48 protein-coding genes (1 of these 48 running past the window's edge) are annotated in these 57,671 nt (G+C 39.0%); 25 read left to right on the top strand and 23 right to left on the bottom strand.

The window, feature by feature from the left end:
- The 4 genes from HME9304_RS00245 to HME9304_RS00230 all read right to left on the bottom strand — a co-directional run.
- A protein-coding gene (locus HME9304_RS00245) for an alpha-amylase family glycosyl hydrolase (protein ID WP_112376676.1) crosses the window boundary here: on the bottom strand, positions 1-315 show its beginning. It extends 1,371 nt beyond the left edge of the window; the window shows 315 of its 1,686 coding nt (coding positions 1-315); its start codon is at positions 313-315; the stop codon falls past the left edge of the window.
- A 92-nt stretch (positions 316-407) separates the two neighbouring features.
- The gene (locus HME9304_RS00240; RefSeq protein WP_112376675.1) at positions 408-1,187 is read right to left on the bottom strand and encodes a carboxypeptidase-like regulatory domain-containing protein; all 780 of its coding nucleotides are present in this window, start codon (positions 1,185-1,187) and stop codon (positions 408-410) included.
- Between the two features lie 75 nt (positions 1,188-1,262).
- A complete protein-coding gene (locus HME9304_RS00235; RefSeq protein WP_112376674.1) occupies positions 1,263-3,020 on the bottom strand; it encodes a DEAD/DEAH box helicase in 1,758 nt (585 codons plus the stop codon).
- Between the two features lie 143 nt (positions 3,021-3,163).
- Positions 3,164-3,745 (bottom strand): non-canonical purine NTP diphosphatase, encoded by a 582-nt coding sequence (locus HME9304_RS00230; RefSeq protein WP_112376673.1) that lies wholly within the window; start codon positions 3,743-3,745, stop codon positions 3,164-3,166.
- Positions 3,746-3,805: 60 nt separating this feature from the next.
- Here HME9304_RS00230 and HME9304_RS00225 point away from each other — a divergent pair, with 60 nt between their 5' ends.
- On the top strand, positions 3,806-4,258 hold the full coding sequence (locus HME9304_RS00225; protein WP_112376672.1) for a methyltransferase family protein: 453 nt from the start codon (positions 3,806-3,808) through the stop codon (positions 4,256-4,258).
- A gap of 307 nt (positions 4,259-4,565) precedes the next feature.
- Entirely contained in the window at positions 4,566-6,458 is a 1,893-nt protein-coding gene (serA, locus tag HME9304_RS00215) for a phosphoglycerate dehydrogenase (RefSeq protein WP_112376670.1), read from the top strand.
- A 43-nt stretch (positions 6,459-6,501) separates the two neighbouring features.
- On the opposite strand, the gene rlmH is transcribed toward serA, so the two are convergent.
- Complete coding sequence (rlmH, locus tag HME9304_RS00210) at positions 6,502-6,975, bottom strand: 23S rRNA (pseudouridine(1915)-N(3))-methyltransferase RlmH (RefSeq protein ID WP_112376669.1); 474 nt, start codon at positions 6,973-6,975, stop codon at positions 6,502-6,504.
- 90 nt (positions 6,976-7,065) lie between these two features.
- On the opposite strand from rlmH, the gene nadC reads away from it, so the two are divergent.
- From nadC to priA, 4 genes are read left to right on the top strand one after another with little or no spacing between them, the layout of a single operon-like run.
- Positions 7,066-7,923, top strand: coding sequence for a carboxylating nicotinate-nucleotide diphosphorylase (nadC, locus tag HME9304_RS00205; protein ID WP_112376668.1), 858 nt, complete (start codon positions 7,066-7,068; stop codon positions 7,921-7,923).
- Entirely contained in the window at positions 7,923-8,900 is a 978-nt protein-coding gene (locus tag HME9304_RS00200; protein ID WP_112376667.1) for a YihY/virulence factor BrkB family protein, read from the top strand. The genes nadC and HME9304_RS00200 overlap by 1 nt, the downstream gene beginning before the upstream one ends.
- Positions 8,878-9,327, top strand: coding sequence for a DUF2147 domain-containing protein (locus HME9304_RS00195; protein WP_112376666.1), 450 nt, complete (start codon positions 8,878-8,880; stop codon positions 9,325-9,327). Before HME9304_RS00200 ends, HME9304_RS00195 begins: the two co-directional genes overlap by 23 nt.
- Positions 9,328-9,331: 4 nt before the next feature.
- Positions 9,332-11,788: a replication restart helicase PriA gene (priA, locus tag HME9304_RS00190; protein WP_112376665.1), complete on the top strand. Its 2,457-nt coding sequence runs from the start codon at positions 9,332-9,334 to the stop codon at positions 11,786-11,788.
- Here the strand turns inward: priA and HME9304_RS00185 are convergent, their stop codons facing one another.
- Positions 11,789-12,481 carry a LytR/AlgR family response regulator transcription factor gene (locus HME9304_RS00185; RefSeq protein WP_109662642.1) on the bottom strand — a complete coding sequence of 231 codons (693 nt, stop codon included), beginning with the start codon at positions 12,479-12,481 and terminating at the stop codon, positions 11,789-11,791.
- Between the two features lie 236 nt (positions 12,482-12,717).
- Here HME9304_RS00185 and rpsF point away from each other — a divergent pair, with 236 nt between their 5' ends.
- The 12 genes from rpsF to HME9304_RS00125 all read left to right on the top strand — a co-directional run bounded on the left by rpsF (position 12,718) and on the right by HME9304_RS00125 (position 32,667).
- Positions 12,718-13,056: a 30S ribosomal protein S6 gene (gene rpsF / locus HME9304_RS00180; protein ID WP_055392374.1), complete on the top strand. Its 339-nt coding sequence runs from the start codon at positions 12,718-12,720 to the stop codon at positions 13,054-13,056.
- 3 nt (positions 13,057-13,059) lie between these two features.
- Positions 13,060-13,356, top strand: a complete 297-nt coding sequence (gene rpsR, locus HME9304_RS00175) for a 30S ribosomal protein S18 (protein ID WP_055392375.1) — start codon at positions 13,060-13,062, stop codon at positions 13,354-13,356.
- Between the two features lie 12 nt (positions 13,357-13,368).
- The gene (gene rplI, locus HME9304_RS00170) at positions 13,369-13,821 is read left to right on the top strand and encodes a 50S ribosomal protein L9 (RefSeq protein WP_112376664.1); all 453 of its coding nucleotides are present in this window, start codon (positions 13,369-13,371) and stop codon (positions 13,819-13,821) included.
- A 303-nt stretch (positions 13,822-14,124) separates the two neighbouring features.
- On the top strand, positions 14,125-16,134 hold the full coding sequence (locus tag HME9304_RS00165; RefSeq protein WP_112376663.1) for a porin family protein: 2,010 nt from the start codon (positions 14,125-14,127) through the stop codon (positions 16,132-16,134).
- Between the two features lie 13 nt (positions 16,135-16,147).
- A complete protein-coding gene (locus HME9304_RS00160) occupies positions 16,148-19,264 on the top strand; it encodes a C39 family peptidase (protein ID WP_164674694.1) in 3,117 nt (1,038 codons plus the stop codon).
- 20 nt (positions 19,265-19,284) lie between these two features.
- Positions 19,285-20,181 (top strand): SH3 domain-containing protein, encoded by an 897-nt coding sequence (locus tag HME9304_RS00155; protein ID WP_164674692.1) that lies wholly within the window; start codon positions 19,285-19,287, stop codon positions 20,179-20,181.
- A 96-nt stretch (positions 20,182-20,277) separates the two neighbouring features.
- The gene (locus HME9304_RS00150) at positions 20,278-20,508 is read left to right on the top strand and encodes a hypothetical protein (protein WP_112376660.1); all 231 of its coding nucleotides are present in this window, start codon (positions 20,278-20,280) and stop codon (positions 20,506-20,508) included.
- A 10-nt stretch (positions 20,509-20,518) separates the two neighbouring features.
- Positions 20,519-21,475 (top strand): SH3 domain-containing protein, encoded by a 957-nt coding sequence (locus HME9304_RS00145; RefSeq protein ID WP_112376659.1) that lies wholly within the window; start codon positions 20,519-20,521, stop codon positions 21,473-21,475.
- A gap of 373 nt (positions 21,476-21,848) precedes the next feature.
- Entirely contained in the window at positions 21,849-26,642 is a 4,794-nt protein-coding gene (locus tag HME9304_RS00140; protein ID WP_112376658.1) for a hypothetical protein, read from the top strand.
- A gap of 4 nt (positions 26,643-26,646) precedes the next feature.
- Positions 26,647-28,737: a fibronectin type III domain-containing protein gene (locus HME9304_RS00135; protein ID WP_112376657.1), complete on the top strand. Its 2,091-nt coding sequence runs from the start codon at positions 26,647-26,649 to the stop codon at positions 28,735-28,737.
- 9 nt (positions 28,738-28,746) lie between these two features.
- Positions 28,747-32,040 (top strand): T9SS type A sorting domain-containing protein, encoded by a 3,294-nt coding sequence (locus tag HME9304_RS00130; protein ID WP_112376656.1) that lies wholly within the window; start codon positions 28,747-28,749, stop codon positions 32,038-32,040.
- Between the two features lie 156 nt (positions 32,041-32,196).
- Positions 32,197-32,667: a DUF6495 family protein gene (locus tag HME9304_RS00125; RefSeq protein WP_112376655.1), complete on the top strand. Its 471-nt coding sequence runs from the start codon at positions 32,197-32,199 to the stop codon at positions 32,665-32,667.
- Positions 32,668-33,014: 347 nt separating this feature from the next.
- Here the strand turns inward: HME9304_RS00125 and HME9304_RS00120 are convergent, their stop codons facing one another.
- Positions 33,015-33,677, bottom strand: coding sequence for a collagen-like triple helix repeat-containing protein (locus HME9304_RS00120; protein ID WP_123877292.1), 663 nt, complete (start codon positions 33,675-33,677; stop codon positions 33,015-33,017).
- 461 nt (positions 33,678-34,138) lie between these two features.
- Here HME9304_RS00120 and hisS point away from each other — a divergent pair, with 461 nt between their 5' ends.
- A complete protein-coding gene (gene hisS, locus HME9304_RS00115; protein WP_112376653.1) occupies positions 34,139-35,521 on the top strand; it encodes a histidine--tRNA ligase in 1,383 nt (460 codons plus the stop codon).
- On the opposite strand, the gene HME9304_RS00110 is transcribed toward hisS, so the two are convergent.
- Positions 35,510-36,049, bottom strand: coding sequence for an NUDIX hydrolase (locus tag HME9304_RS00110; protein ID WP_112376652.1), 540 nt, complete (start codon positions 36,047-36,049; stop codon positions 35,510-35,512). The two genes, hisS and HME9304_RS00110, sit on opposite strands and share 12 nt — an antisense overlap.
- A 118-nt stretch (positions 36,050-36,167) precedes the next feature.
- Positions 36,168-37,256, bottom strand: coding sequence for a M42 family metallopeptidase (locus HME9304_RS00105; protein WP_112376651.1), 1,089 nt, complete (start codon positions 37,254-37,256; stop codon positions 36,168-36,170).
- A 102-nt stretch (positions 37,257-37,358) separates the two neighbouring features.
- Between HME9304_RS00105 and HME9304_RS00100 the strand changes: the two genes are divergently transcribed.
- Complete coding sequence (locus tag HME9304_RS00100) at positions 37,359-38,039, top strand: DUF4294 domain-containing protein (protein WP_112376650.1); 681 nt, start codon at positions 37,359-37,361, stop codon at positions 38,037-38,039.
- On the opposite strand, the gene HME9304_RS00095 is transcribed toward HME9304_RS00100, so the two are convergent.
- Positions 38,036-38,269, bottom strand: a complete 234-nt coding sequence (locus HME9304_RS00095) for a DUF6095 family protein (RefSeq protein WP_112376649.1) — start codon at positions 38,267-38,269, stop codon at positions 38,036-38,038. The genes HME9304_RS00100 and HME9304_RS00095 overlap by 4 nt on opposite strands.
- A 56-nt stretch (positions 38,270-38,325) precedes the next feature.
- On the opposite strand from HME9304_RS00095, the gene HME9304_RS00090 reads away from it, so the two are divergent.
- The gene (locus HME9304_RS00090) at positions 38,326-39,657 is read left to right on the top strand and encodes a GntP family permease (RefSeq protein ID WP_112376648.1); all 1,332 of its coding nucleotides are present in this window, start codon (positions 38,326-38,328) and stop codon (positions 39,655-39,657) included.
- A gap of 144 nt (positions 39,658-39,801) precedes the next feature.
- On the opposite strand, the gene HME9304_RS00085 is transcribed toward HME9304_RS00090, so the two are convergent.
- The 10 genes from HME9304_RS00085 to HME9304_RS00040 all read right to left on the bottom strand — a co-directional run bounded on the left by HME9304_RS00085 (position 39,802) and on the right by HME9304_RS00040 (position 51,718).
- Positions 39,802-42,216, bottom strand: a complete 2,415-nt coding sequence (locus HME9304_RS00085; RefSeq protein ID WP_112379676.1) for a TonB-dependent receptor — start codon at positions 42,214-42,216, stop codon at positions 39,802-39,804.
- Positions 42,217-42,262: 46 nt separating this feature from the next.
- Positions 42,263-43,072, bottom strand: coding sequence for a DUF4249 family protein (locus HME9304_RS00080; RefSeq protein ID WP_164674691.1), 810 nt, complete (start codon positions 43,070-43,072; stop codon positions 42,263-42,265).
- Positions 43,073-43,155: 83 nt separating this feature from the next.
- Positions 43,156-45,384, bottom strand: a complete 2,229-nt coding sequence (locus tag HME9304_RS00075) for an NADP-dependent isocitrate dehydrogenase (RefSeq protein ID WP_112376646.1) — start codon at positions 45,382-45,384, stop codon at positions 43,156-43,158.
- A gap of 619 nt (positions 45,385-46,003) precedes the next feature.
- The gene (gene rplS / locus HME9304_RS00070) at positions 46,004-46,354 is read right to left on the bottom strand and encodes a 50S ribosomal protein L19 (protein ID WP_112376645.1); all 351 of its coding nucleotides are present in this window, start codon (positions 46,352-46,354) and stop codon (positions 46,004-46,006) included.
- Between the two features lie 127 nt (positions 46,355-46,481).
- On the bottom strand, positions 46,482-46,793 hold the full coding sequence (locus HME9304_RS00065; protein WP_112376644.1) for a hypothetical protein: 312 nt from the start codon (positions 46,791-46,793) through the stop codon (positions 46,482-46,484).
- A 1-nt stretch (position 46,794) separates the two neighbouring features.
- Entirely contained in the window at positions 46,795-47,469 is a 675-nt protein-coding gene (gene trmD / locus HME9304_RS00060) for a tRNA (guanosine(37)-N1)-methyltransferase TrmD (RefSeq protein WP_112376643.1), read from the bottom strand.
- A 30-nt stretch (positions 47,470-47,499) separates the two neighbouring features.
- The gene (locus tag HME9304_RS00055; protein WP_112376642.1) at positions 47,500-47,946 is read right to left on the bottom strand and encodes a GNAT family N-acetyltransferase; all 447 of its coding nucleotides are present in this window, start codon (positions 47,944-47,946) and stop codon (positions 47,500-47,502) included.
- 93 nt (positions 47,947-48,039) lie between these two features.
- Positions 48,040-48,645 (bottom strand): tRNA (guanine-N1)-methyltransferase, encoded by a 606-nt coding sequence (locus tag HME9304_RS00050; RefSeq protein WP_112376641.1) that lies wholly within the window; start codon positions 48,643-48,645, stop codon positions 48,040-48,042.
- A gap of 101 nt (positions 48,646-48,746) precedes the next feature.
- Positions 48,747-50,195, bottom strand: a complete 1,449-nt coding sequence (locus tag HME9304_RS00045) for a glyceraldehyde-3-phosphate dehydrogenase (protein ID WP_112376640.1) — start codon at positions 50,193-50,195, stop codon at positions 48,747-48,749.
- A 131-nt stretch (positions 50,196-50,326) separates the two neighbouring features.
- On the bottom strand, positions 50,327-51,718 hold the full coding sequence (locus HME9304_RS00040; RefSeq protein ID WP_112376639.1) for a trypsin-like peptidase domain-containing protein: 1,392 nt from the start codon (positions 51,716-51,718) through the stop codon (positions 50,327-50,329).
- A 134-nt stretch (positions 51,719-51,852) separates the two neighbouring features.
- On the opposite strand from HME9304_RS00040, the gene dapF reads away from it, so the two are divergent.
- The 4 genes from dapF to HME9304_RS00020 all read left to right on the top strand — a co-directional run bounded on the left by dapF (position 51,853) and on the right by HME9304_RS00020 (position 54,994).
- Positions 51,853-52,629, top strand: a complete 777-nt coding sequence (gene dapF / locus HME9304_RS00035) for a diaminopimelate epimerase (RefSeq protein WP_112379675.1) — start codon at positions 51,853-51,855, stop codon at positions 52,627-52,629.
- Positions 52,623-53,156 (top strand): GNAT family N-acetyltransferase, encoded by a 534-nt coding sequence (locus HME9304_RS00030; protein WP_112376638.1) that lies wholly within the window; start codon positions 52,623-52,625, stop codon positions 53,154-53,156. The genes dapF and HME9304_RS00030 overlap by 7 nt, the downstream gene beginning before the upstream one ends.
- The gene (mltG, locus tag HME9304_RS00025; protein ID WP_112376637.1) at positions 53,146-54,189 is read left to right on the top strand and encodes an endolytic transglycosylase MltG; all 1,044 of its coding nucleotides are present in this window, start codon (positions 53,146-53,148) and stop codon (positions 54,187-54,189) included. The genes HME9304_RS00030 and mltG overlap by 11 nt, the downstream gene beginning before the upstream one ends.
- Before the next feature lie 160 nt (positions 54,190-54,349).
- Complete coding sequence (locus HME9304_RS00020; protein ID WP_112379674.1) at positions 54,350-54,994, top strand: hypothetical protein; 645 nt, start codon at positions 54,350-54,352, stop codon at positions 54,992-54,994.
- Positions 54,995-55,045: 51 nt separating this feature from the next.
- On the opposite strand, the gene HME9304_RS00015 is transcribed toward HME9304_RS00020, so the two are convergent.
- Genes HME9304_RS00015 through dnaA form a run of 3 tightly spaced genes read right to left on the bottom strand, consistent with a single transcriptional unit; the run spans position 55,046 to position 57,671 of the window.
- The gene (locus tag HME9304_RS00015) at positions 55,046-55,774 is read right to left on the bottom strand and encodes an SAM-dependent methyltransferase (protein ID WP_112376636.1); all 729 of its coding nucleotides are present in this window, start codon (positions 55,772-55,774) and stop codon (positions 55,046-55,048) included.
- Between the two features lie 4 nt (positions 55,775-55,778).
- Positions 55,779-56,231, bottom strand: coding sequence for a low molecular weight protein-tyrosine-phosphatase (locus tag HME9304_RS00010; RefSeq protein WP_112376635.1), 453 nt, complete (start codon positions 56,229-56,231; stop codon positions 55,779-55,781).
- Between the two features lie 15 nt (positions 56,232-56,246).
- Positions 56,247-57,671, bottom strand: coding sequence for a chromosomal replication initiator protein DnaA (gene dnaA / locus HME9304_RS00005; RefSeq protein WP_112376634.1), 1,425 nt, complete (start codon positions 57,669-57,671; stop codon positions 56,247-56,249).

Genomic DNA, 57,671 nt, shown 5'->3' with positions numbered 1-57,671 from the left:
GATAGCATTGATTCCCAAGTCGGTAAAATACCCTTCTTCTATTTTTTGTATGATTCCCTGAATGTCTCCACCTTCAAAACCTCTTAAAGGACCTGTTTCCTCGGTTCGGTCAAAATTAACGTCATTTTCGGGGTTACCATTATTAAAACGATCGGTCAATAAGAAGTAAATATTTGCGCCTTCCCAAACAAAAGGAATTTCATTTTCAGTGGTCGTTTTTTCAACTACTTTGTTGTCTTTTTGCTCTGTTTTCTTTTCTTCCTTACAACTGAAGAGGAGTGATAGTGCACACATAACAAAAAGCAGTTTTTTCATTTCTTGGGATTTTAGCTAAAACTATAAAATGAAAGCGGAAATATAAAATTTATTTACCCTAAGAACTGAAATCATATTCAGCAGAAGAAAACTTAACGTCTGTTGAGAACTTTATACTCTTCGTAGCAACTTGATATGGCATCCAGAATCTGAAGATCATTTGCCGTTGCAATGAAGGATTTGGAATAACTGCAATTGTTTAGAATATCTTCTATATCTACCTTTTCCAATTGAAGCAGTTCGGTAAGGGTTTCCCTATCGAATTTAGAGGCCAATAAATTCCTTATATCTTCATCTTCTTTTATCTGGCGCAACTTTCGCATCTGTTTTGGCTTTTTTCCGAAAAGATTGCGCAACAGATCGGCAGGGTTTAAAATTGCACCGAGAACCTTGGTTACGGCACTAGGACTTTTACTGCCCCCCTCATAACTTTTTTGGAGTCCGGAAATACTGTATTGATATGCGTTATTATTGATAGGAAGATTTTTTACATCTATTTCCAGATATCCAGTAAGTTGATAGGGCCTTACGATGACCTCTTCAAGAGCGTACGCCAATTCTGTTAATGAAATTTCTGTTCCTTCAAACTTGAACATATCATTGGTAACCCTCACTTTTTGTGACTTAAACCCTAAAAAAGAAAGATATAGGGTGTCATTAACTGCTGCTGGAATAGTAAACTCACCTTTCTGATTTGTAATTGTACCAACCACTTGGTTCAGGTTGACAACGTGTACGCTTTCCATTGGAAAACTCGTCTGCGCATTGATGACCGTAGCATTTAACTCTCCATCTACAGTAGGGTCATCTTCATTTTGCGCTAAACAACGAAACGAAATGAGACAAAAAAATATAAGTAAGACTCTTCCCATGCAATCTTTGTGGCAATAAATGTACTAAACAAAGAAAAATAAATAGGTCTATACTATCATTTAATATAGAATTAACTAATAAAACCCTGAACGTTTTTTTCCGCCTCTCTTACCTGAATTATTTTTTCTGCCACCTTTAAATGACTTGTTATCGCCTCCTTTTCTATGGCCACGTTTTTTATCTCTTTTCCTGCCACCTCTACCGGAGCCACCAGGATTTTTTGAGACTTCTACGTTGATAAAGCGACCTTCGACCTTAAATTCCGTGAAGGTTTTAAGCACATGTTCGGTAACTTGGGCATCTGTATTAAAAAAGGAGAAAGTATCTTTGGTATCAACATTGAAAATATCTTCTTTTTCCAGATTTAAAGTATCCCTTAAAAAATCTTTGAGAGCCATCCAATCATAACCGTCACGTTCCCCAACATTGATAAAATAACGGACTGAGCCGTTACTTGGTGGAATATCACCTTTGGATTTTTTATTATTTCCTCGCTCCCTTTCACCTTCCGATGAATTTAAATCCCTTGTTTTACTGTAATAGTTATAAAAACGGCTAAATTCTACAGAAATGATTTTTTTGATCAATTCTTCTCGATCAATGTCTTTAAGAACATCATTTATTGCAGGTAAGTAATTGTCTATCTCAGGATTGACTTCAGTTTCTTTGATTCTATTTGCTAAATGGTAAAGTTGAATCTCACAGATTTCAATACCTGTTGGAATTTTTTTGGAGATAAAGTCCTGCTTAATCTTATTTTCAATGGATTTAATTTTTCGAAGCTCGGAACGAGTGACAATGACCATTGAAATCCCTGATTTTCCAGCACGTCCTGTACGACCGCTTCGGTGTGTGTAGGTTTCTATTTCATCCGGTAGTTGATAATTGATAACATGTGTAATATCATCTACATCGATACCACGGGCAGCAACATCTGTAGCTACGAGTATTTGCACTTGTTTTTTACGGAATGAGTTCATGACCAAATCTCGTTGGTTCTGGCTTAGGTCGCCATGTAGTGCTCCAGCGTTATAACCATCTTCGATAAGTTTTTCCGCAACGCGTTGTGTATCTCTTTTAGTTCTACAGAATATCACGGAGAAAATACCGGGATTGGCATCTGCCAAACGTTTGAGTGCTGGATAACGATCACGTCCACCAACTACATAATACTCGTGTTGCACAGTTGAAGTTCCTGCATTTTTAGTCCCAATGGTAATCTCATGGGGCTTATTCATGAATTTCTTGGCGATGATAGATACCTCTTTGGGCATGGTAGCGGAAAACAACCATGTTAATTTTTCCTGCGGGGTATTGGATAAAATATCTTTAATGTCTTCAAAGAAGCCCATGTTCAACATTTCATCCGCTTCATCAAGAACGCAATAATCGATTTTTGAAATATCGACCATTCTACGTCCGATCATATCCTTCATTCGTCCTGGCGTAGCAACAATGATCTGAGCACCGCGTTTGATCTGTCTTGCTTGATCAGAAATGCTTGCGCCACCATAAATAGCTACGGTATTGAGACCCTTAACGTATTTTGAATATAATTTTAGTTCGTTGGTAATCTGTAAGCACAGTTCACGTGTGGGTGATAGTATCAGTCCTTGCGTAGTTCTGCTTTCAGATTGTATTTTCTGAATCATTGGAAAACCGAAAGCTGCTGTTTTTCCCGTTCCTGTCTGTGCTAGTGCAACGAGGTCGGTTTCTTGTTCCAATAAAATTGGGATGGCTTTTTCCTGTACTTCAGATGGGGATTCAAATCCTAAATCGGATATAGCGTCCAATAAGGGTTTTTCCAACCCTAGTTTTTCAAACTTTGTCATTGTGGTAAATAGCTTAAATCGCAAATATGTTGTGTTGCATAGAGCGATTTTGTCTTACCCACTTTGGAGCTCCGCGCAACACCTTGCCCATACCGGCGGCGTTAATAAAGCGGTAAAGGTACGTTAAATAGTTAAGGTGGAGGTCATAGCACTTTTTTTTTGAGAAAAGTAACCAGTTTCTGTATTGCCTTTCCTCGATGGCCAATAGCGTTCTTGGTTCCTGCGGCCAACTCGCCGAAGGTTTTATCAAAACCTTCGGGTTGAAAAATAGGGTCGTATCCAAACCCGGCAGTTCCGTATTCCTTCTCTGTAATGTGACCATTTACAATGCCATCAAAACAAAAGCTTTGCCCATTTATATTAAGATGTACAACGGTTTTGAAATGAGCTTTTCTATTAGTACGGCCCTTTAAATCTGAAAGTACTTTAAGCATATTATCTTTCGCATTTTTTTGCTCTCCCGCATATCTGGCGGAATAAACTCCGGGAGCACCGTTGAGAGCATCGATCAATAATCCCGTATCATCGGAAAAACAGTCGTAACCGTACTTCTCCGTAACGTGATCCGCTTTTATTTTGGCATTTTCTTCCAAGGTCTTACCAGTTTCGGGAATCTCATCAAAGCATCCTATGTCATTTAAGGAGAGAAGTTGAACGGAAGCAGGGAGAAGTTCCGTTACTTCCTTTAGCTTATGGGGATTATGTGTGGCAAAAATAATTTTCAAGGTGAAAGTTAATTTGAGAAAACACTAAAAGTAGTAATTTCGATGATAAAGTTGTTTTAAATGAAATGGAGAATACCACCAGTTTTGGTCATGTTATTTTTTGGAGGTTTTATGTACCTATTAAATCGGTTCTTGCCTTTTGGCGGTTTTGATTTTTTTGGACGCCAAGAATTGGCCATCTTTTTATCAGTTTTGGCATTTTTTGTCGTGATACTTGCCATTCTTCAATTCGTAAGAGCCAAAACAACAATAGATCCTATGGGTAGAAGGAAGACCAGCAGGCTGGTTACCAATGGTGTATTCAGATATACCAGAAACCCTATGTATTTGGGAATGCTGCTTATTCTGTTGGCCTTCGGTTTAAAACTGGGTAATGCCTTCAACACCTTATTGGCTGCGGGTTTTGTGTATTACATGAACCATTTTCAAATCAAGCGGGAAGAAAAAACGCTGATGGAATTATTTGGGAAGCAATACCGTCTATATTGCAAACAAACGCGGCGATGGTTTTGATGCTTAAAACTCCGTGACTGCCTGTGCTGTGCAGAGCAAATGAACCAAAATTTTTTTTAAATAAAGGGTCAGGTACAAAAATAACTTTTTTGTTATCCTTTTAGCTAAATCTTCTTGTTTCCAATATTTGGCCTTTGTTACGACAAAATAGTAGCCTTGATACTTTTCAATCAATGATCTAAATAGTTTTTTAGGATATTTTTGCAAGTATTTTTGACATATCCGCATTTATAAATGGTTTTTCATAACTTCAAAATTCTGGGACGGAATTAATTTTTAAATTTGGCCCTTAATTTTCAGGAAATTCATGGTAGAAGTGGGAAGGAAGTACGTTTTTGATTTTGATAGCACTTTAACAACGGTTGAAGCTTTGGACGTTTTGGCAGAAATGACCCTACAAGGTAAATCCAATAAGGATGAAGTTATACAAGAAATCCAAGATATTACCAATTTGGGTATTGATGGTGACATTTCGTTCACTGAATCCTTGGAGAGAAGGATAAAACTTTTGAATGCGCATAGAAACGATTTGGGGACTCTAATAGAGGAGCTAAGACAGAAAATATCCAAATCCATAGCTTCCAATAAGGAATTTTTTGAGAAATTTTCAGATGATATTTATGTGATTTCCTGTGGATTTAAGGAGTTTATCGACCCTATTGTCCAAGAATACAATATCCCATCAGACAGAGTGTATGCCAATACATTTAAATATGATGAAGAAGGTAACATCATCGGCTTTGATGAATCAAACGTACTGGCATCTCACAATGGGAAAATAGAATGTCTAAAAAATCTTGATTTGGAAGGGGAGGTACAAGTAATTGGTGATGGCTATAGCGATTATGTTATGCGAGAAGCTGGAATAGCGGACAAATTTTTTGCCTACACCGAAAATGTGCATCGGGAAAAGGCAACGACCAATGCAGACCATGTGGCGCCTAGCTTGGACGAATTTCTATATGTAAACGACTTGCCCAGAAATATTTCATACCCAAAAAACAGGATAAAAATTCTGTTATTGGAAAATGTGCATCCTGATGCTTTTAAGAACCTATCTGAAGATGGCTTTTCTGTTGAATTGATCAAGCATAGTTTGCCAGAGGAAGAGCTTATTGAAAAAATTAAAGAAGTACATGTTTTGGGCATACGTTCCAAAACACAGGTTACCAAAAAAGTATTGGATGCTGCTGATAAACTAATGGTGGTTGGGGCATTTTGTATAGGTACTACACAGATTGACCTTGACTATAGCAAACAGAAAGGCGTAGTGGTCTTTAATGCACCGTACAGTAATACACGCTCTGTGGTAGAGCTTGCCATTGGCCAGATTATCATGCTAATGCGCAACGTGTTCACTAGGAGCATGGAAATTCATAAAGGGGAATGGAACAAGACTGCTATCAATTCAAGGGAAGTAAGAGGAAAAAATCTTGGGATTGTCGGTTATGGAAATATAGGCAAGCAATTGTCCGTTTTGGCCGAGGCCATAGGAATGCGGGTCTATTATTATGATGTTGCCGATAAGTTGGCCTTGGGCAACGCCACTAAATGTAGTTCCTTAGAAGAATTACTTTCTATTTCGGATGTGGTCACCTTACATATTGACGACAATAAAGCCAATAAAAATTTCATAGGAGAAAATGAAATAAAACAAATGAAGGATGGTGCCATGCTCATCAATCTTTCCAGAGGATTTGTAGTGGACATTGAAGCCCTTTCCAATGCGCTGCAAAGCGGAAAATTGGCAGGTGCCGCGGTAGATGTATATCCAGAGGAGCCAAGAAGTAACGGGAATTTTAGAACTGCTCTGCAAGGCTTCCAAAATGTAATATTGACCCCTCATGTTGGCGGTAGCACAGAAGAAGCCCAGCGTGATATTGCCGATTTTGTACCCAACAAGATTATGGATTACATCAATTCAGGAAATACTGTGGATGCAGTTAATTTCCCCAATATTAGGCTACCAAAACAGAGCAATGCACACCGTTTTCTCCATATCCATAAAAATGTACCCGGTATTATGGCAAAAATCAATGAAGTGCTGGCCAAATATGAAATGAACATTACGGGACAATATTTATCGACCGATGATAAGGTCGGGTACGTTATTACTGATTTGGACAAGGAATATAACAAGGAAGTAGTAAAAGCATTGAAAAATGTTGAAAACACTATAAAATTTAGGGTGCTATATTAGAATCAAATTGGATAATAAAGTTTGAAAAAACATCAAAATAGCTTCATCGATGATGATATGGTTCGTTCTTTAGGATGGTAAGACCCCTATATAACTGTTCTATCAAGAATAATCGCACCATTTGATGAGAGAACGTCATTTTGGATAAGCTTATCCTTTGATTACTTCGTTGGTAAACGGAATCACTAGACCCATAAGGTCCCCCAATCACAAAAACAAGGTTTTTGAGACCACTGTTCATTTTTTTCTGGAGAAATATCGAAAATTCAACGGACGAGAATTGTTTTCCCTGTTCGTCCAAAACAATGACTGTATCCGAAGTTTGGATTTGATTGAGTATGAGTTCTCCTTCCTTTTCTTTCTGGATGGCTTCGGACAAATTTTTACTGTTCTTGATATCCGGTAATATTATAAATTTGAAATTGATGTAATGTTTTAAGCGTTTCTCATATTCCGCTATCATTTTAACCAATTCAGCACTATCTGTTTTGCCAACGGCGATTAGAGTAATTTGCATGCTCAAAATTAATTTTTTCAAATCAAACAATAACAGCATAGCCTACACAGAAATCAATGTTTTTAGTAATTTCGTCAAAACCCCTTTTAAATGATTGCCCAAGATCAGTTTCAAAAAGAGCTCCAGTTAATCATAGCCAATGCCATTAGGGAGGATGTAGGGGATGGCGACCATAGTTCTTTGGCATGCATACCCATTTCTGCTAGCGGGAAAGCCAAATTGTTGGTAAAGGACGAGGGCACTATTGCAGGTATCGCTTTCGCTAAGCGAGTTTTTCATTATGTAGATGCCAAACTTAAGATTGAAGTGCTGATTTCCGATGGTTCTCCTGTTAAAAATGGCGATATTGGTTTCTACGTTGAGGGTAGTTCACAAAGTATTTTAAAATCTGAAAGATTGGTACTCAACGCCATGCAGCGAATGAGCGCCATTGCCACAAAGACCAAAAGCTACGTGAAACTATTGGAAGGAACCAATACCAAAATTCTGGACACCCGAAAAACCACTCCTGGAATCAGGGCATTGGAAAAATGGGCAGTTAAGATTGGCGGAGGGGAAAACCATAGGTTTGCCCTATACGATATGATAATGCTCAAGGACAACCATATAGATTTTGCAGGAGGAATTACAAAAGCAATAAAAAAAACACAACAATATTTGCTCGATACAAAAAGGGACTTAAAAATTATCGTTGAGGCAAGAGATTTACATGAAGTTGAAGAAATATTGAAATCCGAAGGAGTTTATAGAATTCTGCTTGATAATTTCAATTATGCCGACACCAAAAAAGCTGTTGCTCTTATTGGTGATAAATGTCTTACTGAATCTTCTGGCGGTATCAATGAAACTACAATTAGGAACTATGCGGAATGTGGCGTGGACTACATTTCTTCCGGAGCGCTTACCCACTCGGTCCATAATATGGATTTAAGCTTAAAGGCCGTATAATGTCCGAAGCCATAGAAGAACAGTTGGAAAAAATCCCTGTGGTCAATAAACTGGTCAGATTCTTAAAAAATATAAAATTAAGGGCTTTTGAAGGGCTTTCCCTCTATGACTTATTGGAAATGTATGTATTTGGAGTTGTAAAAGGTACGCTATCCTCAAGAGCAAGCTCTATTGCATTCAGTCTTTTTATGGCCTTGTTCCCATTGATTATATTTTTGGTTACGTTGTTGCCATTTGTAATACCATATGCCAGTATTGGAAATGAAAACTTTGATGCTAAATTCCTGATTTTTTTAGAATCCTTTTTGCCTTCCGCTACCAGTGATTATTTTGGTGATATCTACCAACAGATAAAAGACCAAAAGCGCGGAGGACTCTTATCTTCAACTTTTTTGGTTTCCATCTTTCTTGTTGCCAATGGGGTCAATGCAATTTTTGGAGGTTTCGAAAACTCCTATCATGTAGAATTGACCCGAAATTTTTTTAGACAGTATGCTTATGCCCTTATGGTAGGGCTGATTCTTTCCATATTATTAATCATTGGGGCTGTTACATTTGTGTATTTTGAATTTTATGTTATGGAATATACGAGCGATTATATAGGAAGGCGACTGGGTTATGAAACAACGGACGAAGATTCTTTGCAAATACAAGCTATGAAAGTGGTGTTTTTCATGGTCCTTGCGTATCTTTCCACCGCTATTTTATACTATTTCGGCACGGCTGAAGGTAGACAGGCCAGATTCTTTTCAGCAGGTGCTCTAATGACCACTTTATTGTTTGTGCTCACGTCATACCTATTTGGGGTATATGTAGAAAAATTTGCCCGCTACAATGAATTTTATGGGGCACTTGGGGGATTATTGATATTAATGGTATTCATCTGGTTGAATTCCAATATTTTGTTATTGGGATTTGAATTAAATGCAACCCTCAATTCATTAAAGAAAAAACATGAGAAAAAGAAAAAGGCTTAATACACCACTTATTATTATTTGTATGTTAATGGTCCAAGCCTCTTGGTCCCAATCGGTATTTGGAAAATGGAAGACAATAGATGATCGTAATGGAATTGAAAAAGCGATTGTTGAGGTGTACAAAAAAAATGGGATGCTGCAAGCTAGAATCCATAAGATTCTGGAGAAAGGAAAAGAGGATGCCCTTTGTATTAAATGTAAGGGAGAATTGAAGGATAAGCCCATAGTTGGGATGAAGATCATGGACGATTTCAAAAAAAACAGCAAGGGCGAATACAAGGGCAATCGACTTTTTGACCCAGAACAAGCCATGACGTTCAGGGGAAAGGTTTGGTTAGACCCCGATAACAAAAATAGATTGAAAGTAAGGGGGTATTTGGCGTTCTTATACCGAACCCAGACTTGGCACAGAGTATTGGAAGAATGAAACCATGCACTATTTTTTAGATGTAGTATTACCAATTCCTTTAGAAAAGCTATTTACCTATAGCATCTCCCAGCATGAAGCAGATCATATAAAGCCTGGCATGCGCGTAGCGGTTCCGTTCGGAAAATCCAAGATTTATACAGCCCTAGCACATCATGTCCATAACAATTCTCCTGAGGCTTATGAGCCAAAGGAAATTTACCAAATTTTAGATGAAAAGCCATCCGTAAACGAATACCAGTTAAAACATTGGATTTGGATTGCACAATATTATATGTGCACCCTTGGTGAAGTAATGCGCAGCGCATTACCGACCGCTCTTCTGTTGGAAAGTGAAACCTTGATACTTCTCAATAAAAATATTGAGGTAGATGAGTTAGCATTAAATGACAACGAGTTTTTGGTTTATGAAGCATTGCAACACCAAACTGCTTTAAAAATAGGGGAGATCAGTGGAATACTGGACAAAAAAAACGTTTTACCGCTTATCAACGGATTGGTTCAAAAAAAAGTGGTACTTCAAAAAGAAGAGATCTATGAGCAGTACAAACCAAAATTGGTAAAATATATTAAGTTGGGAAAGGAGTTTGAAGACGAGGCAAAGCTTGAAGAACTCTTGGTAAACCTTTCAAGGGCACCAAAGCAAAGTCAAGTGGTCTTATCACTTTTTCAGCTACAGGCGACTACAAAAAAGCCAATTCCCACATCAGAATTGGAAAATGAAAGTGGCTGTTCCAGAGCTGTCATTAAAGCACTTACAGATAAATCCATTTTAGAAGAATATCTCATCAGAAAAGATAGGGTGGAGTTTAATGGGATTATTGGTGAGAGTCGAAAAATTATATTGAATGCTTATCAAGAAGAAGCATTGTCAAAAATTAATGCCAATTTTAAAGAAAAAAGACCTACACTTTTACACGGTGTCACATCATCCGGTAAGACTGAGGTCTACATTAAATTACTGGAACAATGTCTTTTAAATGGAAAGCAAGCACTCTATTTATTACCGGAAATTGCGTTGACCTCCCAGTTGATAAACCGTTTGCAAAGTTATTTTGGACATAAGGTTTCCGTATATCATTCCAAATACAGTATTCATGAACGGTTGGAGGTCTGGAACAATGTACTGGAAAGTAATGAAAAGTCTCAAATCATTATCGGTGCACGATCTGCGATATTTCTACCCTTTTCCAACTTGGGATTGATAGTCGTTGATGAGGAACACGAAAACTCCTTTAAACAGTTTGATCCCAATCCACGGTACCACGCCCGTGATGCATCATTGGTACTGGCTTCCTATCACAGTGCCAATTGTATTTTGGGTTCTGCGACGCCAAGTATTGAAAGTATGGAAAATGTTAAAAATGGGAAATATGGCTATGCAAATATCCAATACAGATATGGAGATGTGTTGATGCCGGAAATACAACTGGTCGATATAAAGGAAGCGACACGAAAGAAAAGAATGAAAGGTCATTTTTCTGAAACATTGTTCAATGAAATGGCCGAAACCCTTGAGAAAGAAGAGCAAATTATACTTTTTCAGAATCGAAGGGGTTTTGCTCCAGTTGTAGAGTGTACAACCTGTGGGAACGTAACCCAATGTCCCAATTGTGATGTTAGCCTAACCTATCACCAGGGAAGGAACCAACTAAGGTGCCATTATTGCGGATATCACATGGCATTGCAACAGGCGTGTTTGTCCTGCGGAAGTAATACGCTTGATAAAAAAGGATTTGGTACAGAGCAAATCCAAGAAGAATTGAAGCAACTTTTTCCACAAGCCAATGTAGGTAGGATGGATTTGGATACAACACGTGGAAAATATGCCTACGAGAAAATAATCACGGCTTTTGAACAACAGGAAATGGATATTCTAGTGGGAACGCAAATGGTCACAAAAGGGCTGGACTTTAGAAACGTAAGTTTGGTCGGTATCATGAATGCGGATTCATTATTGAATTTTCCCGATTATCGTGCCCATGAAAGAAGTTTTCAGCTACTTACGCAAGTTGCGGGTAGGGCAGGAAGAACAAAAAAGCGTGGAAAAGTACTTATACAGACCTATAACCCATACCATCAAATATTGCAACAGGTCACTACAAACGATTACGATAAAATGTTTGCCGAGCAATATTACGAACGGGAACAATTTAAATATCCACCTATTGTAAGGATAATCAAGCTTACATTAAAGGACAAGGATTATAATAAACTAAATGAGGCTGCACAGTGGTTTGCCAGCTCCTTGAGAAATGTATTGGGTTATCAAATTCTTGGGCCTGAATATCCGCCCGTTTCTAGAATAAGGCGCGAATATTTAAAAAATATCCTAATTAAGTTCCCAAAAACCCAATCGCCCGTACAAACAAAAAATAGCATTAAAAGAATTGAAAAATCCTTTAATGCTATTTCCAAGTATAAGAGTGTAAGACTGGTCTACAATGTGGACCACATATAATTATACATTGGCAAGTGCCTCTGCCAATTCTGTCTTTTTATTTCTACTTAAAGGAATCTGCCTACCTCCAACTTCAACATTTTTACTGTTGAATTTTTCAATTTTCTCCAGATTCACAATGTAGGATTTATGTATTCTAAGAAATTTTTCTGCAGGTAGTTGCTGCTCAAAGGATTTCATGGTAGAAAGAATCACAATGTTCGCTTCGTCGGTCACCAATTTAATGTAATCGCCGAGTGCTTCGATCCACTTAATATCATTTAAAATAACTTTACGTTTTTTAAGGTTACTTTTTACAAAAATGTGTTCTTCGTCCTCATCAACCCTGTTCATTTGCTCATATTTTGCAACTGCTCTTTTAACAGAAGATTCAAAACGTGCCAAAGTAATGGGCTTGTGCAGGTAGTCCGTTACATCATAATCAAAAGCTTTTAATGCATAATCGGGCTTTCCTGTTATTAAAATTACCTGGGGCGGGTTTTCTAGAGCCTCCAAAAGGTCAAAACCACTGATTATTGGCATTTCAACATCCAAAAAGATTAAATCAATATCATGGTTCTTAAGTCCGTTTTTTGCTTCAATGGCATTGCTGTATTCGGCAACGAGTGCAAGGTGTGGGTGATTGTTGACTAATTTGGCAACAGCCATGCGCTGCATTGAGGAGTCGTCTACAATTATACTTTTTAATTTCATAGAATGGGGTGATTTGTAGGGTTTTAAATCATCGGCAAATTACACAAAAAAGGCGTTTAGCTGCAACAAAAGATGTAAACATGGTCTATTTTGTTGTGTATATTGCCATATACGTTATATGTATTTAATTGGTTCGTTCATATTGATAACTCATTAATTTTAAACGAAGATTTTTTACTTTTCTTGTGTGAAGAAGTAATTATCACTAATTTTGCGCTCCTTTTAAAATATAATATATGAACCATTACGAAACTGTTTTCATTTTGAATCCCGTTCTGTCTGAAACACAGATAGAGGAAACAGTTAAGAAATTTGAGGATTTCTTAATTAAGAATGGTGGCAAAATGGTCTCCAAAGAAAACTGGGGACTTAAAAAATTAGCCTATCCCATTCAGCACAAAAAAAGTGGATTTTACCACTTATTTGAATTCACCGTTCCAGGTGAAGTAATCTCTCCTTACGAGTTGGAATTTAGACGTGATGAGCGCATCATGCGTTTTCTAACCGTTAAATTGGATAAACACGCTATTTCTTGGGCAGAGAGAAGAAGAACCAAATTAAAAGCAAAGGCATAGGTTATGGCATCTATAGAACAACAAGCAAAATCAAAGAAAGATGGGGAAATCAGATATTTGACCCCATTGAACATTGAAACCAACAAGCAAAAAAAATACTGTAGGTTTAAAAAGTCGGGTATCAAATACATAGACTATAAAGACCCTGATTTTTTGATGAAATTGGTAAATGAACAAGGGAAATTGTTACCAAGAAGGTTAACAGGTACTTCCTTAAAATATCAAAGAAAAGTGGCCCAAGCCGTTAAACGTGCACGTCATTTGGCCTTAATGCCCTATGTTGGCGATATGTTGAAATAAAAAAACTGAAGAATGGAACTTATTCTAAAAGAAGATATACAGGATTTGGGCTTTAAGGATGATGTCGTAACAGTCAAAAATGGTTACGGTAGAAATTACCTTATTCCAAAAGGAATGGCAGCGTTGGCTACTCCTTCTGCAAAAAAGGTTTTGGCCGAAAATTTGAAACAAAGGGCCCACAAGGAAAAGGAAGTAATCGATAAGGCCAATAAAACGGCAGAATCTTTAAAGCAATTGGAAATCAGAATTCCGGCAAAGGTAGGTGCAGGTGATAAATTATTTGGTTCTGTCACCAATATTGATTTAACAGCCGCTTTGGATAAAGCAGGTCATGAAATCGATAGAAAATTTGTAAGCATTAAAGGAGGCTCGATTAAGAGAGTTGGACCTTACGAAGCTGAAATTAGACTGCACAGAGAGGTTATTGTTGATTTCGCATTTGAGGTAGTTGCCGAAAATAAATAAAAGGTCAATTAATAACTTATAAATTCTTAAGAGCTATGCATGCATAGCTCTTTTTTTTTGCTCTATTATAAATATTACTAAAATTTCTTAAGATTATACCGCCTTAAATTCATTGCAAATATCAATGTTTATGCTTTTAAGTATTATATTGATAAATCCGTATTTGAATTGATTGATTTAAAGATGCTCTAAAGTATGGATTTGATTTGTCGTATAAAATCTATCAATTGAAATCCAGCAACCGTTAAGCCATTTATAGGTTACATCAAGTCAGGACTTTTCTACCCTTCCTAAATTGTATTATTGGTTATATATCCGACCAAATTGTACAGACTTTTACCACTATTTCTTTTCTGCTCCGGACTCTGTTTTTCACAACAAATTGCAATCGATAAAATTGGAAAAAATGGACTTTTCCATTATTCGGGGGGAATATCGGCGAATACGGTCTTCTATAACGGCACTGCCAATCGACAAGATTTGACCTACGTACTTTCTGGCAATCTCAACCTGAATATTGCAGATGCATACAATGTGCCCTTGTCCTTTGTTTACTCCAATCAAGAATTCAATGTTCCCAATCCGTTTAATTTCAATAGGCTTAGCCTTAGTCCATCCTATAAATGGATTACGGCGCATATTGGCAGCATAAACATGGCGTTTTCCCCGTATAGTTTAAGCGGTCATCAATTTGATGGTTTTGGATTGGAGCTGGCTCCCAACGGACCGTTCAAGATTGCCATGATGTACGGTCGTTTTCTCAAGGCCACGGAATATGATTCAGAAACATCCGAAGCTTTGGTGGCCTATAAGCGCATTGGGTATGGATTGAATGCTTCCTATAAATTTGAGCGTATTTTATTGGGATTGTCTCTTTTTAAAGCCAATGACCATGAAAATTCACTACAAAACATAATTCCTTTGGATGTTGGCGTCGTTCCTGCCGATAACGTGGTCATTTCACTGAACTCGGAAATCGATTTTTGGGACAAAGCACAATTACGGTTTGAATATGCTTTATCAGGAATTACAGAAGACATTCGGTTGGAGGAAGCCCGAAGCAGCCCAGGTCTTTTTTCTTTTTTGATGGATGAAAATATAAGCACGCAATATTACAATGCGTTCAATGCTGCAATCAACTATCCTACGGAAAATGGCTCTTTGGGATTGGGTTATGAACGCGTCGACCCCAACTACAGAACGTTTGGAGCCTATTTTTTTAATAACGATCTGGAAAATATCACTGTTAACGGTAACCAGACCATCTTCAACAATAAGGTCAATATTGGGGTAAATGTAGGGTTGCAGCGTGACAATCTGGACGATACCAAAGTTGCGGAGATGAAGCGGTTGGTCAGTGCATTGAACTTGAGCTACACCGCTTCGGAAAAGTTGAATCTTAATGGGTCGTATTCAAATTTTCAATCTTTCACCAATGTACGTGACCAGTTCGACTATATCAATCAAGCGAATGAATTTGAAACGCTCGATACCCTGAACTATCGGCAGGTTTCCCAAAATGCCAATTTGGGCATCAACTATATTTTTCAAAAATCGGAAAAAAAACAGCAGAGCCTCAATGTCAATCTTATGTACCAGCAATCCAAAAATGAACAAGAAGGGCAGGAAGCGCTAGGGGGAGACAATTCTTTTTACAACGGATCCGTTGCGCTTTCCTTGGGATATCCCGAACGTGCCCTGGTCATTACTCCATCGACCAATGTATCGTACAATACCATCGGTCTATCGGAAAGCCAATGGATTCTAGGCCCGACCCTGGGAATTACCAAACAAATCTTTGAGAAGAAGCTTCGGACCAATCTATCCACATCGTACAACACCACAATCTCATCGGAAGAAACGGCAAGGTCAAACTTTAATGTTCGACTTGGGGGCAACTATGCCCCAGCTGAAAACCATATAGTGCGTTGCAACATGATTTCATTGCTGCGCAGTGGTACGGGAAACAATCAAACGGATATCACGGTAACTGTGGGCTATACCTATAGTTTTTCCAATAAAAAACAAGAAAAGAACAATCTGAATAATCCTGTGACCCGTGTTGGTGCGGGGCAACTGGACTTCCGTCACCAAGGAACGGTATACAGGGGCAGTCCTTTACAAATTGGGGCACAATTGACCAATGTCTGGGAGACCAAGAAAGATAAGATTGGCAATGTTGACCATCGTGAAGCTTTGCTCGAACTATTGAGGGAGGTGAATTTGGAAGAGGACCATGAAATTTTTGAGATCAAGGCAATCGCTTTTCTAGATGCCCTTACCAAATACACGGAAACCAAAGAACAAGATTAAAAATGATATGACTATGGAAAATCGAGGAATATCCTTAAAAACTCAGCTGTCAATACTTTTGATGGCAATCTTTGTACTCTTGACAATGGAAACGTTGAGTGCCCAATCGTTCCCTGTCAACATAGCGGTTAGGAATGTGGGCGCATCGCCCACGCAACTGTCGTCCTATGCCGATGCCGCCCAGGCCAACGGCCCCCTGCTGGCAATACTGGCGCTCAACGACCTCAACATCACCGGGCGGGAAGTACAACTGCGGATGTCCTTTGAGGGTGGCGGAATCGATTTTCAGAGTGTGCCGAACCCCATAGGTGCGGGCCCCTTCTTTCTGGACGGCGGTATCCCCCTGGCGCTAGGCGCCCCGGAGCTCGCCCCATATTTTGAAATAGCGAACGTTACGGGCATTTCCCCAACGGTCTACGGCCGCCCGCTGCCCGAGGGCTCCTACCAGATCTGTTTGGAGGCCTTCGATGTGCTGACGGGCAAGCGCCTCTCGGCGCGTTCCTGCACCAATGTGTTCCTGTTCCAGAACCGGCCGCCCTTTTTGGTGCTGCCCGCCAACGGGGCACAGGTGGACGAGACGAACCCGCAGAACATCGTGTTCCAATGGACGCCCAGACAGCTCAACATCACCAACGTGGAGTACGAGCTCAGCCTGGTGGAGATCTGGGACGGTACCATAGACCCGCAGGCCGCCTTTTTGTCCGCTCCGCCACTTTTTCAGGCGACCACCACGGCCACCAGCTATCTCTACGGCCCCGCCGACCCCATATTGCTTCCCGACCGTGCCTATGCCTGGCGGGTACGGGCCAAGGCCGTGGACGGGGCCGAGGGTGTGGGGCCGTTCGAGAACCAGGGCCATAGCGAGATCTTCTCCTTTGTGCACATATCGCCCTGCGAGGTGCCGCCCAACCTGAGGCACGAGGTGCGCGGCAGCGCACAGGCCAACATCCTTTGGGACGACCCCACTACCACGGTGCCCGAGTTCACCGTTCGCTACCGGCAAAAGGGCGCGGGGAACGCTTGGTTCATCAACCGCACCACCGCCAACTGGACCACGCTCTGGGACCTGAGGGCGGGAACGCCCTACGAGTACCAGCTGAAGAAGGACTGCGGGCTGGGGGAGAGCGGCTGGAGCACGGTGCGGGAGCTCACCACCGCCATGGAGACCGAAACGGAAGACCTGTACCGATGCGGCATATCGCCGAACATCGACGTACAGAACCAAGAGCCCTTGTCCAACCTTTCCCCGGGAGAGCAGTTCGTTGCGGGCGACTTTACCGTAACAACGACCCAGGTGAACGGGGGCGAGGGCTACTACAGCGGCAAGGGCCATGTTCGCATTCCCTATCTGGGCAATGTAAAGCTGGCGGTGCATTTTGACAATATCCTCCTGAACACCGACCGCCAGCTCTTGCAGGGCACCGTGGTGACCGAGTACGACCCCACTATGGGGAATATTCTGGATACGGGGGATGTGGTGGAGACGGTTGGGGAATTGGGCGGGGCCATTGGGGATTTATTTGAAGCCCTTTCCGATGAACTGGACCAAATTGTTGCTACAATAAAAGATGATAGGGAGCTTAATAGACAAGTGGATGCAGCAATTGAAATTTTGCAAATCAATTTGGACGACCCTAATAACGGTTTGACCGATGAACAGGAAGAAAATATACGAAACTTTATTTCCGATAGAGGAAAAGTTGAAGAAGCTATAATAGCTGAAAAAGAAAAAATAGCTAATGGGGAACGGGACGAGGTGATAAAACAGAATTTAGTTTCCAATTTTAGCGAAGAAGATCATTTGACAAGATGTACCTTGGAGAAACTATTGGATATAAACACGATGTCAAGAGACAAAATTTTTGATATAACATCAAATGGAGAAGTATTTAATATCGTTAAGGATAATTTTGAAAATTGGTTGGATGAATCCCAGAATGTGACAACTTCAAATATTGAAATTAATGCAATCCAAGATTGGTCGGTACGAGCGGATGCCCAATTTAGTAAGAAACGGGGAAGAATATTGTTTGATAGATTGTTTGAGACCATTCGTAAAGCCCCAAAAAAAGAGGTCTATAATTTACATCCCGGTCTTCAACAAAAGGGAATTTATTTAGGAACCTATGAAATGAAAGGGAAGACTCATGGTTTGGCGCTATATACCCCAAAAACAATACCGCAAGTGTTTAAACTGGAGTCCGAAGATTATTGTGAATTGGTAAGTTCAGAAGAATACAACAATCACATAAAGGTGATTGAAGTTGCCAACTCGTTGGTATTGGCTTTTTTAAATGAAAACCAAGAAGTTACCTTTATGGTACAGTTGATGGACAATAATGATGAAGATTTTGAAAGCATCTTAAAATGGTTCGGGGTATTAAAATTGTATAAACCTAATATTCTTGTGCGAAATTTGACCCAACAGCAAATCTTGGATGAACTTTATGGACATGAAGAGCTTATGGCCGTTGATATAGGGGCGTACCGGGCAATGATTGCCAACCTGCCCGAAGATGAACGTGCCGAAGCCTATTTGGAACTGCAGCGGCATGTGCCCTACTATAGTCAACTTGATAACATGTCCAACAAACACAGGAGCTGCAATATAACCTCATTGGCCATGAACCTTAATTTTATGGGGAAGGGAGCAGATAATATGAGATTACCTGACAATTTGTTACTCAAAGCCGAAAAGAAGGAAATAACTAAAGTAAAAACATGGAGAAAGTTAGCTGCTGATTATGATATTAAATCGAACAAAAAGGAAGATTTTATTGAATTGTATGATGGAAATGATAAAACTGAGACAGAACTTAAAGATTATTTGACCAATTTAATGTTGCCCGTTTTGGAAATGGGAAGTAGTATTTCATTATCACTATTTCCAAACTGTAAAGGCCATATTGTGAGGGTTCAAGAAGTTACATTAACAGGTCTTGTAATTGATGATCCTTATGGAAACTGTCCTTTGGAATGTATCACCATGAGAGAATCTTGTGAAGATGACTCATATAAAGAGAAAGGCGATAGAAACAATTCATCAAATTATTATGGTAATGATGTATCATATACTTGGGAGGTGTTGACGCAAATAACTTTAAAGTATATGGTAGTTTTTAATGAATAAAGTAAAAAATGATGTATAAAATGAGATATAAATTATTTGTAATCAGTGTTTTTAGCATATTGGTTTCATGTAAAGCTCAGAGTGACCAAGAATGGGATGATTTTTTAAATCATTTCCCAGAAAAGACAATTTACAGCTTAGATTCGTTGGATTTCCTTTTTAAGAAATATCATGGGAGTACTGATACCATAGCTCCAATGCTTATTAACAAAATAGTTTGGAAGAAACCGGATAGAAAAACTAAATCCCCAATTGACATTGATTTTTTATTAATAGATAAGCAGGATTATTCTCCAATTTTTGGTTCACTTTATGAAGGAGACCCTACTTATCCTATAGCAAAAATCACTACTGAATTCGGGTTTATTTTGATATATCTTATTGAATCTGAATACTTTAGATTGGAGGGCTATAATTTTAACTTTCATATTTTCAACAACAAGAGAGAACATGTATCTGGTTTAGCTTTTAAATATGCCCCACCACATGAGCGTGTACGGAATTTGGTATACCCACAAGTAATCGATGAAAACCATTTTTTGGTTAGGAATATCTTAGCAGAGAGCCTAATAAACCCAAATATGAGTGATGAAAAATGGCTCGTGAAAATAAGGGAAGATGGTATGCTGCATGTGGTTTGGATGGTCAGTGATTGGTCAACCCAAGTAGAGGGGAGCATCCCAGTAGAAGACGATTATTTGGAAATTAGAAGTGTCTATGATTTTTATATCAATGACCCTGATGGCTTTACTAACCTAAGAGAGAACTCAACTACACAAAGTAGTGTTTTGGAGGAAATTCCAGCCAATCAACAATTAACAGTAATCGATATTTCAAAAAACTGGTGGAAAGTAATCAGCAAAAGTGGAAATATTGGATATGTGCATAAGAGTAGAATAGCAATGAAAGAGAAATAAGAACTAGGAACTTCGGAAAAGAGTGTCTTAGAAAAGTTGATAAAACCTGAACTTGAAAAGGGTAATAGCATTAGTCTTTCACTCTATCCTGGTTGTATGGATCACATTGTTAGGATCCAAGGAATAGATGAAAAGGGGTTATGGATTGATGACCCCAATGGCCATTGCCCTTTGGCATGTATGTTGGATAGGGAGAGTTGCAAAACAGGGTACGATAAGGGCACTCGTAATACAACGAATCCTTTGGCCGGTAATGACAACCTTTATACTTGGGAAGAGATTGCACAAATTACGATAAAATATATGGTTGTATTTTCAGAACAATAAAAACAAAATCATGAACATAAATTTTCGATTGTTACTTATAGTAATATTTTTCACTTTATTTAAAAATAAGGGAACCTCCCAAGATAGAAATTGGCAAGATTTCCTATCTCATTTTCCAAGTACAAATGAAATTTTGAAGATTCCTTCTCATAATGATTTAATAAAAACAATCTCTACAGATATATTATCAAAATACTTGTGGTCAGATTCCACCAAAGTAATGACACCTAGAGGAAAAGAAAAGAAAAGAGTTTACGTTCCGAATTCGATACTCAAAGGTAAGGAGTTTGTTTATCCATTAGGATACAAACCTTCTAGAATATTAATGGTTTCAGGTCTTTCGAAATCAGGAAAAGAATGTGATTTTAAAGGCAATGTTTATCCACTATACCAAATTAAAATTGATGATAATTTACTCATTGGTTATAGCTATTTTGACCCTGCTGAGGGATTACTCATTACTACCCTTATAGTACTGAACAAGTCTTTTCAAATGATTGGGCACTTTGGGTTCGCTTATGGCGTTAATTGGCAGTATTGTGATAATACCTTGGAGGAAATCCTTGAAGAAACAAAACCTTATAGTGCTCCAGTTAAAATTTTAGATAATGGTTTTCTATTGCACGATCAGATGGTAGGTTCATATTATGAAAACACCTTAAATGATCAATATTGGAAGGTCATTATACGGGAAGATGGAAAGTTTGAAATTGTCGAGGAAAGAAAAAACTATGAAGACGGTACCGTGACACTTTGGAGCAAATATGGCTACCATGTGTCCGACCCTGATGGATACACCAACCTGAGAGAATCGCCATCTACATCTTCCGAAATAATTTCCCAAGTTAAAAATGATGCAATGTTAGAAATCCTGGATGCTAATTCAGATTGGTGGAAGGTGCGCACACTAGAAGGAAGAGAAGGTTATATGCATAAATCAAGAATTGTGAAAGGAGATGGAGAATAAAGACCTTCTTCCCGAACAGTATCAAGTAAAGCAATTCTTAGCAGGGGGTTATTGTACTAGTCACTATCATGGTCGAGGATAAAGGTTACTAATGAATTACTGACTTTTCCTAGGTAAGAGTCTATAAAAAACATTCTTATACCCAATCCGTCAATTCAAAACGGGCATCCGTAAATTCCGCTGGTCATTTGTTCACCGTAATCCTTTTATTACATGGATTATTTCAAAAATAATTTACTTCTCCCAATATCAATTAAAGGAAATAGGAGAGAATGAACTTGGAAAACCAAAACGATCAGTGAAAAACTCTTTACGACCGAAAACAGTTCAAAAAAAGTTTTATTGCTTATTCTTCCTTTTCAGTATTATTTGCATGTTTGGTAATACGCATAAAAAGGAAATCTCAACGGACAGCCTTGTAGTAAAAGATTCGGTTGTTCATAAGAAATCCGTAGCAGAACCAAATACCACTGTTCAAGACCTTTGGAAAAAATGGGAAAAGGAAAAAGGAACTTACAAAGCCTCTCTCACACCTGAAGTATCCAAAGTTTTTAGGAGTTTCCCTGAACTTGACGAAACAGCACCATCGTTTCATTATAACTTTTCGGATAATTTGGCGGAGTTTACCGAGGACTATGTCCGCCAACAATTTCAGAACAGCGCAGAGACCAATACAACCCTTGCCGCGGCAGCGGAGGTTTTTGATATCATAGAAAGGGAACAACGTTTTATCAATATTATTACAGGAAATATTGCAATTGAACTTCCTGTAGGAGTACGGCAAGAATTGTCTTCTGGATCATCATTGACATTGGGGGTCATCCGTATGAAATACCACAAAGACTACACCGAAGTAGACCTTTTTGCCCGTTTGCAACTTGCTGAGCTAAATGTGGAGTTAATGTTTGGGGCCAACGGGGTACGAATATCACGTCAGGGAGGCATCTACGAGGAAGCCCAGCTGTCACTCTTGTCCAATGTTCCGGTAGGATTAAATGGAGGACAATGGTTGGTGACCTTTTTGGGCGGCATGGACAAACAGGGCGGTGCCGATGAATCCACATATGTGACCATAGATTGCGAAGGGAAGATTAAAGAACTTGGGTTAGCCGCCGATGTTCGTATAGCCAAAACCGTAGCGCTACCGTTGAACGCAGATGGTACTTTGAAGTATCCGGGAAAAACGACTCCTGGAACGGGAGAAAACGTCATCAACAACGATAGCTACGTCGGGACCAATTTCAGTCTACAGACCGCGGGCATCAATGATTTGTTGATTGAACTTGACTTGCCGTACTTTGAATTACGGGCACTTCCCAAGTGGGGATTCAACATTCAGAATGCCATTTTGGACCTGAGCGATACCAAAAATGCGGAAGGACTGGAATTTCCAAAACTTTATACTACGCAACAGCTTTTGGTACCTGACAACGAGAACCTATGGCGTGGTTTTTATGCAGATGAGGTCTCAATTACCTTGCCGCCGGAGTTTAAGAAAAGAAACTCAGAAGAACGCATAACCATCGGTGCTCGGGAACTTTTAATCGACAATTTTGGCGTATCCGGAGATTTTTATGCCATGAATGTAATGAATCTGAATGAAGGGGATGCCAGCAAATGGCAATTTTCCTTGGACTCCATTGGGGTCGATTTAAAGGTGAACCGATTCATTAAAGCAGGTTTCAATGGCGAGATCGTATTGCCCATAAGCAACGGAAAAGTTTCAGGGGGAAAACTTGCCTATCGAGGCCTGATTACCGCAGATCAATTCTATTCCGTAACGGTGGATGTAGTGGAAGATGTCGATTTCAATATTTTTAGGTCAAAGGCCAAGCTTTTCCGCGATTCTTACATTAAGCTCGAAGTAGAAAACGATCGGTTTTATCCAGAAGCGAACCTTACGGGCATGATGTCTTTTACTGATGAACAGGAAAATACATTGAATCAGACCTCAAGTTCTTCACTTTCTTCGGAAAATGGTATTGAATCTTTGGAATTTGAGGGTTTATCCTTTCAAGATTTCAAAATCCAGACCCGTGAGCGTCCTTATCTCTCAATTGGTTATGCAGGTTATCGTGATTCGATTACCACTCCCAAATTAGCAGGTTTTGAATTGGGATTCTACGAAATATCAATAAGAACTGAAAATCAAGACCAAGCGATACTGGCATTCAACAGCTATATCAATCTTGATAAAACAGGTATCAAAGGCGATGTGGGCCTTAATGTCATTGGTGAACTTCAAGACGGGGATTATCTAAAATGGCGCTATAAAAAGATAGAAGTCAGCTCCGTGGAAGTTGATGTAAAAAGAAAAGGATTTGAGTTTTATGGACACTTGGACTTTTTTAGGGACAATACGATTTATGGAAAAGGTTTTGCTGGTGAATTGAACCTCTATTCTGAAAGCATTGGAATTGAAGTGGGAGCAAAGGGCATTTTCGGGAGCACTGATGGCTATCGCTATTGGTTGGTCGATGCGCATGGCAGACCAACACGTTCCAACAATCCCAATTTTACTATCTATGATATTGGCGGTGGAGTTTACCACCATATGCGAAAGGCAGGTATGGACGAACGGGCAGATACAATGTCCGGTATTTACTACGCCCCAGACAAAAATGTATCCTTAGGTTTTAAGGCACTTGCCGCTTTTGAAGTAAAACGTGGAGCTTCCTTTACAGGTTTGGTCGCTCTGGAAATGAGTTTTAATTCCCAAGAAAATGGAGGGGGCATTAGCAGGTTAGGATTTTATGGAGCTGCCGCCTTGATTCAGGGAGGTGGAAGAACGAGAGATCCCTTTGGCAGCGTGGACGATATGCAACAGACCGTTTCCGATAGCGAACAAGCACTTGGGAATTTCCATGAACTCTCCATCGATAAAGAAGGGATAAAGTATTTTGCCGATGAGGTCTTCCCACAGATTTTAACGGGCGATGAACTTTTTGCGGCACAGGTTGCCATCGATTTTGACTTTACAAACCATACATATTGGGGCATGTGCGATGTATTTTTGAATGCTGGGCCTATTAAAGGGGCAGGTGAGAAAAATCGTTTGGGCTATCTGGAATTTTATAACGCACCGGACGATTGGTACATTTATGTAGGTACCCCCACCAAACGTTTTGGCTTACAGGGCATTCCCATAGGACCATTGACAGCCAAGATCGATATGTATTTTATGACAGGGACGATTCTGCCCGACCCCGCAAGGCCTCCCCATAACGTCATTGAAATATTGAACCTTAGTGAAGATGATCTGTCCTTTAATAGAAACTTTAACCAACAATTGGCCGAAGGTGCGGGATATGTGTTCGGAGCTTCATTTGAAGTAGGGAAAGAAATCGATTGGGGCATTATTTACGCCAGTATCCGTGCAGGTGTAGGTTTTGACTTAATGATGCGTGATTTTGGCGATGCCCATTGTTTAGGAAAATCTGGGCCGCTTGGAATGGACGGTTGGTACGCAACGGGACAGTTGTATGCTTATCTCCAAGGAGAAATCGGAGCACAGATCAAGCTGTTCGGTATGCGAAAGCGCGTTCGTATCCTAAAAGCTGGCATTGCGGTATTGGCACAAGCACAATTACCAAACCCGTGGTACATGAAAGGGTACGCCGGAGTGGATGTTAGGGTACTTGGGGTAGTGCGTATCCGCTCCCGGCTAAAAGTAGTTATTGGCGAGGAATGTGAAATTGTCGGTAAAAGTGGGTTGCAGGATATTATTATGATTTCGGATATATCGCCGCGTGACGGATTCGAGGATGTGGACGTTTTTGAAGCAGTTCAAGTAGCTTTTAACGCTCCTGTTGGAAGTATTATGCAAATTGAGGATGAAACGGATAGGCAAAGCTACCGCATGAATTTAAAGGAATTTCTTGTAACCTCTGAAGGCAACCCTATTCAAGGGGAAACCGAGTTCAATGAGACCAAAGACCTTGCTATCTTCAAGTCGTTTGAGATACTGCCACCAGAACAGGAAATCCGTGTGATGGTAAAAGTTTCTTTTGAGAAGTGGTCGGGCAGTAGCTGGATGGCTGTGACCGATAACGGAAAACCTGTATTTGAAGAAAAGGAGGTAAGGTTTGTTACAGCTGATGCGCCCCGTAACATTCCATACCATAATATTGAGTACATGTATCCCGTAGTGGACCAGAAGTATATGTTGCCAAAAGAAAGCACTACAGGTTATGTACAGTTGAATATGGGACAGGCCTATTTATTTGGAAATGGCTATAAGGATAAACTGTATTTTTTGAACGAGTCAGGGAATAAGATCAAAGCGGATTTCCAATATGTGGCATCGCAAAAGAGATTGAATTTTTCCATTCCGAACCTTGAGAATGAAACTACATATACCTATGCATTGGTCACCTTGAATCCAAGTGACGTTGACGAAAGCTTGGTGATGACTTCGACCCAGTTCAACGAAATACAGGAGGATTTGGAAATCTCCACGAATACCATTGTGGGAAGTGCGGCAAATGGAGCTTTCATTTCACGGTTGGACTTCCCTTTTACCACAAGCCGTCACGATACGTTTCGACAAAAGATGAATGCACTACGTGTGAACAATACCATTACCTATTTGGACGGGTACCAAGACTCTGGAGCGATAGCCAATGTTGCCAGAATGTCTTTGATTATGGAGGAATATGAGCCCTTTAGTACAGTGGAACTTGTAGGTAGCGCCTTTACCCAAGATAAGCCGTTAATTGATGTTAGCGCAGTACTCAACGACCAATATTATATAAAGGATATTTATCCTTTGGTATATGAAGAGTACCCTTTGGACAACAATCTAAGGGTACAAAGAAATGCATCCATTCTTGGGATGCCTCCAAAAAAATCAATCCAGTTGAGTTCAAATTATGTAAACTACGTACTTGCAGATGTAGAAAATAATTTTGTCAAAACTTATTTCCCCTATCGTTGGCATCTTCCCATAGCTTTTTACACAGATTTTAAGGATCTGCAATACCAGGTTACCAATCGCTATATGAGGAATGGCATTACAAATCAAGCAAAGTATGATACGTATGAGTATATCATCTTTGGTCGCTTTCCATTTATGAGAAAGGAAAATTATCGAGTCCGTTTCAGCTATGTACTGCCAAATAAGACTTCAGGAAATTCAGAGAACATAAATTACAAAAATTCGCTATAGGGGGATGGGCTTGAAGAAAACATGCGGACTATGGTTTTTTGTTCTTTTCGGTTTGTGGGGTCGGTCGCAACAAGATACCGTGGATTCCATACAGCATCCCAAGCTTTTCGTAAAATCTTTTGCAAAGAAAGGTGCTATCTACTTGCGCTGGGGCACGGACGATAAATGGGCCTGGAAATACGGAAATATGTACGGATATGAAGTAGAGCGCGCTACGATATTCAAGGATGGCAAACCCTTAAAAACCCCGATAAAGAAATTATTGACCGGCGGTCCCATTAAACCCAGGCCTTTGGTTGAGTGGCAGTCTTTGGTTCAGGACAACGATATGGCAGCAGTTGCCGCTCAGGCCATTTACGGCGAAAGCTTTAGCGTAAACGAGGAAAATAGTAACTTATTCATGAAAGTGGTCAATGAAAGCAGTGAACTGGAGCAGCGCTTTGGGTTTTCCATGTTTGCAGTGGACCAGAATTTTACAGCCGCCCAATATGCCGGATTGGGATTCGTGGATACGGAAGTAAAATTGAACGAAAGATATTTGTACAACGTGAAACTGGCCGCTCCAGAAGAACTGATACAAATGGATGAAGCAGGCTTACTCATGGCAACGTCTGAAAAACTGGCCTTACCCAAACCATATGATTTTGCAGGATATTATTACAATAATGCCTTTGTCCTGATTTGGGAGTATGATGGACTCTTTGATTTTTACACGGCATATAATCTGGAAAGATCGGAAGACGGAAAAAACTTTTCCAAAGTGAATGATGCGCCCATCACCAAATTGGCCATTACTGATGTGTCGGGAATCTCATATACGGACAGCATACCGGAATACAACAAAAAATATTGGTATAGAATAAAGGGAAAAAGTTTGTTCGATGAGATGAGTCCGCCGTCGGACACCATTTCGGTAATAGCTTTTAAAGAACTGTTGGCCGCTCCACAGTTCAAGGCCAATAACATCATTTCTGAAGAAGAGGTAAAGTTGAATTGGAGTTTCCCAAAGGATGAAGCATGGAAATTAACAGGTTTTGACGTACTTCATGCAACCAAGGCCATTGGGCCCTATAAAACCGTAGCACAAGAATTGGGGAAAGAAGAACGAAACTATTCGTATTCATCACTACAACGAATTAACTATTTTAAAATAAGGGCCAACGGAATAGCTGGAGATTATCAAGATTCATCACCTGCCATGGTACAGCCTGTGGATTCCATACCTCCGGAAAAACCATTGGGGTTAACTGGCACTGTGGACACCTTGGGCGTGGTTAGGTTATCTTGGCAGCCCAATACCGAAATGGACTTGAAAGGCTATACGGTATTAAGGGCCAATCGGAAAAATCAAGAGTTTACCAGATTGACCAAAGAAGAGCTGCGCGAAACCAGATTTCAGGATAGCATCAACGTAAAAACCTTTGCCAAAAAGGTGTATTACAGAATCAAAGCCTCAGACCTAAGATATAATGAATCCGTACCATCGGACACTTTGGTATTGGAACTTCCCAATCTAATACCCCCGACCAGTCCCGTTTTTAAAGATTATGAAATAAAGGGCGACAGCATATTGTTACGCTGGATACCAAGTTCTTCAGAAAATTTGGTGAGACAGGCAATGTACAGAAAGCGTTTGGATGCCAATAAGGAAACGTTATGGGAGAACATCTATGAAACCGATGATATTTCTACAACCGTTTTTACGGACACTAAACTTGACCCCAATATCACCTATCGCTATACAATAACAGCAATTAACCATACAGGTTTGGAAAGTCCGCCCTCGCCACCGTTGTCCATCACCACTCCAAAAAAGCTTTTGCGGTCCAAGGTAAAAGGGTTGTATGCAGAAGTGGATAGGGAAAACAAACACATCCAGTTAAGCTGGCGCTATAATGACCCGGACATACTGGAAATACAAATATTTCGAAAAGAAGCAAATGGAGACTTTTTACGCTACGCAACGCTACCTACAGAATCAAAAAGTTTTAGGGACAAAAAAGCGATACCCAATACAACATACAGTTATGGTATCCGGGTAATTTTTAGGAATGGAGATGCAAGTGATTGGAATGAAACACTCATAATTTACTAATATTCGATTATGAAAAGAATTTATTTTATTTCTTTATTATTTCTTTTTTTTACGCTTACTGAAGCAAAATGTCAATTTAAGTATAAAATTCGTTATGAAGTTGCACATGGTTTACCAAATCAACAACAAATCGAATATTGGGCTAATCAATTTTTTGGTCCTCAACATGTCATATATTCAGAGATATCCAATATAGCTCCAGAGCTTATGATGGATGATTATATATATACTTCCAATAATGAAATTACTGGTTATGTTAGTACTTCTGGAGACGTTATGTTGATATGTACTGATGGTGGTGAGATGATTCCTTATAATGGTATAACAGATTCTATTTTACTTATGGAATGGAGTTGTGCTCCAGGTTTTAGTGGATTTTTTTTCGCAAACTATTTACGTGATTTGGCAGATTGGAATCCTAATCTCACGCAAATTAATATTTGTGAGCCTTCACAAATAAAAGTTGCTACAGGAGTTGAAATGACATATGCATTGACATATTTCAATATAGAAACAGAAGAATATGAGATATTGTTGCCATATGGTATAAACCCCAGTCACCCGATAATAGACCCGTCCGAGATCCCAGATATCGATAATTATAACAATTTGTTAATCCAGGTTCAATATACGGATGACCCGAACAACCTTGAAGACCGTTCCGATGTTCTCATACTGGATTTGATTCCCTGCGTTCCCGTTCTGGACCCAGACGTTCCAGACAACCTTGTGGGACTTCCCGTTACCTGCCATGGCGATGGGGATGGAGGGATTACCGCAATTTTCGATCGGGCGTTGACCGAAGAGGAATCGATTCAGTTTGTGTTCATGTTGGGGGAAGACGGGGTACATGACAGTCCCCCATTGACCCAAGCAGATTTCGATGGCAACACCCTTACCTATGAAGCCGAGGCAGGATTGCCGACTGGGGGGTATACCATGCAGTGGATCGTGAAAGTTGGAAACGATGCCATTGGTGGGGGTGAAGCACCTGTAACCATTTTGGAACCGGAACCTATTACTTTCGACCTGAATAAGACCGACCCCAAATGTTCGGGATCTTCTAACGGGGAGATAACAGTTGCCAACCTTTCGGGGGGCAATGGCGACTACGTTTTCGAATGGCAAAGAAACGGGGAACCCTTCGACCTTCCCGAGGGGTCTACCGATGCCAATCCAGTCAACTTGCCCACGGGTAACTATTCGTTATTGGTTACCGATGTTCTAGGCTGCCAATCAGGTATATTGGAAATCGAGCTTGTGGCCTTGGCCGAAAGTCCACAATTGGATTCATATTTAATTTTTCAGGCTGGGGAGCCCCCAAACTTTCTTCCCACGGGAAGCATAATACTGGAACAAGTTTCAGGAGGGAACGGCAACTATGTATACGATTGGACCAAGGACGGTCAACTCTTTTTTCCTAACGACCCCTTGTCCCTTACCGAACTGGAACCTGGAGATTATACCGTAATCATTACCGACGACAATGGACAAGGCTGTTCCTCGGAAGAAGAGGATTTTACTATTAACGAACTACCGCCCCTCGAGGTTTTCATAGCAGAAGACGTATCCATAACCTGCGAAGGGGACATTGGGATTCTGGAAGCGAACCCCACGGGGGGAACCAATGGTGGCTACGAATATCTCTGGTCCACAGGGGAAACCACAAAATCAATCGAAGTGGGGCAGGGAATGTATTCCGTTACAGTTACCGATAATAGTGATGGCCTGGAAGAGGCATTTTATCAATTCGATTATATAAACCCATTGTTGAAGGTTGAGGCCGTACAGAGCAACAGTATCTGCAAGGGAGAGGATTTTGGCAGTATCCAACTGAATATATCCGGGGGTACGGGCGGACCTTATGAAATAAGCTGGTTGGACGGTCCAGTTACCGAAGCATTAAAGGAAAATCTGCCCATAGGTGAATACGTATATTTTGTATCGGACGGACAATGCCAGGTGACCAACGAAGAAGAACCCATAATCCTGACCGAACCCGAAACGGGAATAGAAGTAAAGGAAGTTTCCAAAACCAACATAAGCATCAACGCTGCCGAGGATGGCACTCTTAACGTTAATATAGAAAACGGGGTGCCGCCCTTTACGTACGAATGGAAAAAAAACGGGGAACCGTTCGTACCTTCTCCAGAATCCACCGATACAGAATTGGTGGGCTTGGGCGAAGGAAGTTACCAAGTAGTGGTCAGCGATGCGAACGGTTGTTCGGCTTCGCTTGGAGAACCTATTATTATCTACGAACCAGAACCATTGGAAATTGTGGAGCTGTCCCCAACCCATGTCAGTTGTAATGGAGATGCCACGGGTTCCATAACTGCTTCCGTTACCGGTATACCACCGTTTAACTATGTATGGGAGAAACAAGGACAGGTCACATTTTCCGCGCCCAATTCAGCAACAATTATTGGACTTACCGAAGGTACATATACCTTGCGGCTGACCGATGACTCTGTTGTCTCCGAAGTGGTCGATATTGTCGTTTTGAAGGAACCTTTACAAAAGTTGGGTGCCAATTTAACACCTTTTCCGACCGAATGTTTTATCGGTGATGAGGGAACTATTGACATCACTGCTTTTGGAGGTACGCCACCCTATACATATTCCATTGATGGCGGATCAAATTTTCAGGGAGGAAGTACTTTTTTTAACCTTGAAGCAGGGGAGTACAGCGTCTTGATAAGGGACAATAACAGTTGTGAACTGGTGAAGGGCACTACTGTCGGTTTGCCCGATCAAATACAGGCCGAATTTGCCGTGGCCAGCCAGGTATTCGTAAACGAGACCATTGTCGCCGTGGATCTGAGCTATCCCGTTCCTGAAACTGTTGAATGGACAGTGCCCGAGACGGCCCTGGTACTAAAACAGGACAACGATGAGCTGGAGCTGAGATTCACCTCCACGGGAGAGTATGAAGTTGGCATTAAGGTCTTCAAGGATAATTGCTGGTCCCAAAGAACCAAAAAGATTATCGTACTCGAAAAAGATGGGCTTATCGGTGGGGAAACCGAAGCAGCGGGAAACGAAGACCGTATCGAGGAATTCATCGTGTATCCCAATCCGACTACAGGAGCGTTCACTGTGGATATAAAACTTGGCAAGGTCGGGAATATTGGTCTTCGGGTCTTTGGCTTTGCAAACAACAACCTTATTTTGCAAACTCAGTCCGGCGGGGCCAAACATTATGATATACCCATGAATATTGAAGGATTGCCTTCAGGAATATATGTTATAGTTCTTGAAACTCCTTATGGAACGGCTTTACGGAAATTGATACTTCAATAGTGTATTACCTTCCAATAAAATTTAATCAAAAGAAAATTATTTCCCTCCCTTGGAGGGACTAAAGGAGAACTATGAGACTATCAATTTAAAGAACAAATACATCATTCTTTGAGAAAAACCATGGATTTTAAGTTCATGGTTTTTTACTTTTGCAGAATGAAATATATGCGATTGACACAGCAGCAATTGGAAGAATTACATCCTGAATTCATCAACTTCTTGGCGACCCAGTCCATCACAGCAGAGGAATGGAAGACGCTGAAGAAGGAAAAGCCAGAAGTTGTTGAAGAAGAACTCGATGTATTCAGTGATTTGGTTTGGGAGGGCGTTTTGTCCAAGGTTGAATATTTAGAGAATATTTCCGAACTGCACATGCACTTGTTTCATCTAAAAGAAAAGGAAATGAAGTTATTTTCCGTAAAAGTGATGAATCCCAATATTGATTTGCGCACTAACGAAGGCTTTGGTTGGTTTAAACGTAACTTTCAATCTGATTTTGTGGAATATTTGACCGCATCGAAAGCCTACGGTGAAGATAAAAACTTGGATAAGTTCGATCTCATTCAGCAAGGAGCCGTAATCACCAAAGGCGATTTATATAAATGGTTCGACCGGATTATAGACTGATTTTTTAATCTTGTAGGATTTAATTGTCCGAGACATGCCTAATTCTAATTGTTGAGAATGGTCAATATAAACAGCATTAATTAGTACAATTTTTAGTTGACCTTTTTTGAAGTTTGGTATTTGGAATTTTTAGTGGTATGTAGGCTTAGTCTGAGGATAATTTCTTTTAGTAATCTATTACGTATTGAACTGAGATGAATTTAATTGGTTTGAGATTTCTATTGATTTATTTCTGCACTAGACATCAATATCAGGAAAAGAAAAAGGAGCCTACAGTAAGGCTCCCTTCAAATTAATAAAGTTGGATATTTTTTAGATCAATAGAATACTATTTTATTAAAATATTTCTATTTGTTATAATAAGTAGCACCTTCTGGTAATTCTGGTAAACCTAAATTAATCTTTCCTGTAGATGCTACATTATTGATTAATAAATTGTCCACGTAAGCCCGATCTAAGTCAACAGATGTTAACTCATCTTTTTCATAAGTGAAAGTCAAAACGTTTTCACCTGCTTCTGCTGTAAATCTTATTCTTATTGGTCTTGAAAGAAATCCCGAAACGCCTTCAACTACTTGATTATTTAGGGACCAAAGAATAAAATCAGAATCGGCTTCTGATCTAACGAACACATCAAACTCAATCAAACTTGTACTCTCGCTCGTAAAAGAAATTGAAATTTCACTGCTTTCATTATCATTTATATCACCACTAACTAAAGAATGATTTAAAGAGTAAGTAGAACCAAAGTTTAAAATAGCTACAGACCAGTCAACATCGTTATTTTCACTTTGAACAAATTCTATGGGTGGAATATCGTCAGATAGTCCCTCAAAGTCTTCAAAATAAAACGTAACTGGCGGTCCTGTTTCACCATCAAGTCCTGCTTCACCCTGCTGTCCTGTTTCACCTTGTTTTCCCTGAATACCTTGTTCACCATCTTCGCCAGAACATGACATAAAGAATAAACTAGTTATAAAACATAGTCCTAAAAATAATTTGAATCTCATTTTTCTTATTTTATCGATTTGCAGCATAATACTAAAAAGTAATTATTACAAAACTTAACAAGAATTGACGGATGTACGTTTTGAATTGACGGTCTTGAATGTTTGATTGGACTCAAGGTCCTGTAAACGGTTTTTATTTTATCATGGATGTTCTGTTATAGTAGTAGAGTAGTAGGATGTTTTAATTTTTTTTTATCACTCGGCTAACCTTTTTGACTCCATTTAATATAGTATGTGATGGCATTAAAAGCTTAGGGAAATGACATACACTATATACCTTCAATCTCTTGGTGAAATTTCATAATCTCTAATTATAAAATGTATTGATGATTCGATCAGATTATTGGCTAATTAGTTTTATCATTTTTAATACCATTTTTAAGGTTATAATTGGACTGACAGTCAAGAAGTCCTAAGTTAAATTCACCATACAACGTATATTTGCACCACAATTAGAAAACATGCCACAAAAACCATCCATACCCAAGGGAACAAGGGATTTTTCTCCAACAGAAGTCGCCAAGCGTACTTATATCATGGAAACCATAAAAAAACATTTTGAGGTTTTTGGATTTCAGCCAATAGAGACCCCATCTTTTGAAAATTCGGAAACCCTGATGGGGAAATATGGAGAAGAAGGTGATCGTTTGATTTTTAAGATTTTGAATTCAGGGGATTTTATTTCCAAAGTTGATGATGTTACCTACAGTTCAAAAAAATCATCCTCCCTAATACCCAAAATCTCCGAAAAAGCACTCCGCTACGATCTTACAGTACCTTTTGCACGCTATGTTGTCATGCACCAAAATGAAATCGATTTCCCCTTTAAGCGTTATCAGATCCAACCCGTTTGGAGAGCGGATAGACCCCAAAAAGGACGTTTTCGCGAATTTTATCAATGCGATGCCGATATAGTAGGTTCGGACTCTTTACTACAGGAAACGGAATTGGTACAATTATACGATGCTATTTTTTCGGATTTAAAGCTTGTTGGCACGACCATTAAAATCAATAATCGAAAAGTATTATCTGGTATTGCAGAGGTAATTGGTGCAAAACATTTATTGATTGACTTTACGGTTGCTTTGGATAAATTGGATAAAATAGGGGAGGACGGCGTTAAGAGGGAAATGTTGTCCAAGGGGGTTTCAGAAAATTCAATTGAAAGAGCATCTCCGTTATTTACCATGTCTGGCTCCAGCGAAACACAATTGGAGCAGTTAAAATCATTACTTTCCAAATCAGAAATAGGAATGAGCGGTGTTGCCGAATTGGAGCACATTGTAAAACATGTAGAAGACCTCGGCTTACAAACGGCCAAATTACAGTTAGATGTTACTTTAGCACGTGGACTGAACTATTATACAGGAGCTATTTTTGAAGTCAGCGCTCCTAAAGGTGTTGACATGGGTTCCATAGGTGGTGGTGGACGATACGATAATCTAACGGGTATTTTTGGTTTAAAGGATGTTAGTGGTGTAGGCATTTCTTTTGGTCTGGACCGTATATATCTGGTAATGGAAGAATTGGAGCTATTTCCTGATGAGATATCAGTTTCTTTAGACGTACTTTGCTTGAATTTTGGAGAAGCTGAGGGCAAAGCAGCTCTCAAGTTGGTATCCCAACTGCGAAGCTTGGGAATCAGAGCAGATTTGTACCCCTCTTCAGCCAAAGTCCAGAAACAATTTAAATATGCTGACCGCAGGGGTGTACCCTATGTGATTTTATTGGGGGATAAAGAACTGTCCGAAGGTCAATTTGTGGTTAAAAATATGTCGAGCGGAAAACAAACCACCTACGTTTTGCAAAATCCCGAAGCTTTTGTTCAGGATTTAAAGTCTTGACGCTATTTCTTGGATTACTTTTTCATAGCGACCATTGCTATTGGGCACCAAGTCTGGATAATTTTGATTAATCCATTCTTTAAAATGATTTAAAGCGAACCATTTTAAATCCTCTACTTCGGAAATTTGTTTTTGTAATTTTGTCTTGGCGTCTAATTGACATAGATAGGTGTGGTTGAATTCTCGGTCCAAAAACGTTTGTGAATGTTTGTGTTCCGTTTTGAAGACTCCGATTTTTATCAGTTCCGATGGAGCAATTTCAACACCTATTTCCTCATACACCTCTCGAACTGCAGCATTTTCAAGAGATTCTCCAGCGCCAACATGTCCGGCTACGGAGATATCCCATTTTAACGGAAAGGATTTTTTGGAACTGCCTCTACGCTGCAATAAAACTAGTCCATCTTTAGTATAACACCAAACATGAACAGTTGGGTGGTAGAACCCCTTTTCATGCACTTTGGATTTTAAACAAGATTCCCCGGTAAGCCTCCCTTTTTCATCTAGAACGTCCACTAGTTCATCCATAATTTTGTACACTTAACTTGTCATATCGAGCGCAGTCGAGATATATTTACTGACTGGAATTGAAGTATTAGTACTTCATGGCAAAAATATGGGCGATATTCCAAAAGATAGAAACGTTTTAATCAAAATAACTAAAACTCTCCCCCTCTTTAATGTTCAACAATGTTTCATAAATCAATTGAATAACATTTTCAACATCATCTTTATGAACCATTTCCACCGTAGTATGCATGTAACGTAACGGTAAGGAAATCAATGCCGAAGCCACACCTCCATTGCTATAAGCAAACGCATCCGTATCAGTTCCTGTAGCACGTGACGCAGCCAAACGTTGAAAAGGGATTTTTTTGGCTTCCGCAGTTTCTATGATGCGTTCCCTAAGTTTATTCTGTACGGCAGGGGCATAGGAAATTACGGGTCCTGAACCCATAGCGGTTTCACCCTCTTTTTTCTTTTCGATCATGGGGGTAGTCGTGTCGTGGCAAACATCTGTTATAATGGCTACATTGGGCTTTATGGTCTGGGTAATCATTTCTGCGCCACGTAGTCCTATTTCTTCCTGTACAGAATTGGTTATATATAATCCAAACGGTAACGTCTTCTTATTTTCATGCAATAACCGAGCAACTTCGGCTATCATAAAACCGCCAGCTCTGTTATCAATGGCACGACAAACAAATTTATCTTTATTCAACACTTGAAATTCGTCGGGATAAGTTATAACGCAACCTACGTGTACCCCCATTTTTTTGACTTCGTCTTTGTCTTTAGCGCCTATATCTATGAAAATATTGTCAAGCTTGGGCGGTTCTTCTTTGCTTCTATTTCTCGTATGGATGGCGGGCCAACCAAAAACACCTTTAACAATCCCATTTTTAGTATGGATGTTCACCCACTTGGAAGGTGCAATTTGATGGTCGCTACCTCCATTACGGATTACATATAAAAGTCCATTGTCCGTTATATAGTTGACATACCAAGAGATTTCGTCGGAATGCCCTTCAATAACGACTTTGTATTTGGCATCAGGGTTGATGACTCCTACTGCAGTTCCGTAAGTATCCGTAATAAAATCATCAACATAGGGCTTTAAATAGTCCATCCAAATTTTTTGCCCTTCCCATTCATAACCCGTAGGAGAAGCATTGTTTAAATACTTTTCAAAGAATTTAAGAGACTTGGATGTTAGGATTTTTGAAGCTGCCATTTATATATTTTAGTCCACAAACATAATGATATTCACTTTTATTTAATAGACAAATACTAGGTTTATCCTTAATTTTGGCAAGACTTTTGTAAAATACTTTGAATGTTTCGTTATAACATTGTTATATTTTTTTCGATGGTCTTTGCCCTAGGTTTTTCCCAAGAGGTTGAAAAAGATTCGGTTGCGGATTATTATGTTAGGTTCGAAGGGGATTCGATTTTACATAGTTCCATTGAATTGGATGAAGTTTATTTATTTGGTAGACTGGAATTTGCAAGTAGGAAAGAAAAACTTCGATATTACATTCTTAGGCGCAAGACCTTAAAAGTCTATCCATATGCAAAAATGGCTGCGGAACGATTGGTAGAGTTGAATGACAGTTTGGCAAAAATAAAAAAGAAAAGACACCGAAAAAAATATACAAAAGAGGTACAAAAATACATTGAAGGAGAGTTTTCTGCCAAATTGAAGAAATTGACCCGTACCGAAGGACAAATCTTGATTAAATTGATTTATCGCCAGACGGGTAAAACTGCTTTCAACTTAGTGAAGGAATTGCGTAGCGGTTGGCGTGCATTTTGGTACAATACTACAGCAAAAGCCTTTAAAATCAGTATAAAAGAAGAATTTCATCCAGAGCGCATTCATGAAGATTATCTTATTGAAGATATTTTACAACGCGCATTCGCATCTGAAAAACTGGAGCGACAAGAATCTGTTCTTGATTATGATTATGCTGAATTGAGCAATAAATGGAAGAATCGTCCAGATAAGAGCAACTAGCCTTTGGGTTTCTTTCCAAAAAGTGCGTCCATAAAAACTTTAATGGTATAAAAGCCTAAACCAATTGCGGTCATTGCCAGTAACAGACCAATGACCAAAACGGGAATATAGGCGGGGTGATCTACATTTTTAAAAGCTTGTGAGATAACAAAGGGTGCCAAAAACATAAATGCGACCGTATAGCCTATAAATTTTAAACCTTTGACCAAAAGTTCTTTGTTCGTGTGCATGAACGCTAAAATAAGAATAATGGTTTATATTTAATTCTTCCTGCCAAAAAGATATTATGGAACTACTTATATTAGGTTTGGTTATATGCTTTATCATTCTTGCTACGGTAAGGTTTAAGATGCATCCCATATTTTCTTTGACCGTTGCTGCAATCACTACCGGGTTTTTGTTGGGGCTTTCGCCAAAAGAGATTATGCTCACCATTGGTGATGGATTTGGAAAAACACTTTCCAGCATCGCCTTGGTTATTGCTTTTGGAACAGTTATCGGTATATATTTGGAAAAAACGGGCAGTACCAAAGTATTGGCCAATTATGTATTGAAACTTGTAGGATTGAAAAGGTCCCCACTGGCAATGAACTTGGCAGGGTACATTATCTCCATCCCTGTTTTTTGCGACTCCGGGTTTATAATCTTATCGTCATTGAACAAGGCCATGAGCAAGAAAACGGGTATTCCCGTTTTGGTTTTCGCCATATCGTTGGCAACGGGATTGTACGCGGCGCATGTATTTGTTCCCCCAACGCCTGGACCTTTGGCGGCAGCGGCAATTTTAGAAGCTGATTTGGGAATGGTATTGATTTTTGGATTGTTGGTGTCAATCCCAGTATCATTAACGGGATATTTCTGGGCCAGGTTTATTGGTAAATCCTTAAGGCAAGAACTTATAGAAAATAAAGTGCAAACTATAGTTAAAGGGGACGAAGAGGAAGATTACGGTATTAAACCCATTCAGGCATTTTTGCCACTATTGGCCCCGATTGTCTTGATTGCCATGAAATCAATCGCTAATTACCCCTCCAATCCTTTGGGGCAAGGCTATGCTTTTAAAATATTTGATTTTTTGGGAAATCCAATCATTGCTTTGCTAGTGGGCGTACTGTTCGCTTTTTTACTCGGCAGAAAAGTATCCTCCAAGAAAAAGGAAAGTTGGGTAGGGGAGGCTTTTAAACAAGCTGGGGCCATAGTTTTGATAACGGGCGCAGGTGGTGCTTTTGGGGCTATTTTAAGAACGATAGACATTGCCTCTTTTGTTCAACTTGAATCGAGTTCGGGAATTGGAGGTCTATTAATTGCATTTACCATCGCGATGGTTCTTAAAACTGCACAAGGTTCTTCTACAGTGGCGATTATAACAACTTCGGCAATTATAGCCCCCTTGTTGGAAACTTTTGGTTTAACAGTGATTATTGATAAGGCATTTGCCGTCCTCGCCATTGGTGCAGGGGCAATGACAGTGTCCCATATCAACGACAGCTATTTTTGGGTGGTGTCGCAGTTTTCGGACATGAATGTTAAAACAGCTTTGAAAGGGCATACATTAGGGACATTTTTTCAGGGAGTTGTAGGACTTTTAATGATTCTAGTGCTATACCAGATATTTTGAAGAAAAGTTATCTGATGGGTCACATAAAATTTATCAGCCTGAACTTGTTTCGGATTTTCATGATAAACGTTCAAATACCATAATAATTGGATTCCAAAATAAATTCGGAATGGCATAAGAGTTTGATTATAAAAAAAATAATCGTCAAAATTTAAAATTATAGGTCACGGCGGGAATGATTCCGAATATAGAAGTCCGTAATGCTTCATTTCTTCCGCTGTCCTCATTTTCCCTGAAGTTTATGGAAGCTGCATTCATACGATTGTAAGCATTGTAAATACTGAATACCCATTCAGATTTTAATCTCCTACCTCTATTTTTTTTTGGTGTTAGCGTAGCAGAAATATCCAATCTATGATACGCGGGAAGTCTTTCTACGTTTCGTTCTCCAAAAAATGGAATCGTGATACCCTGGAATTCAAATTGACCAAGAGGATAATTTGTCGGCTGGCCTGTTTGAAAAACAAAATTTGCATTGAAGTTCCATTTCTCGTTCAAATCAAAACTGCCAAACACGGATATATCATGGGTTTTATCATATGGGGTATTGTACCAATTTCCAGAATTGATTCCCGTTTCCAAAGGGGATATGCCATTGTCGGCAGTTGGTGTTCTGCCAGGGGTCCGTTGTTCGGATTTTGATAGGGTATAGGCCAACCAACCTTTTAGGCGGCCCTCGTTTTTTCGGAGCAATAATTCCAAACCGTAAGCCCTTGCTTCACCATTCAAAATAACCTGTTCAATGGCATCATTGGCAATGAGGTTGGCTCCATCTATGTAATCGATTCTATTATCAATATGTTTATAGAACACCTCGGTCTCCAATGAGAATTCGCCATCTTTTATGTTCTTAAAATAACCCAAGGCATACTGATCCAATAGTTGTGGTTCCACAAACGGACCACTGGGCGTCCAAACATCCAAGGGAGTAGGAGAGTTGGTATTGGATAAGAGGTGTAAATATTGGGCAAGGCGGGTATAACTGGCCTTAACCGAACTTTTTCCGTTAAAATTATAGGATAAAGATACCCTCGGTTCTAGATTGGTGAAGGTATCCAAAGTATTGCTCCTGCCAGAATTTATAGTGTCTATGGGCGTTCCTTCTCTATATATAGAAATGGAAGGGTCAAAAACAACGGCATTGTCATTTTCATAAACAAAGAACTCGTCCTGCCCCAGCCGGTTAAAATGACTTACTCTCAGTCCATAGTTAAGACTTAATCTTTCTGTAACATTATGTTGAACATCTACATAGGCTGCAGCTTCGTTTGCGTATTTTTTGGTGAGTTGGCCCTCTACTATTCCAGAGTCTTCCCTATTGGGCTTAATCTCACCAGGATTGAACACATAGTAAATATTGTTCAAGCCATAGTTAACCTGAAACTTATCGTTGATGTAATGCTTTAAGTCATACTTTAAATTGAAATTCTGGATTCCCGAATCCCATTCAAATCCAACAAAATCCAATTCAAGACCGTAATAATAATCGGAATAGATAATGGATAGATTTGAAAATAGTTTATTGGAAAACAAATGATTCCATCTTAAGTTTCCAACGGCATTACCATACGTATTCACAAAACTTTCGTTAATACTAAAAAGGTCCCTTCCAAAGTAACCTGAAAGGAAAATACTGTTCCGATCGTTTATTTTATGGTTTATTTTGGTATTTAAATCGTAGAAATATGCCTTATTATCAATGTCAAAGAGCGGAAGGAAAAGGTGTGCGTATGAAGCTCTGCCCCCAGCCAAAAAAGCTGTCCTGTCCTTGATTATAGGCCCTTCTATCAATAATCTACTGGCAACAGCGCCTATCCCTCCATTGACCTTTACTTCCTTGCTGTTTCCTTCTTTTTGAAATATTTCCAGTACTGATGAAACCCGTCCACCGTATCTTGCAGGAATTCCTCCCTTGAACAGTTTTACATCTTTAATTGCATCTGGATTGAAAACTGAAAAGAAACCGAAAAGGTGGGAGGAATTGAACACTATGGCCTCATCCAACAATATTAGATTCTGGTCAGCAGCACCGCCCCTTACGTTAAACCCTGATGAGGCTTCGCCTGCATTGGATACGCCAGGAAGCAACAACAACGACTTTATAACATCCGCCTCGCCCAATACTACCGGTATCTGTTTAATGGTCTGCACGGCCAAAGTATTGACGCTCATTTGAGGTTTTTTGATGTCCAACCGTTCAGGATTTTCTGTTACAACAACCTCTTCCAGTTGTTCTGCTTCCTCAAAAAGTTCAAAATCCCTTTTGATATTTAAATTTAGGTCGATGGTCTCCCTGATTTCCTCAAAACCCAAATAACTTACTATAATATCATATTCACCTTTGGGCAATGTAATGGAATAGAAGCCATACTCATTGGTGGTTACGCCTGTTTTCAGGCTAGGGAAGGCTATAGTGACACCAATCAGTGTCTCATTACTGCTAGCCTCTGAAATTGTACCGCTCAAGGTGAACCTTTCTTGTGCTTGCAGCGACATTAAACTGACAACAGATAGTACAATGAATAGAAGGCGTCTTAGTGATATTATATTTTTTTTCATAGTATTGAATGAAATAAGTCGATAGGAAAAATGCTCTGGTAGGATTTCATTCAACGGTCAGTAATTCTGTATCAAATTCACTTAGGGCAAAATATCCAAAAGGGAAATTATCTGGGGTGGTCGTATTTATAATATTACCTCTAACTGTAGCTGGTGGTGTTGCAAAGGGGCCGCCCCCGTTCTCCCCGGATTGATCCAGCGCAAGATCAATATAGGTTCCAAATTCTTTGTCGATGCCTAAAATAGTAATCGTGAGCAAGTCACCTGGTTCAACATCTTCGTAGAAATATGAAAATGTAATATTGCTATCTTCAAAAAATTCATCTTCCACTACCAGAAAATTATCAAAACCAAATGAAAACAGATAGAAGTTGAGTTCGTTCGGTAAGTCGGTAAAGGCTATGATTACCTCGGTTTCTTCCTCTTCATCAAACAAAAAACCATCACCTTGTTCTACGCTATTGATGGGAGGCGAGTTGTTCAATTGTTGCGTTGCGGTATAGGTATCACCTCCATAATTCACTACTAAAGTATAGTCTCTATTGAACTCCAGTTCTGGAAAACCATCAATAAAAACACCGGCATCACTTTCTTCCAAAGGAAATGTTTGTCCTGATTCTTCATCAATAATTTCTACGGTTGCATTTTCGGCGGGAGGTATTTCTTCTTGAAGGAATGGTGCACTCAGCGTAAGTTTTACTTGTCCAATAGTAATAGGATCGCCATCATTTTGATTGAAACCAATTATTGCGTCTATGACCAATTTTGGTTCTGATGAGGGTAAATCCAGGTCGATTGTTTCCTCACAGCCAATGAACAGAAAGAGGGAGAGGAGAATACGTAAGCCGTTTTTCAAAATTTAGTATTAAGGTATTGAAGTCTAAAATAGACAATGATTGAAATAAAAGAGACGGTTTAACAGTTTCTTAATCCTAAAACCTAGGATTGGCCAATCTTATCCAAGATTTTATTGAATGTTTCACTCGGTCGCATTGCTTTGGATGCCAAATCTGGATTTGGTAAATAATATCCGCCAATATCCATGGGAGCTCCTTGTGCATCTATTAATTCATTGGTGATTTTAGTTTCGTTTACAGCAAGCAGATTATAAGCTTTGGTAAAAATAGTTTTGAGCTCTTTATTTTCGTTTTGTTTTGCCAATTGTTCTGCCCAATATAAAGACAAGTAAAAGTGACTGCCACGTGTATCGAGTTCATTTACTTTCCTTGATGGAGACTTGTTGTTGTCCAAGAACTTTTCAGTTGCTTTATCCAACGCTTCAGCCAGCACCAATGCTTTTTTATTTTGGAACTTTTCTCCGTAATGTTCCAATGAAACCCCTAGCGCTAAAAACTCGCCAAGTGAATCCCAACGTAGATGTCCTTCTTCTAGAAACTGTTCTACATGTTTTGGTGCAGATCCACCTGCTCCAGTTTCAAAAAGGCCACCGCCATTCATTAAGGGAACGATGGACAGCATTTTGGCACTTGTACCTACTTCCAAAATAGGGAACAAATCGGTAAGGTAGTCACGCAAAACATTCCCAGATACAGAAATTGTATCCTTACCGTCCTTAATGCGTTTTAAAGTGAACTTAGTGGCATCAATAGGGGATAGGATACGAATATCCAATCCTTCTGTATCATGCTGTTTCAAGTATTTATTGACTTTTGTAATCAGTTCGGCATCATGTGCCCTTTCACTGTCCAGCCAAAACACAGCTGGAGTATTTGTTGCCCGTGCCCTGGCAACTGCCAATTTTACCCAATCTTGGATAGGTGCATCCTTTACTTGGCACATTCTCCAAATATCACCTTGTTCAACTTTATGCTCAAGCAAAATTTTATCGCTGTTCATGCTCACAACGAGTACTTTACCTGATTCTTGAATTTCAAATGTTTTATCATGCGACCCGTATTCCTCGGCTTTTTGGGCCATAAGGCCAACATTGGGAACAGTACCCATGGTAGTGGGATCAAATGCACCGTTTTCCTTACAAAAATCAATGGTCGCTTGATAAATCCCTGCGTAGCTACTATCGGGTATAATAGCTTTGGTATCTTTTAATTCTCCATTCTTGTCCCACATTTTTCCAGAGTTCCGTATCATTGCGGGCATGGATGCATCGATGATGATATCACTGGGAACGTGAAGGTTGGTGATTCCCTTGTCTGAATTTACCATGGCCAGATCTGGGCCATTTTCAATGTCTTGCGCTATGGCATTTTCAATTTCAGCACGTTTTTTTTCAGGCAATTTGTGTAATTTCCCGTATATACTTTCTAGCCCATTATTGGCATCGATACCCAAATCTTCAAAAGCTTCGCCATACTTTTCGAAAACATCCGAAAAATAGGTCTTTAGGGCATATCCAAAAATGATGGGATCGGAAACCTTCATCATTGTTGCTTTAAAATGAAGCGAAAGCAACAGGTCATTAGCTTTGGCACTATTGATTTCCTGCGTAAAAAAATCGACCAATGCTTCTTTGCTCATTACAGTAGCATCGATGACTTCATTTTTTTGAAGTGATACTTTTTCTTTGAGTATTGTCTTGTTGCCATGGGAATCTATATGCTCTATACAAATGTCATCTGCACTTTTCATGGTCAACGACTTTTCATTGCTCTTAAAGTCGCCTTTGGACATGGTGGCTACATGGGTTTTGGACTCTGGCGACCATTCCCCCATGGTATGTGGATTCTTTTTGGCATAATTTTTTATGGCCTTTGGTGCTCTTCTATCTGAGTTTCCTTCGCGGAGAACTGGGTTTACGGCACTTCCCTTTATTTTATTGTATCTTGCTTTTACTGTCCTTTCGTTCTCGGTATTCGGCTCGTCAGGATAGTCCGGTACATCATAACCTTTTTCCTGAAGTTCTTCGATTGCTTCTTTCAATTGGGGTACGGAAGCACTTATATTTGGTAGCTTAATAATGTTTGCTTCAGGATTTTTGACTAAATCTCCCAATTTGGACAAATCATCCGGTATTTGCTGATCATCATTCAAAAATTCTGGAAATACAGCGGCTATTCTACTTGCAAGTGAAATATTCTTGGTTTCTATACTAATATCTGCAGTATCAGTAAATGCTTTTATTATGGGTAAAAAAGATAATGTTGCCAAGGCTGGCGCTTCGTCAGTTTTTGTGTAAAAAATCTTAGCCATTCAGGTTTTTATTTGAGCGGAGCAAATATACAATTTATGGTCGTGGCGATTTCACTAAAAAGTGTGATTTTACGGGGTGTCGGAAAAAACAAAAGCCATATCTATGTGTAAACATTGATATGGCTTTCTGAAAAGAGCTAAAAGATTTTACTCTACGTTACCGTAAAGTTGCAACCATTGATCGCATCCGTTGCTCTTTTGACGTTTACTTTATAGCATACATTTAATCATTCAACTAAACAGTATCTTATAAAGTGTATTGATATTTTTCTGGTCTTTATCAAGACAGAAAATTGCTCTTCCATCCGCACATAAAAACTATTATCTCTATTTATGGTTAGCCTAAACTATCCAGAATTAGAAATTCCTTTTGTGATTAGTAGTGTTACCAATTAAAAAGGGAAAAAATCAATTTTTAAAGAACGTCAACTTTAAAACAGAATTAAGATTTCGACAGAATCAACTCCTTAACTCTTGTGCTAATCTAAAACAAAATATTAGAAGTGCAAATTTTGCAATAGATTAGTAATCAACAATATATAAACTTGTGTTATTAACAATTGTTCATAAAAAAAGCACCCTTTATGGGTGCTCTTGTATTCTTGTAATTGTGAGATGATTACTTTCTTATTTCTTTGATACGTGCTTTTTTACCAGTAAGTTTTCTAAAGTAGAAAATTCTTGATCTACGCACTTTACCTATTTTGTTTACCTCAACTCTTTGGAGCGCAGGCATATTTACAGGAAAAATACGTTCTACACCTACAGTACCGGACATCTTTCTTATGGTGAATGTTTCAGTAGCTCCTGTTCCCCTTCGCTGGATTACAACTCCTTTAAAAAACTGGGTTCGTGTTTTCTCACCTTCCTTAATTTCATAATAAACGGTAATTGTATCACCTGATGAAAATTTTGGAAATTCTTTTTTTGGAACAAATTCGTCTTCAACAAATTTTATCAATGATTCCATGTTATATTTTTTATTATTTAACAAGACCAACTTTCACGTATTTCGTCAGAGGTTGATTTTGAGATTGCAAAAATAGTGCATTATTTATAATTGACAAGATGTTTTTTTAAATCTTATCCCTATGCTTTTAATTGCTGGAATACTTAATTGCATGGATAAGAAGTCCTGCTGCAAATAGAATATAGGGAATTGGTCCAACTACGGCTATAATCTGGCTCCAAGTTAAGATCAAGTCGGTCCCGTAACTACCAGCGATAAAATTTCCCGCATAACTTGCAATCATAAATAATAGTGAAAGAATGCTGGCCACTAGCATTATAATGGTTCCAATATTTTTTTGTTTGATAACCAAAACAATACAGCCAATTATTAAGGCCAGTTGTCCAAGAGCACTTAATATGCCACCAAAGGCATAGTATAAAGTATGTGAATCTTCCATATCAATTTAGTAAATCAGGTCTTTTTTTTGTAGTTCTTTCCAGTGCTTTATCTTCACGCCATTTTTCAATACTGGGAAAATTACCGCTCAATAAAATTTCAGGAACTTTTATTCCTTTATAATTGGAAGGTCTTGTATATACCGGTGGTGCGAGTAAATTATCCTGAAATGTATCCGTTAAGGCGGAGGTTTCATCGTTTAGTACACCTGGAAGAAGCCGTATAAGTGAGTCACAAAAAACTGCTGCCGCCAGTTCTCCCCCTGACAAAACGTAATCTCCAATCGATATTTCCTTGGTAATGAACAAATCACGAACCCTTTGATCTACACCTTTATAGTGTCCACATAAAATAATGATATTCTTTTTTAGCGAAATCTCGTTGGAAATACCTTGATTCAAAGTTTCGCCATCCGGGGTCATATAAATTACCTCATCATACTCCCGCTGCGCCTTTAATTTAGAGATGCATTTATCAATTGGTTCAATCATCAATACCATTCCTGCTCCACCACCAAATTGGTAATCGTCCACTTGTTTGTAGTTTCCTATGGAATAGTCCCTAAGATTATGTAGATGAATTTCGACCAATTTTTTATCGATAGCCCTTTTTAAAATTGAAGCTTCAAAAGGGCTCTTTAACAACTCGGGTAAAACTGTAATGATATCTATACGCATGGGCAGTTTTAAGATTGGACAAAAATAAGGCTATCCCCCAGTATTTTTCCAAAAATAGTGAAGGTATGCTTCATCCTTTTCCCATCCAAGTTGCTCGTATAATTTTTGTGCTGGATTATCCAAAGCAGTTTCCAATTCCAATCCTTTATAATCCAGTTCTTTGCAATGCAATTTTGCATACTCAAGGAGTGCTCTTCCAACACCACGGTTTCTAAATTCAGGAGTGACGAACAGATCATTCAATATTAAGAATGGTTCTAAGCTTACTGAGGAAAAGGTTTTAAAAAGTTGGGTAAATCCAACTGGTTTATCATTATACAGTGCCAAAAAGATGGTAGATTCTTTTTTTGATAATCGCGTTTTAAGAAAAGAACGGGCAGCATCTAAATTAGAATGTTGCCCATAGAATACACGATAATTGTTAAAAAGCGGGACCAAATGTTCCAAATCCGATAGGATAGCATTTTTGATTTTCATTGTTGTGTTTCCTATTTTAAAAGTAATTCCAAGTTAAGTAAGAACATGTATGGCATAAATCCAAAAACTCCCTTGAATGGGAGTTTTTGGATGCTATTTCTTCTGTTTGTTCAGTTCGTCTTGAAGTTGACGGCTTATTCTCTGTTCCCGTTCCAGTGCTCGTCTCCTATGGTCTTCATATTCTTTTTCAACATCGGCCAACGCGGTTTTTGCTTGGTGCGTCAAAGAATTGCTATTCCTGAATCTATATATGAAAAACAAAAGAAACAGAAGCAGTATAAAAATTATGGACCACAATATAAGGTTGTAAGTGCCTTTGCTTATCAATGCTCCAAAGAAGGATATACTATCTTTCTCTTTTGTAATGTTCTGGAGATTCTCCGTAGTTTCTTCAAGTTTGGCATTGAGATCTTTTATAGTAGCTTCATTATTGGCTATTGTTGCGGATAAATCCTTAATTGATTTACTTGCTGTATTGATTGAATCAAAAATACTTTCTTTGATTTTATTCAAGTCTACCAATTTAATCACCTCATATCGAATTCCGTTCGCCCTATAGTTACCGGATTTTTTTTCCAGTTGTTGAAACTGCCCAACAAGTGTATTGTCCGAACTGGACGGTTCGTCTTGTTCTTGAGCCGATAGCGAAAAAATGGAGATCAATAAAATAATTGTAAATGAGGTCTGTAAACGTTTCATGCTAATTGTTGCGTATTAATTTAGATTGAGGGAAAAACGAAATTACACCAATAAACCAAAAATCAAAAGAAAATCAAACTTACCGATTAAAAAAAATTGAATTAATAATACGTGTAGCGTCTTACTTTAGCAATGTATTTAGCAAGCCTTATTACTTGGTGGGTATAACCATACTCATTATCGTACCATATATAGAGCACTAAATTCTTGCCATCAGCAGAAATTAAGGTGGCTTTACTGTCATATATTGAAGGGGCAGAGGTACCTACAATGTCTGATGAAACAAGCTCATTGCTCAATGAATATTTTATTTGCTCGACCAAATCCCCTTCAAGAGCATATTTCTTAAGGATGGTATTCAAACTTTCTTTCGAGGTCTTGTTCTTCACCTCAAGATTTAAGATTGCCAAAGAGCCATTGGGAACAGGAACACGTATAGCATTAGAGGTCAACTTTCCATTAAGCGAGGGTATCGCTTTTGTAACCGCTGCGCCCGCACCTGTTTCTGTAATGACCATGTTTAGTGCTGCTGCACGACCTCTACGATATTTTCCGTGCATATTATCGACTAAATTTTGGTCGTTTGTATAAGCGTGAATGGTTTCTATATGTCCTTTTTTTATTCCCAAGGAATCTTCAACAACTTTTAGGATGGGGGTAATGGCGTTCGTAGTACACGATGCTGCAGAAAATATTTTGGTTTTATCAGGGTCAAATTCAGCGTGGTTTACCCCATGGACTATATTGGGAACTTCCTTGCCAGGTGCCGTAAGAAGAACTCTGCTTGCTCCTTTAGCTTCCAGATGTCTGGAAAGTGCAGCTTTATCTCTAAAAACACCGGTATTATCAATTATTAGGGCATTATAGATTCCGTATTTGGTATAATCAATCGCCTCTGGTTTCTCAGCATTTATAAATCGTACGGTTGTACCATTGATAATGAGCGCATTGTTTTTAACATCTACATCTACTGTTCCCATAAATTGACCGTGTACCGAATCTGTTTTGAGGAGGGCAGCTCTTTTTTCCAACACGCTTTCATTTAGTTCGCCCCTAACAACAATAGCTCTCAACCTGAGCTGACTTCCTCTACCTGTTTTGGCCATTAGTTCTCTTGCAACCAATCTCCCAATCCGACCAAAACCGTACAAAACAACATCCTTTGGCTTTATTTCTTTGGATGTCTTTGCATCTTTTAGCTTCTCAACTACAAAGGACTTTACATTTAAGTGGTTGTTGTCATCGGAATGGTACTCATAAGTGAGTTTTCCAATGTCCAATTTGGCAGGTGGAAGGTTTAGGTCATTAATTGCACGAAGAATCTCGACTGAATCAAAAATTGATATTGGCTTTTGAACAAACTCTCCTGCATATTCGTGCAGATTGATAATATCACTTACGTTTTTATCGATAACCTGATTTTTAAAAAGCACAACTTCTGTTGCCTTGTCATACCATAGATCACTTATGATTTTGATAAACTCCGTAGTTGCCTTTCTTCTATCTGATTGGAATGCAAGCTCCTTTTCGTAAGATTTAATGTCGCTCATTTATTTTGGTTGAAATTATTTGATTTGAATTTTTGGCAAAATTAGATATTTCAATCGTTTTCGTAAAACAAACTTCAAATAAAAATAGCACCCATTTTATGGGTGCTATTTTTTAATAAAATCAAAATATATTATTGTAGTATAAGGCGTTCTTTCTCACCTTTTTCATTTATCATGGTGAAACTGGTTCTGCCATATCTCGAAATTTCGCCAAAGTGCTTTTTGGCATCATCAATATTCGTGATTTCCTTATCATCTACCTCGGTAATAACCTTATTTTTAAGATCGTACCTACTGTAACCCTCTGGAACATCGGTAATTTTAACGCCCTTGCTTACTCCAAAGGTCTTTTTATCTTCTTTGGTGAGATTCTTGACCATAAAACCGGTCATCGGCAAAATAATTGTTTGCTGTTTCTTGAGTGTTACCCTCTTGGAAAGTCTCTCATCATCTCTTTCCACTACAACTTCCACAACATCGCCCGGTCTTTTTGAAGATAGGTATCCCGTAAGTTCAGAAAACTTTTTGATATGGATATTATCTACCTGTTTTATAATATCCCCGGCTTCTAAACCAGCTTCTTCAGCGCCGGAGTCTTCCGAAACTTGTGAAATATAGACCCCCTCAATTTCATTCAGTCCTAATTCAATAGCTTCTTTAGAGCGTGCGTTAGCAGCAGAAATACCTAGTAATCCGCGTTGTACATTACCAAATTCCATAATATCCTCAACAACTTTTTTTGCAATATTGCTTGGCACTGCAAAAGAGTATCCAACATAAGAACCCGTTTGTGAGGTTATTGCGGTATTGATTCCTATAAGGTCACCATTAGTATTGACCAGTGCACCACCACTGTTACCAGGATTTACGGCAGCATCCGTTTGGATAAAAGATTGATTCCTTCCCAAGGATCTTGCTTTCGCACTTACGATGCCCGCAGTAACTGTTGATGTTAGGCTAAACGGATTCCCTACGGCTAAAACCCATTCACCGACTTTCGCATTATCAGAATCCCCAAAAGCCAAATAGGGGAGTGTACCCTCGACATCGATTTTTAAAAGAGCAATATCAGAATCAGGATCAGCACCAATAACTTCTGCGTCATAGGATTTATTGTTGTTCAATGTAATTTCCAACTGGCTTGCCGTTGCTATTACATGATTATTGGTAACAATGTAGCCATCTGGGGAGATGATTACTCCTGAACCTGTTCCAACCTGCGGTATTTGGTTACGTTCAGAACCATAGAAGAAATCGGCTAGGCTATTGGTTCCTTTGCTCATGGTTACATTTTTAACGTGCACAACAGCATTGACCGTTTTTTCAGCAGCTATGGTAAAATCGACTTCATTGATTCCAGCGCCCTTTGCAGATGCAGCTAACCCACTAGTGCTTAAAAAAGGCACTTCTTGGTTTTCAGCGACCCATTTATATGAATCTTTTTCAAAAAATAATTTATAAGCTCCCAAAGTAATTGCTCCTGCAAATACTGATACTATAAGTAAATTGGCAATTTTTTTCATAATTCTATAAAAATTTAACTTTTAGATGTAACAAAATTAGATGAAATCATTTTTTGGCTTCGTCGGTTTAACTCGTTTTTAACTACAAAAAAAACCTTAAAGAATCCGCTATATTTGTTTCTTTGCAACCAATGATGGTACTACAGTTTTTCAAATATCAAGGTACGGGAAACGATTTTGTAATTCTTGACAATCGCCAAGAATCCTTTCCCAAAAACAATACCAAATTAATTGCCAAGCTATGTGATAGAAGATTCGGCATAGGCGGTGATGGGCTTATCTTATTGGAAAATGACAATATGTCGGATTTTAAGATGGTATATTTTAATGCAGACGGAGCTGAAAGCAGTATGTGCGGTAATGGAGGTCGTTGTATGGTAGCATTTTCCAAATATTTGGGAATAATCAAACATGAAACAACGTTTATGGCAATCGATGGATTGCACAAAGCTACAATTAAAGGAGACATTGTTACTTTGAAGATGGGGGATGTAAAGGAAGTGAAGAAAAAAGCCATGTATAGTTTTTTAGATACAGGTTCACCGCACCATGTACAATTGGTCAATAATCTCAATAAATTTGATGTACAGAAAGAAGGTGCAAAATTACGATATGGACTTTATGGAAAATCTGGCAGTAATATAAATTTTGTTGAACAGTTGGACGACAATTCTTTTGAAGTCAGGACTTATGAAAGAGGTGTTGAAGACGAAACCCTCTCCTGTGGGACCGGCGTAACTGCGGTAGCTATAGCGATGCATAATAATGGGAAAACAACTTCTGATCTAATCAAAATAAATACACTAGGGGGCAATCTGGAAATCAATTTTGAAAAAAAAGACGATTCCTATATAAATATTTTCTTGAAAGGCCCTGCTAAACAGGTATATAAAGGTGAAATTGTATGCTGAATCTTAAAGGTAAACATATCAGCTTAAGAGCCTTGGAGCCAAATGACTTGGATTTTCTTTATCAATTGGAAAACGATACTTCCATTTGGGAGATAAGCGGAACCTTGAAACCTTACTCAAAAAAAGTACTTCGTTTATATTTGGAAAATGCGCACAGGGACATTTATGACGTAAAACAATTACGCTTGTGTATCTGTAACGAGAAAGATAAGTGTATTGGTCTAGTGGATTTATTTGACTTTGACCCTAAAAATAGAAGAGCTGGCATCGGTGTCGTGATTTCCAATGCAGCAGACCAAAATAAGGGAACAGGGACAGAAGTGGTTTCGCTACTTTGTGAATATGCCTTTTCAATTTTGGATGTACACCAATTATATGCGAATATACTAGAAGGGAATAGTGCAAGTATCCACTTGTTCAAAAAGCTTGGTTTTGAAAGAATAGGGGTGAAAAAGGAATGGATTAGAACCAAAAATGGTTTTAAAGACGAAATTATGTACCAAAAGATTAATTCTTATGAATCTTAAAAAAGTACTTTGGGCAACTGCTATTTTAGGGCTTTTGATCTGTGGTTTTATGGCATACAAGATCTATAGTGCCATTTTTAGTCCCAATACCCAGTTTGCCAATGAAGTAGCTTTCGTTTTTATACCATCGGATGCTAATTTTGCTGAAGTGAAGGAAAGCCTGAAACCTTTGGTAAAAGATTTATCAACGTTTGAAGCGGTAGCTGAAAAAAAGGGTTACACTTCTAATGTTAAAGGTGGTAAATATGCTGTAAAAAAGGGGATGAACAACAACGAAATTATCAATTCCCTACGCAGTAACAATATTCCTGTCAGAGTCTCTTTCAATAATCAAGAATCCTTACAAGCATTGGCAGGCAGAATCTCAGATCAAATTGAACCGGATAGCCTTTCACTTATACAAGCATTTAATGCAGCGGATTTTTTAAAGGAATCAAATTTTAACGAAGACACAAAATTAGGGATGTACCTTCCCAATACCTATGAATTCTTTTGGAATACAAATGCAGTGGAATTTCGTGATAGAATGTACAAGGAATATCAAAAATTCTGGACCAAAAGTCGTTTAGCAAAAGCAAAAAAACTGAATCTCTCACCATCTCAGGTTATATCATTGGCTGCAATAGTACAAAAGGAAACTGTAAAGACAGATGAAAGACCAAGAGTTGCGGGAGTCTATTTGAATCGCATACAAAAAGGAATACTATTACAAGCAGATCCAACGGTTATTTACGCCATCAAAAAAGAGACCGGCAATTACGATACCATTATTAAGCGTGTTCTCTATAGGGATTTGGAGATGGATTCACCATACAATACCTATAAATATAGTGGCGTTCCCCCAGGCCCGATTGCCATGCCCGATATTTCTTCAATCGATGCCGTACTTGACCCTGAAAAGCACGATTATTTGTTTTTTGTGGCCGATGTATCCAATTTTGGTTATCATAAATTTGCCAAAACCCTGGCGCAACACAACCGAAATAAAGTGCAGTATATCCGTTGGTTAGATTCCAACAAAGTGAATAGATAATGCGTTTTGTCGTTAATTTTCAGTGGTTTAACGGATTTTGGCACTCATTTAAGAAAATCTTATGAAGATCATGCTTTAAATAAGAAACTCTGCCTTTATCTTTGCCGCCCTAATTTAGTTGCACTGTTTTTTGTGCATCAGAACGCTAAATATGAAAGTTATGAAAAGATGGATGAGTTTTATTTTGCATCTTGCCATGATTGTAATTTTGACAAGTTTTGGTTCGTATACAGTAACGAAAAAATCGGATGGGAAAGTACCCGATTCGTTAAAGGTCAAAACCAATATGGAGACAGTAGTGCTTCAAGATGCTATTATAGATTCTGAAGACGTAACTATTGAACCTCCCTTTCTGGGAAATGAATTCAATGGTTTCAAAGAGGCATTGGCATTTAAGGAATCCCAAGGAAGATATTCCGCAATAAACACTTTAGGATATCTTGGAAAGTATCAATTTGGATTAAGCACTCTAAGTTTAATGGGAGTTTATGATGCCAATAGTTTTTTAAACGACCCAGTTCTCCAAGAAAAAACTTTTGAGACGAATATTGCCCGTAATAAATGGATATTGCGAAGGGATATCAAGCGTTTTAACGGAAAGCGAATCAGGGGAATTGAAATTACAGAATCAGGTATATTGGCCTCGGCCCATTTGGCTGGCGCAGGAAATGTAAAAAAGTTTTTGCGAACTTATGGAAAATATGATGTAGCAGATGCATATGGGAGCAATATCTCCTATTATATGCGGAAGTTTGCTGGATATGATATTTCCAACATTGAACAAAAAAGAAACGCGAAAGTTTAAGAAACCACTTTTAAATACAATGAGAAAGCCAAGAATTCAGTTCTGGGTTTTTTATGCTTGGATAATAAATATAGTAGGCCTTTTATTTAAATCTACAGGTATTTCGCTCCACTCATGGACAATTTTGGTCTTAATGTATTCCGTTGGTAGTGTAATATCGCAAGCAATACACAATCTGGTTCCTTTTTGAAGCACTCGGGTCAACTCTTTTAAAAGCTTATCGTTTCGGTATGGGGTTTCCATAAATATCTGCGATTGTCCTTTTTCTCTCGAAATTTTTTCAAGATTTTTTATAGTTGCCCTGCGTTCGGAAGTGTCTATGGGCAAGTAGCCATTAAATGCAAAATTTTGTCCGTTCATACCGCTGGACATCATGGCCATAAGAATAGAGGATGGCCCTACAAGTGGAACCACCTGTATTCTTTTTTCATGGGCGACCTTAATAACTTCTGCTCCGGGATCAGCTATGCCAGGGCAACCAGCTTCAGATAGTAGACCTATATCAAAACCGCTAATGCATGGTTCAAGAAAAGAAGGGATTGTGGCTGGATCGGTAAATTTGTTCAAGGATTCTATATGAAGGCTTGGTTGTGCTTTGCCAGGACTCACTTTTTTAATAAAATGTCTGGCGGTTTTTTCGTTTTCAACGATGTAGTAATCCGTGTTTTCGATTGTCCTTTTAATGGAAATTGGTAATACTTCAAGGGGAGCACTGTCCCCAAGAGTAGTTGGGATCAAATAGACTTTACCGGCCACTAAGCTTGGTTTTACTTCTTCCATGGCTTCATTTTATCTTTTTTGCAATTGCTTCACAGGCAAGGTCGATCATTTGATATACATTTTCAAAACCATCTGAACCGCCGTAATATGGGTCGGGTACCTCATTGTAGGGTAAATCTAACTCATCTAGTAGCAGTTTTACCTTTTTTTCTTCATTTTCATGGGTTGCCAAACTTAAAACGTCTACCAAATTACTTTTATCCATAACGTAGATATGATCAAAAGCATCAAAGTCATTTTTGGAAAATTTCCTGCATTTTTGTGAAGCAATGTCAAGGCCATGTTCTCGTGCAACAGCAATAGATCTTTTATCCGGCGGGTTTCCTATATGGTATCCTGCGGTACCTGCTGAATCCACAAAAATTCTGTCGTCATTTATTTTTGATTTTAAAATGCCTTCGGCCAAGGGCGATCTGCATATATTTCCTAAGCAAACCATCAAAACCTTGGTTTTCATCAAATTAAACTGTAGTTAAGAGAATTTTTTGTTCAGGTCCTCTATATATTTTCTGAACTGTTTATCGGTCTCTGCAAGGTTATCTACCGTCTTACAGGCGTGCAGTACGGTAGCATGATCCCTTTTTCCAATTTGGGAACCAATACTGGCCAAGGAAGCTTTTGTGAATTTTTTGGCAAAAAACATGGCCAATTGCCTTGCCTGGACTATATGGCGCTTTCTGGTTTTTGACTGAAGGGTAGCTACATCCATTTCAAAATAATCGGAGACTACTTTTTGAATATAGTCGATAGAAACTTCCCTTTTAGTATTTTTCACAAATTTTTCTACCACCTGTTGGGCAAGTTCCAAAGTTACTTCACGCTTATTAAAAGAGGATTGGGCAATCAATGAGATGATAGCACCTTCCAGTTCCCTGATGTTGGTTTTTATGTTTTTGGCAACGTGGTCTATGATTTCGTCAGGCATCTCCACACCATCGCGGTACAGCTTGTTCTTTAAGATGGAAATCCTGGTTTCAAAGTCAGGACTTTGCAATTCGGCTGAAAGACCCCATTTAAAACGTGACAACAACCTTTGTTCAATGTCTTGCATATCCACTGGAGCCTTGTCAGAGGTCAATATGACTTGCTTTCCATTTTGATGCAAATGATTGAAAATATGAAAGAATACATCTTGGGTACCGGACTTGCCAGATAAAAACTGCACATCATCAATAATGAGTACATCTATCAACTGGTAAAAATGGATAAAATCGTTTCTAGTATTCTTTTTTACAGATTCAATATACTGTTGTGTGAATTTTTCCGCAGAGATATAGAGAACAGTTTTTTCTGGGTATTTGTCTTTTATTTCGACACCTATGGCATGTGCCAAGTGCGTTTTTCCTAAACCAACGCCTCCAAAAACCAATAATGGATTGAAAGAAGTGCCGCCAGGTTTATTGGCAACCGCCATGCCTGCGGACCTTGCCAAACGATTGGAGTCACCTTCAAGAAAATTTTCGAAATTGTAATTTGGGTTGAGTTGTGATTCTATTTTAATATTCCGAATCCCAGGAATCACGAAGGGATTTTTCAGTTCGGGACTTTTTGAGGTAATCGGGACATCAAGTTCCTGAGGTCCAACAGCTGTTCTATTGGAGCTTGGAATTTGCTCTGTAAACGGCTCTTTGTTTCCGTACTTATTTTCCATTTTTATGATGTAAATAAGTTTTGCATTATTTCCCAGTTCTTTGGTAAGGGCAACTTTCAACAGTTTAACATAATGTTCTTCAAGCCACTCGTAAAAAAATTTACTGGGCACTTGTATGCTAAGAGCTTTGTCTGTTAACTTGATAGGCTTTATAGGTTCAAACCAAGTCTTGAATGCCTGCGGTTGGATATTATCCTTGATAAAAGCCAAACAGTTGTTCCACACGGAATTAGCAGTAACACTCAT

Source organism: Flagellimonas maritima (genome assembly GCF_003269425.1).
GTDB classification, from domain to species: domain Bacteria; phylum Bacteroidota; class Bacteroidia; order Flavobacteriales; family Flavobacteriaceae; genus Flagellimonas; species Flagellimonas maritima.
This window is presented reverse-complemented; position numbering and strand designations above follow the sequence as displayed.

Coding starts and splice junctions, on each gene's coding strand:
- rplS (WP_112376645.1), bottom strand. CDS start 46,354: ATGGAATCATTGATAAAATTTGTTGAAGACGAATTTGTTCCAAAAAAA.
- dnaA (WP_112376634.1), bottom strand. CDS start 57,671: ATGAGTGTTACTGCTAATTCCGTGTGGAACAACTGTTTGGCTTTTATC.
- HME9304_RS00010 (WP_112376635.1), bottom strand. CDS start 56,231: ATGAAAACCAAGGTTTTGATGGTTTGCTTAGGAAATATATGCAGATCG.
- HME9304_RS00110 (WP_112376652.1), bottom strand. CDS start 36,049: ATGGATGAACTAGTGGACGTTCTAGATGAAAAAGGGAGGCTTACCGGG.
- HME9304_RS00185 (WP_109662642.1), bottom strand. CDS start 12,481: ATGAAATTAAAAAGTATAATTGTAGACGACTCCTCAATGCAGCGCATG.
- serA (WP_112376670.1), top strand. CDS start 4,566: ATGGTAGAAGTGGGAAGGAAGTACGTTTTTGATTTTGATAGCACTTTA.
- nadC (WP_112376668.1), top strand. CDS start 7,066: ATGATTGCCCAAGATCAGTTTCAAAAAGAGCTCCAGTTAATCATAGCC.
- HME9304_RS00030 (WP_112376638.1), top strand. CDS start 52,623: ATGCTGAATCTTAAAGGTAAACATATCAGCTTAAGAGCCTTGGAGCCA.
- HME9304_RS00085 (WP_112379676.1), bottom strand. CDS start 42,216: ATGAAAAAAAATATAATATCACTAAGACGCCTTCTATTCATTGTACTA.
- HME9304_RS00150 (WP_112376660.1), top strand. CDS start 20,278: ATGGATCACATTGTTAGGATCCAAGGAATAGATGAAAAGGGGTTATGG.
- HME9304_RS00075 (WP_112376646.1), bottom strand. CDS start 45,384: ATGGCTAAGATTTTTTACACAAAAACTGACGAAGCGCCAGCCTTGGCA.
- HME9304_RS00055 (WP_112376642.1), bottom strand. CDS start 47,946: ATGAAAATCAAAAATGCTATCCTATCGGATTTGGAACATTTGGTCCCG.
- HME9304_RS00155 (WP_164674692.1), top strand. CDS start 19,285: ATGAGATATAAATTATTTGTAATCAGTGTTTTTAGCATATTGGTTTCA.
- HME9304_RS00195 (WP_112376666.1), top strand. CDS start 8,878: ATGAGAAAAAGAAAAAGGCTTAATACACCACTTATTATTATTTGTATG.
- rpsR (WP_055392375.1), top strand. CDS start 13,060: ATGGCATCTATAGAACAACAAGCAAAATCAAAGAAAGATGGGGAAATC.
- HME9304_RS00105 (WP_112376651.1), bottom strand. CDS start 37,256: ATGGCAGCTTCAAAAATCCTAACATCCAAGTCTCTTAAATTCTTTGAA.
- HME9304_RS00135 (WP_112376657.1), top strand. CDS start 26,647: ATGGGCTTGAAGAAAACATGCGGACTATGGTTTTTTGTTCTTTTCGGT.
- HME9304_RS00065 (WP_112376644.1), bottom strand. CDS start 46,793: ATGGAAGATTCACATACTTTATACTATGCCTTTGGTGGCATATTAAGT.
- rlmH (WP_112376669.1), bottom strand. CDS start 6,975: ATGCAAATTACTCTAATCGCCGTTGGCAAAACAGATAGTGCTGAATTG.
- HME9304_RS00090 (WP_112376648.1), top strand. CDS start 38,326: ATGGAACTACTTATATTAGGTTTGGTTATATGCTTTATCATTCTTGCT.
- dapF (WP_112379675.1), top strand. CDS start 51,853: ATGGTACTACAGTTTTTCAAATATCAAGGTACGGGAAACGATTTTGTA.
- HME9304_RS00140 (WP_112376658.1), top strand. CDS start 21,849: ATGTTTGGTAATACGCATAAAAAGGAAATCTCAACGGACAGCCTTGTA.
- HME9304_RS00020 (WP_112379674.1), top strand. CDS start 54,350: ATGAAAAGATGGATGAGTTTTATTTTGCATCTTGCCATGATTGTAATT.
- HME9304_RS00125 (WP_112376655.1), top strand. CDS start 32,197: ATGAAATATATGCGATTGACACAGCAGCAATTGGAAGAATTACATCCT.
- trmD (WP_112376643.1), bottom strand. CDS start 47,469: ATGCGTATAGATATCATTACAGTTTTACCCGAGTTGTTAAAGAGCCCT.
- HME9304_RS00050 (WP_112376641.1), bottom strand. CDS start 48,645: ATGAAACGTTTACAGACCTCATTTACAATTATTTTATTGATCTCCATT.
- HME9304_RS00095 (WP_112376649.1), bottom strand. CDS start 38,269: ATGCACACGAACAAAGAACTTTTGGTCAAAGGTTTAAAATTTATAGGC.
- priA (WP_112376665.1), top strand. CDS start 9,332: ATGCACTATTTTTTAGATGTAGTATTACCAATTCCTTTAGAAAAGCTA.
- rpsF (WP_055392374.1), top strand. CDS start 12,718: ATGAACCATTACGAAACTGTTTTCATTTTGAATCCCGTTCTGTCTGAA.
- HME9304_RS00040 (WP_112376639.1), bottom strand. CDS start 51,718: ATGAAAAAAATTGCCAATTTACTTATAGTATCAGTATTTGCAGGAGCA.
- HME9304_RS00145 (WP_112376659.1), top strand. CDS start 20,519: ATGAACATAAATTTTCGATTGTTACTTATAGTAATATTTTTCACTTTA.
- HME9304_RS00160 (WP_164674694.1), top strand. CDS start 16,148: ATGGAAAATCGAGGAATATCCTTAAAAACTCAGCTGTCAATACTTTTG.
- hisS (WP_112376653.1), top strand. CDS start 34,139: ATGCCACAAAAACCATCCATACCCAAGGGAACAAGGGATTTTTCTCCA.
- HME9304_RS00225 (WP_112376672.1), top strand. CDS start 3,806: ATGAAATGGAGAATACCACCAGTTTTGGTCATGTTATTTTTTGGAGGT.
- mltG (WP_112376637.1), top strand. CDS start 53,146: ATGAATCTTAAAAAAGTACTTTGGGCAACTGCTATTTTAGGGCTTTTG.
- HME9304_RS00045 (WP_112376640.1), bottom strand. CDS start 50,195: ATGAGCGACATTAAATCTTACGAAAAGGAGCTTGCATTCCAATCAGAT.
- HME9304_RS00200 (WP_112376667.1), top strand. CDS start 7,923: ATGTCCGAAGCCATAGAAGAACAGTTGGAAAAAATCCCTGTGGTCAAT.
- HME9304_RS00240 (WP_112376675.1), bottom strand. CDS start 1,187: ATGGGAAGAGTCTTACTTATATTTTTTTGTCTCATTTCGTTTCGTTGT.
- HME9304_RS00130 (WP_112376656.1), top strand. CDS start 28,747: ATGAAAAGAATTTATTTTATTTCTTTATTATTTCTTTTTTTTACGCTT.
- HME9304_RS00100 (WP_112376650.1), top strand. CDS start 37,359: ATGTTTCGTTATAACATTGTTATATTTTTTTCGATGGTCTTTGCCCTA.
- HME9304_RS00235 (WP_112376674.1), bottom strand. CDS start 3,020: ATGACAAAGTTTGAAAAACTAGGGTTGGAAAAACCCTTATTGGACGCT.
- HME9304_RS00015 (WP_112376636.1), bottom strand. CDS start 55,774: ATGGAAGAAGTAAAACCAAGCTTAGTGGCCGGTAAAGTCTATTTGATC.
- rplI (WP_112376664.1), top strand. CDS start 13,369: ATGGAACTTATTCTAAAAGAAGATATACAGGATTTGGGCTTTAAGGAT.
- HME9304_RS00120 (WP_123877292.1), bottom strand. CDS start 33,677: ATGAGATTCAAATTATTTTTAGGACTATGTTTTATAACTAGTTTATTC.